This window comes from Nonomuraea sp. NPDC049421 (genome assembly GCF_040677005.1).
Taxonomy (GTDB): Bacteria; Actinomycetota; Actinomycetes; order Streptosporangiales; family Streptosporangiaceae; genus Nonomuraea; species Nonomuraea salmonea.
In genome coordinates this window covers 54,523-110,555 of record NZ_JBFAQA010000009.1, presented here as the reverse complement: position 1 = coordinate 110,555, position 56,033 = coordinate 54,523, and the positions used below count along the sequence as shown (strand labels likewise).

Annotated in this window: 51 protein-coding genes (2 of these 51 only partly in view); 27 read left to right on the top strand and 24 right to left on the bottom strand. The window is 72.0% G+C overall.

Going from position 1 to position 56,033, the window contains the following annotated elements; all coding sequences use genetic code 11:
* Positions 1-720: the 3' portion of a pseudaminic acid synthase gene (gene pseI, locus AB0K18_RS17585; RefSeq protein ID WP_364915050.1), read on the top strand. It extends 324 nt beyond the left edge of the window; only the last 720 of its 1,044 coding nucleotides appear in the window; its start codon lies beyond the left edge, outside the window; it ends in the stop codon at positions 718-720.
* Here the strand turns inward: pseI and AB0K18_RS17580 are convergent.
* Together AB0K18_RS17580 and AB0K18_RS17575 are read right to left on the bottom strand one after the other, a co-directional pair.
* Positions 713-1,720, bottom strand: coding sequence for a hypothetical protein (locus AB0K18_RS17580; RefSeq protein WP_364915048.1), 1,008 nt, complete (start codon positions 1,718-1,720; stop codon positions 713-715). The two genes, pseI and AB0K18_RS17580, sit on opposite strands and share 8 nt — an antisense overlap.
* Positions 1,717-2,436, bottom strand: coding sequence for an NTP transferase domain-containing protein (locus tag AB0K18_RS17575; RefSeq protein ID WP_364915046.1), 720 nt, complete (start codon positions 2,434-2,436; stop codon positions 1,717-1,719). Before AB0K18_RS17575 ends, AB0K18_RS17580 begins: the two co-directional genes overlap by 4 nt.
* Before the next feature lie 113 nt (positions 2,437-2,549).
* On the opposite strand from AB0K18_RS17575, the gene pseB reads away from it, so the two are divergent.
* Both pseB and AB0K18_RS17565 read left to right on the top strand, forming a co-directional pair.
* A complete protein-coding gene (gene pseB, locus AB0K18_RS17570) occupies positions 2,550-3,527 on the top strand; it encodes a UDP-N-acetylglucosamine 4,6-dehydratase (inverting) (RefSeq protein ID WP_364915044.1) in 978 nt (325 codons plus the stop codon).
* Positions 3,527-4,651 (top strand): aminotransferase class V-fold PLP-dependent enzyme, encoded by a 1,125-nt coding sequence (locus tag AB0K18_RS17565; RefSeq protein WP_364915042.1) that lies wholly within the window; start codon positions 3,527-3,529, stop codon positions 4,649-4,651. Before pseB ends, AB0K18_RS17565 begins: the two co-directional genes overlap by 1 nt.
* Positions 4,652-4,655: 4 nt before the next feature.
* Here the strand turns inward: AB0K18_RS17565 and AB0K18_RS17560 are convergent, their stop codons facing one another.
* Genes AB0K18_RS17560 through AB0K18_RS17550 form a run of 3 tightly spaced genes read right to left on the bottom strand, consistent with a single transcriptional unit; the run spans position 4,656 to position 9,077 of the window.
* Positions 4,656-6,542, bottom strand: a complete 1,887-nt coding sequence (locus tag AB0K18_RS17560) for a glycosyltransferase family 2 protein (protein WP_364915040.1) — start codon at positions 6,540-6,542, stop codon at positions 4,656-4,658.
* A gap of 19 nt (positions 6,543-6,561) precedes the next feature.
* Positions 6,562-8,178: a hypothetical protein gene (locus tag AB0K18_RS17555; protein WP_364915038.1), complete on the bottom strand. Its 1,617-nt coding sequence runs from the start codon at positions 8,176-8,178 to the stop codon at positions 6,562-6,564.
* The gene (locus tag AB0K18_RS17550; RefSeq protein ID WP_364915036.1) at positions 8,175-9,077 is read right to left on the bottom strand and encodes a hypothetical protein; all 903 of its coding nucleotides are present in this window, start codon (positions 9,075-9,077) and stop codon (positions 8,175-8,177) included. Before AB0K18_RS17550 ends, AB0K18_RS17555 begins: the two co-directional genes overlap by 4 nt.
* Before the next feature lie 161 nt (positions 9,078-9,238).
* Here AB0K18_RS17550 and AB0K18_RS17545 point away from each other — a divergent pair, with 161 nt between their 5' ends.
* The 10 genes from AB0K18_RS17545 (at position 9,239) to AB0K18_RS17500 (ending at position 19,314) form a co-directional block, all read left to right on the top strand.
* On the top strand, positions 9,239-9,487 hold the full coding sequence (locus AB0K18_RS17545) for an acyl carrier protein (RefSeq protein ID WP_345395873.1): 249 nt from the start codon (positions 9,239-9,241) through the stop codon (positions 9,485-9,487).
* Positions 9,462-10,370 (top strand): glucose 1-dehydrogenase, encoded by a 909-nt coding sequence (locus AB0K18_RS17540; protein ID WP_364915034.1) that lies wholly within the window; start codon positions 9,462-9,464, stop codon positions 10,368-10,370. Before AB0K18_RS17545 ends, AB0K18_RS17540 begins: the two co-directional genes overlap by 26 nt.
* Positions 10,370-11,707 (top strand): AMP-binding protein, encoded by a 1,338-nt coding sequence (locus tag AB0K18_RS17535; protein WP_364915032.1) that lies wholly within the window; start codon positions 10,370-10,372, stop codon positions 11,705-11,707. Before AB0K18_RS17540 ends, AB0K18_RS17535 begins: the two co-directional genes overlap by 1 nt.
* A gap of 37 nt (positions 11,708-11,744) precedes the next feature.
* Entirely contained in the window at positions 11,745-12,821 is a 1,077-nt protein-coding gene (locus AB0K18_RS17530) for an acyl-protein synthetase (protein WP_364915030.1), read from the top strand.
* On the top strand, positions 12,821-14,149 hold the full coding sequence (locus AB0K18_RS17525) for an acyl-CoA reductase (RefSeq protein WP_364915028.1): 1,329 nt from the start codon (positions 12,821-12,823) through the stop codon (positions 14,147-14,149). The genes AB0K18_RS17530 and AB0K18_RS17525 overlap by 1 nt, the downstream gene beginning before the upstream one ends.
* Positions 14,146-16,239: a hypothetical protein gene (locus AB0K18_RS17520; protein WP_364915025.1), complete on the top strand. Its 2,094-nt coding sequence runs from the start codon at positions 14,146-14,148 to the stop codon at positions 16,237-16,239. Before AB0K18_RS17525 ends, AB0K18_RS17520 begins: the two co-directional genes overlap by 4 nt.
* A gap of 107 nt (positions 16,240-16,346) precedes the next feature.
* Positions 16,347-17,552, top strand: coding sequence for a glycosyltransferase (locus AB0K18_RS17515; RefSeq protein ID WP_364915023.1), 1,206 nt, complete (start codon positions 16,347-16,349; stop codon positions 17,550-17,552).
* Between the two features lie 4 nt (positions 17,553-17,556).
* The gene (locus AB0K18_RS17510) at positions 17,557-18,264 is read left to right on the top strand and encodes a class I SAM-dependent methyltransferase (protein ID WP_364915021.1); all 708 of its coding nucleotides are present in this window, start codon (positions 17,557-17,559) and stop codon (positions 18,262-18,264) included.
* 69 nt (positions 18,265-18,333) lie between these two features.
* Complete coding sequence (locus AB0K18_RS17505) at positions 18,334-19,008, top strand: polysaccharide deacetylase family protein (RefSeq protein ID WP_364915019.1); 675 nt, start codon at positions 18,334-18,336, stop codon at positions 19,006-19,008.
* A gap of 27 nt (positions 19,009-19,035) precedes the next feature.
* Positions 19,036-19,314 (top strand): hypothetical protein, encoded by a 279-nt coding sequence (locus AB0K18_RS17500; RefSeq protein WP_364915017.1) that lies wholly within the window; start codon positions 19,036-19,038, stop codon positions 19,312-19,314.
* On the opposite strand, the gene AB0K18_RS17495 is transcribed toward AB0K18_RS17500, so the two are convergent.
* From AB0K18_RS17495 to AB0K18_RS17480, 4 genes are all read right to left on the bottom strand, one after another.
* On the bottom strand, positions 19,256-19,723 hold the full coding sequence (locus AB0K18_RS17495; RefSeq protein WP_364915015.1) for a response regulator: 468 nt from the start codon (positions 19,721-19,723) through the stop codon (positions 19,256-19,258). The two genes, AB0K18_RS17500 and AB0K18_RS17495, sit on opposite strands and share 59 nt — an antisense overlap.
* Complete coding sequence (locus tag AB0K18_RS17490) at positions 19,720-21,276, bottom strand: CHASE3 domain-containing protein (protein WP_364915013.1); 1,557 nt, start codon at positions 21,274-21,276, stop codon at positions 19,720-19,722. Before AB0K18_RS17490 ends, AB0K18_RS17495 begins: the two co-directional genes overlap by 4 nt.
* On the bottom strand, positions 21,276-22,463 hold the full coding sequence (locus AB0K18_RS17485) for a SpoIIE family protein phosphatase (RefSeq protein ID WP_364915011.1): 1,188 nt from the start codon (positions 22,461-22,463) through the stop codon (positions 21,276-21,278). The genes AB0K18_RS17490 and AB0K18_RS17485 overlap by 1 nt, the downstream gene beginning before the upstream one ends.
* A 185-nt stretch (positions 22,464-22,648) precedes the next feature.
* Positions 22,649-23,083, bottom strand: coding sequence for a helix-turn-helix domain-containing protein (locus AB0K18_RS17480; RefSeq protein ID WP_364915009.1), 435 nt, complete (start codon positions 23,081-23,083; stop codon positions 22,649-22,651).
* Positions 23,084-23,162: 79 nt separating this feature from the next.
* Here AB0K18_RS17480 and AB0K18_RS17475 point away from each other — a divergent pair, with 79 nt between their 5' ends.
* A complete protein-coding gene (locus AB0K18_RS17475) occupies positions 23,163-24,584 on the top strand; it encodes an MFS transporter (RefSeq protein ID WP_364915007.1) in 1,422 nt (473 codons plus the stop codon).
* A 154-nt stretch (positions 24,585-24,738) separates the two neighbouring features.
* On the opposite strand, the gene guaA is transcribed toward AB0K18_RS17475, so the two are convergent.
* A complete protein-coding gene (gene guaA, locus AB0K18_RS17470) occupies positions 24,739-26,286 on the bottom strand; it encodes a glutamine-hydrolyzing GMP synthase (protein WP_364915005.1) in 1,548 nt (515 codons plus the stop codon).
* Positions 26,287-26,386: 100 nt separating this feature from the next.
* Here guaA and AB0K18_RS17465 point away from each other — a divergent pair, with 100 nt between their 5' ends.
* A complete protein-coding gene (locus tag AB0K18_RS17465; protein ID WP_364915003.1) occupies positions 26,387-27,328 on the top strand; it encodes a hypothetical protein in 942 nt (313 codons plus the stop codon).
* Here the strand turns inward: AB0K18_RS17465 and AB0K18_RS17460 are convergent.
* The gene (locus tag AB0K18_RS17460) at positions 27,319-28,140 is read right to left on the bottom strand and encodes an SDR family NAD(P)-dependent oxidoreductase (RefSeq protein WP_364915001.1); all 822 of its coding nucleotides are present in this window, start codon (positions 28,138-28,140) and stop codon (positions 27,319-27,321) included. The two genes, AB0K18_RS17465 and AB0K18_RS17460, sit on opposite strands and share 10 nt — an antisense overlap.
* Positions 28,141-28,197: 57 nt before the next feature.
* Entirely contained in the window at positions 28,198-29,691 is a 1,494-nt protein-coding gene (locus AB0K18_RS17455) for a DUF885 family protein (protein WP_364914999.1), read from the bottom strand.
* A gap of 87 nt (positions 29,692-29,778) precedes the next feature.
* Between AB0K18_RS17455 and AB0K18_RS17450 the strand changes: the two genes are divergently transcribed.
* On the top strand, positions 29,779-30,522 hold the full coding sequence (locus tag AB0K18_RS17450; RefSeq protein ID WP_364914997.1) for an N-acetyltransferase: 744 nt from the start codon (positions 29,779-29,781) through the stop codon (positions 30,520-30,522).
* 56 nt (positions 30,523-30,578) lie between these two features.
* Here AB0K18_RS17450 and AB0K18_RS17445 read toward each other — a convergent pair whose 3' ends face one another.
* Positions 30,579-31,562, bottom strand: a complete 984-nt coding sequence (locus AB0K18_RS17445) for a pyridoxal-phosphate dependent enzyme (RefSeq protein WP_364914995.1) — start codon at positions 31,560-31,562, stop codon at positions 30,579-30,581.
* A gap of 118 nt (positions 31,563-31,680) precedes the next feature.
* Between AB0K18_RS17445 and AB0K18_RS17440 the strand changes: the two genes are divergently transcribed.
* The 3 genes from AB0K18_RS17440 to AB0K18_RS17430 all read left to right on the top strand — a co-directional run bounded on the left by AB0K18_RS17440 (position 31,681) and on the right by AB0K18_RS17430 (position 37,280).
* On the top strand, positions 31,681-33,864 hold the full coding sequence (locus tag AB0K18_RS17440; protein WP_364914993.1) for a serine/threonine-protein kinase: 2,184 nt from the start codon (positions 31,681-31,683) through the stop codon (positions 33,862-33,864).
* Positions 33,865-33,895: 31 nt separating this feature from the next.
* Positions 33,896-35,866 carry a beta-propeller domain-containing protein gene (locus AB0K18_RS17435; RefSeq protein ID WP_364914991.1) on the top strand — a complete coding sequence of 657 codons (1,971 nt, stop codon included), beginning with the start codon at positions 33,896-33,898 and terminating at the stop codon, positions 35,864-35,866.
* Positions 35,867-36,023: 157 nt separating this feature from the next.
* Positions 36,024-37,280, top strand: coding sequence for a S8 family serine peptidase (locus AB0K18_RS17430; RefSeq protein ID WP_364914989.1), 1,257 nt, complete (start codon positions 36,024-36,026; stop codon positions 37,278-37,280).
* 57 nt (positions 37,281-37,337) lie between these two features.
* On the opposite strand, the gene AB0K18_RS17425 is transcribed toward AB0K18_RS17430, so the two are convergent.
* Both AB0K18_RS17425 and AB0K18_RS17420 read right to left on the bottom strand, forming a co-directional pair.
* Positions 37,338-39,074 carry a glycerol-3-phosphate dehydrogenase/oxidase gene (locus AB0K18_RS17425; protein ID WP_364914987.1) on the bottom strand — a complete coding sequence of 579 codons (1,737 nt, stop codon included), beginning with the start codon at positions 39,072-39,074 and terminating at the stop codon, positions 37,338-37,340.
* 86 nt (positions 39,075-39,160) lie between these two features.
* Positions 39,161-39,931, bottom strand: a complete 771-nt coding sequence (locus tag AB0K18_RS17420; protein ID WP_364914985.1) for a DeoR/GlpR family DNA-binding transcription regulator — start codon at positions 39,929-39,931, stop codon at positions 39,161-39,163.
* 130 nt (positions 39,932-40,061) lie between these two features.
* Here AB0K18_RS17420 and AB0K18_RS17415 point away from each other — a divergent pair, with 130 nt between their 5' ends.
* The 4 genes from AB0K18_RS17415 to AB0K18_RS17400 are packed head-to-tail and all read left to right on the top strand — an operon-like array spanning position 40,062 to position 43,808.
* On the top strand, positions 40,062-40,934 hold the full coding sequence (locus AB0K18_RS17415; protein WP_364914984.1) for a sugar isomerase: 873 nt from the start codon (positions 40,062-40,064) through the stop codon (positions 40,932-40,934).
* Positions 40,931-42,067: an N-acetylglucosamine-6-phosphate deacetylase gene (gene nagA / locus AB0K18_RS17410; protein ID WP_364914982.1), complete on the top strand. Its 1,137-nt coding sequence runs from the start codon at positions 40,931-40,933 to the stop codon at positions 42,065-42,067. The genes AB0K18_RS17415 and nagA overlap by 4 nt, the downstream gene beginning before the upstream one ends.
* On the top strand, positions 42,064-42,969 hold the full coding sequence (locus tag AB0K18_RS17405; RefSeq protein ID WP_364914978.1) for a 1-phosphofructokinase family hexose kinase: 906 nt from the start codon (positions 42,064-42,066) through the stop codon (positions 42,967-42,969). Before nagA ends, AB0K18_RS17405 begins: the two co-directional genes overlap by 4 nt.
* Before the next feature lie 11 nt (positions 42,970-42,980).
* Positions 42,981-43,808, top strand: a complete 828-nt coding sequence (locus tag AB0K18_RS17400; protein ID WP_364914977.1) for a class II fructose-bisphosphate aldolase — start codon at positions 42,981-42,983, stop codon at positions 43,806-43,808.
* Positions 43,809-43,883: 75 nt separating this feature from the next.
* Here AB0K18_RS17400 and AB0K18_RS17395 read toward each other — a convergent pair whose 3' ends face one another.
* The 4 genes from AB0K18_RS17395 to guaB form a co-directional block, all read right to left on the bottom strand.
* Complete coding sequence (locus AB0K18_RS17395; RefSeq protein WP_364914976.1) at positions 43,884-44,108, bottom strand: hypothetical protein; 225 nt, start codon at positions 44,106-44,108, stop codon at positions 43,884-43,886.
* 125 nt (positions 44,109-44,233) lie between these two features.
* Positions 44,234-44,479, bottom strand: coding sequence for a hypothetical protein (locus AB0K18_RS17390; RefSeq protein ID WP_345395777.1), 246 nt, complete (start codon positions 44,477-44,479; stop codon positions 44,234-44,236).
* Between the two features lie 46 nt (positions 44,480-44,525).
* Positions 44,526-45,647: a GuaB3 family IMP dehydrogenase-related protein gene (locus AB0K18_RS17385; RefSeq protein ID WP_364554795.1), complete on the bottom strand. Its 1,122-nt coding sequence runs from the start codon at positions 45,645-45,647 to the stop codon at positions 44,526-44,528.
* A 4-nt stretch (positions 45,648-45,651) separates the two neighbouring features.
* Positions 45,652-47,133: an IMP dehydrogenase gene (guaB, locus tag AB0K18_RS17380; protein WP_364914975.1), complete on the bottom strand. Its 1,482-nt coding sequence runs from the start codon at positions 47,131-47,133 to the stop codon at positions 45,652-45,654.
* Between the two features lie 489 nt (positions 47,134-47,622).
* Between guaB and AB0K18_RS17375 the strand changes: the two genes are divergently transcribed.
* On the top strand, positions 47,623-48,639 hold the full coding sequence (locus tag AB0K18_RS17375) for a LuxR C-terminal-related transcriptional regulator (protein ID WP_364914974.1): 1,017 nt from the start codon (positions 47,623-47,625) through the stop codon (positions 48,637-48,639).
* Between the two features lie 39 nt (positions 48,640-48,678).
* Entirely contained in the window at positions 48,679-49,056 is a 378-nt protein-coding gene (locus AB0K18_RS17370) for a DUF5319 domain-containing protein (RefSeq protein ID WP_355425493.1), read from the top strand.
* Here the strand turns inward: AB0K18_RS17370 and AB0K18_RS17365 are convergent.
* The 5 genes from AB0K18_RS17365 to groES form a co-directional block, all read right to left on the bottom strand.
* Positions 49,017-49,169, bottom strand: coding sequence for a hypothetical protein (locus AB0K18_RS17365; protein ID WP_345395765.1), 153 nt, complete (start codon positions 49,167-49,169; stop codon positions 49,017-49,019). The genes AB0K18_RS17370 and AB0K18_RS17365 overlap by 40 nt on opposite strands.
* Positions 49,166-49,801 (bottom strand): sigma-70 family RNA polymerase sigma factor, encoded by a 636-nt coding sequence (locus AB0K18_RS17360; protein WP_132334441.1) that lies wholly within the window; start codon positions 49,799-49,801, stop codon positions 49,166-49,168. Before AB0K18_RS17360 ends, AB0K18_RS17365 begins: the two co-directional genes overlap by 4 nt.
* A 354-nt stretch (positions 49,802-50,155) precedes the next feature.
* Entirely contained in the window at positions 50,156-50,755 is a 600-nt protein-coding gene (locus AB0K18_RS17355; protein WP_364914973.1) for a hypothetical protein, read from the bottom strand.
* 297 nt (positions 50,756-51,052) lie between these two features.
* Positions 51,053-52,672 carry a chaperonin GroEL gene (gene groL / locus AB0K18_RS17350; RefSeq protein WP_345395756.1) on the bottom strand — a complete coding sequence of 540 codons (1,620 nt, stop codon included), beginning with the start codon at positions 52,670-52,672 and terminating at the stop codon, positions 51,053-51,055.
* 73 nt (positions 52,673-52,745) lie between these two features.
* Positions 52,746-53,060 (bottom strand): co-chaperone GroES, encoded by a 315-nt coding sequence (gene groES, locus AB0K18_RS17345; RefSeq protein WP_219545199.1) that lies wholly within the window; start codon positions 53,058-53,060, stop codon positions 52,746-52,748.
* A gap of 369 nt (positions 53,061-53,429) precedes the next feature.
* Between groES and AB0K18_RS17340 the strand changes: the two genes are divergently transcribed.
* Together AB0K18_RS17340 and AB0K18_RS17335 are read left to right on the top strand one after the other, a co-directional pair.
* Positions 53,430-54,665, top strand: a complete 1,236-nt coding sequence (locus tag AB0K18_RS17340) for a methyltransferase domain-containing protein (RefSeq protein WP_364914972.1) — start codon at positions 53,430-53,432, stop codon at positions 54,663-54,665.
* 194 nt (positions 54,666-54,859) lie between these two features.
* On the top strand, positions 54,860-56,033 hold the 5' portion of the coding sequence (locus AB0K18_RS17335) for a hypothetical protein (RefSeq protein ID WP_364914971.1). It continues 668 nt past the right edge of the window; 1,174 of the gene's 1,842 nt are visible here — the first part of the coding sequence; it begins with the start codon at positions 54,860-54,862; its stop codon lies beyond the right edge, outside the window.

Below are 56,033 nucleotides of genomic sequence, written 5' to 3'. Positions count from 1 at the left end.
TTCTCGGCGCCGTTCGACCCCACGGCGGTCGAGGTGCTGGAGAAGCTGGGGGTGCCGGCGTACAAGATCGCCTCGTCGGAGATCGTGGACCTGCCGCTCATCCGGCTCGCGGCCGGCACCGGCAAGCCGCTGATCCTCTCGACCGGCATGGCCACCGCCGCCGAGATCGACGCCGCCGTGACGGCGGCCAGGGGCGCCGGGTGCGCGCAGCTCGTCGTGCTGTCCTGCACGGCCACCTATCCCGCGCCGCCCGGCGAGAGCAACCTGCGCTCGCTGCCGCTGCTGTCGGCGCTGACCGGTGAGGTGGTGGGGCTGTCCGACCACACGCCCGGCATCGGAGCCGCGCTGGCGGCGGTCGCGCTGGGCGCCTGCGTGATCGAGAAGCACGTGACGCTGTCGCGGGCCGACGGCGGCGTGGACGCCGCCTTCTCGCTGGAGCCGGCCGAGCTGGCGGCGCTGGTGACGGAGAGCAGGCGGGCCTGGGAGTCGCTGGGCGACACCGTCATCGGGCCGCGCCCGTCGGAACGCGAGGGCCTGCGCTTCCGCCGGTCCCTTCACGTCGTACGCGACGTGCGCGCCGGCGACCCGGTCACCCCCGACAACGTCCGCTCGATCCGCCCGGCCGGCGGCCTGCACCCCGACGCCGCCGCCCAGGTCATGGGGCGTCGTTTCGTCCGCGACGCGCGACTGGGCACTCCCCTGACCTGGGACCTCATCTGAGGGCGAGACCGAGCAGCGCATCGGCCACCCGCTCCCGCCCCTTGCCGTCCACCAGCCCGCGGCCCCGTCTGCCGTGCTCCTCGCGGGCGGCGGGGTCGGCGAGCAGCTTCGCCAGCACGGCCACCGCTTCGGGGCCGGGGGCGGGGCCGAGGCCCGCCGCGGCGCGGCGGCGTACCAGCTCCTCGTAGCCGATGAGCTGGTTGGCGGCCACCCAGGTCAGCGCCATCGGCACGCCGAGGTGCAGCAGCTCCCAGACCGCCGAGCCGGCCGCCGTCACCACCAGGTCGGCGGCCGCCATCAGCTCGGGCAGCCGGTCGGTGGGCGGGATGACCGCGATCGGCCCCGCGTCGAACGGCACCGGGCTGACGATCGTGCCGAGGAAGGGCAGGCCGGTGGCGTTGAGCGCGTCCGCCCAGCGCCGCGCCACCCCCGCGCTGTCGGTCCCGCCGAAGAAGCACAGCACGCGCGGCGGGCAGTCCGCGCGTGGCGAACCGTCCGTGCGGGGTGCTCGGGTGCGGCGGCGGACGCTGTCGCGGAGGAGCACGTAGCGGGAGCCGGCGAGGCGGCGGCCGGACAGGGTGGCGGGCAGGGTGGCGGGCAGGGTGACAGGACGGTCTTCAGCGCCGAGGTTCTGGTCGAGGTAGAGGTCGGCCTCCTGGCCCAGCGGGTCGCCGTCCACGATGGCCAGCACCGGCAGCCCCGCCGCCCTGAGCACCGATCCGGTGGCCGGCGCCAGCTCGTACGAGTCCAGCACCACCGCGTCAAGGGCCAGCCCGCGTGCCAGCGCCGCCAGCTTCTCGGGCTCGTCCGGCGCCGGGACCAGCGGCAGCCCGCGCCCGTCGAGCTGGGCCTGCCCCCACGGCGAGTCACGGACCTCCCCCAGGAAGATCACCTCGACGCCGCGCGCGACCAGCTCCTCGGCCAGCGCCACGCACCGCACCAGATGCCCGACCCCGCTCCGCACCCCGGCGTCGCACCGGATCCCGGCCCTCGCGCTCACGCGTCCTGCAAAGCCTTCTGGCGGACGTGGGCGTTGAGACCGGTCACCTCGGGATGCTCACGCAACCAGGAGACGAGCGTCCTGGCCGGCAGGCACCTGTCGCCCAGGGCGGCGACCACGGCGGCGATCAGCCGCCAGTCGTCCTCGGTGTCGAGCGTCACCCGCAGGTCGTCGGCCGCCGGGCGGTAGGCCAGGCCGAGCAGCCGGGAGTCGCCGGGATGCTCGTAGAGATAGGAGGTGACGTGGGTGCGGTGGAAGCCGGTGGCCTCCTGGTCGGCCCTGGCCAGCGCGGCCCGGCCGGCGATCTCGACGTCGAGCCCGCGCGGCAGCGTACGGGACAGGCCGGTGCTGAGGTAGTCGAGCCCAGGCACGGCACGGAACACCAGCGCCGCCTCCCTGATCACGGCCGGGTCGAGCAGCGGGCAGTCGGCGGTGAACCGCATGACCGCGTCGCACCGCCGCCCGGCCAGAGCCTGGACGAACCTGGTCAGCACATCATCGACCGCCCCCCGGTGACAGGCCACGCCGAGCCGGTCGCACTCGCGGAGCACCGCGTCGTCGGCCGGCTCGGTGGTGGTGGCGACGAGCAGGTCGTCGAGCGCCCCCGCCTCGCGCGCCGCGCGTACGACCCAGCCGAGCACCGACCGCCCGCCCAGCTCCCGCAGCACCTTGCCGGGCAGCCGCGTCGATCCCGTCCTGGCCTGAATGATCCCCACGATCCGCACCGAAGCCCCAATCCCCCGTGTGACTCTGTGTCGTTGTGCGATCGCGCTATGCTACCGGCTGCCACGACGACTACAGCGCCGTCCGGCGCGACTCAGGGGGCCACGTGAGCATTCTCAGCGGATCATCGATACTGATCACCGGAGGCACGGGGTCCTTCGGCAAGGCGTTCATCCGCCACGCGCTCGACTCGCTGGGGGTGCGCCGCCTGGTGGTCTTCTCCCGCGACGAGCTCAAGCAGTACGAGAGCAAGCAGCTGTTCGGCGACGACGAGCGCCTGCGCTGGTTCATCGGCGACGTACGCGACCGCGACCGCCTCACCCGCGCCATGCACGGCGTCGAGCACGTCGTCCACGCCGCCGCGCTCAAACAGGTCGACACCGCCGAGTACAACCCGTTCGAATACGTCCGCACCAACGTCGCGGGCTCCCAGAACGTCGTGGAGGCCGCCATCGACTGCGGCGTGCGCAAGGTCGTCGCGCTCTCCACCGACAAGGCCAGCAGCCCGATCAACCTCTACGGCGCCACGAAGCTGGTGGCCGACAAGCTGTTCGTCTCGGCCAACCACTACGCCGCCGCCCACGAGACCCGCTTCTCCGTCGTCCGCTACGGCAACGTGGTGGGCAGCAGGGGCTCGGTGGTCCCGCTGTTCCAGCGCCTGGCCGAGCAGGGCGGGAGCCTGCCGATCACCGACAAGCGCATGACGCGGTTCTGGATCACGCTGGAGCAGGCCGTCAGGTTCGTGGTCGACTCGTTCGACATGATGCAGGGCGGCGAGCTCTACGTGCCGCGCATCCCGAGCATGCGCATCACCGACCTGGCCGAGGCGCTGGCCCCGCGGAGTGCGGTCTACGAGATCGGCGTGCGGCCCGGCGAGAAGCTGCACGAGGAGATGATCGGCCCCGACGACAGCCGCAGGGCGCTGCGCCTGGCCGACCGCTACGTCGTCCAGCCGACGATCGCCACCTGGGGCTACCGGCCGCCCGAGACCGGCGAGACGCTGCCCGAGGGCTTCTCCTACCGCTCCGACACCAACGACCAGTGGCTGTCGGTCGACGACCTGCGGGCGATGGTGACCGGCTGATGCTGCCCTACGGACGCCAGTCCATCGAGGAGTCCGACGTCGAGGCCGTCGCGGAGGTGCTGCGCGGCGACTGGCTGACCACCGGGCCGGCGGTCGGCGCGTTCGAGGCGGAGCTGGCCAAGTGGACGGGCGGCGTGCCCTGCGTGTCGGTCACGTCGGGCACCGCCGCGCTCCACGTCGCCTACGTCGCGGCCGGGGTGCGCCCCGGAGACGAGGTGATCACCTCGCCGCTGACGTTCGTGGCCACGGCCGCCACGGCGGCGCTGCTCGGCGCGCGGGTGGTCTTCGCCGACGTGCAGCCCGACACCGGCAACCTCGACCCGGGCGCCGCCGCCGCGCACGTCACGACGCGGACGCGGGCGATCACCGCGGTCGACTACGCGGGCCACCCCGCCGACTACGACGAGCTGCGCAAGGTGGCGAAGCGGGCGGGGGCCACGCTGATGGCCGACGCCGCGCACGCGATCGGGGCGGCGTACAAGGACCGGCCGGTGGGGGCGCTGGCCGACCTGACGACGTTCTCGTTCTTCCCCACCAAGACCGTGACCACGGCCGAGGGCGGCGCCATCGCGGCGCCCGATCCCGCGATGCTGCGGCGCGCGGCCCGCTTCAGGAACCACGGCCTGGTCAGGGACCCGGCCGAGCAGCGCACGCCCAGCGAGGGCGGCTGGCACCAGGAGGTGCACGCGTTCGGGCTCAACTACCGGCTGCCCGACGTGCTCTGCGCGCTCGGCATCAGCCAGCTGCGCAGGCTCGGGCGCTTCCGCGAGCGGCGCGCCGAGCTGGTCGCCCGCTACCACACGCTGCTGCGCGACGTGCCCGGGCTGACGCTGCCGGCGCAGCGCGCCTACGTACGCCCGAGCTGGCATCTCTACCCCGTCAGGATCGGCGACGGGCGGCGGCGCGAGGTCTACGACCGCATGCGAGCGGCCGGCATCGGCGTGCAGGTCAACTACATGCCGGCTTACTGGCATCCGGTGTTCGAGGACATCGGCTACCGGCGCGGCCTGTGCCCCCAGGCCGAGGCCTACTACTTCGAGGAGCTGTCGCTGCCGCTGTGGCCCGGCCTGACCGACGCCCAGCAGGACCACGTCGCCGAGACGCTGGCCGGGATCCTGCGCTGAGCCTTCAGCGTTCGGCCAGCAGCAGGCAGCCGTCCTCGCCGCGGTCGATGAGGAAGCGGCGCTCGGCCACGGTCGTGACCGTGCGCTGCCGCGAGCGTACGAGCGGGCGCAGCGCGCGGCCCTGATCGATCAGCACCTCCCACCACGACTCGTGGCCCACGCACGCGTCGATGCCGGCCAGCGGCACCCGTGCGTGGAAGTTCTGGCCGGCCAGCTCCACCGGGAAGTACATCTCCTCGCCGTCGCTCCTGCGCAGCAGCCGCAGCACCGGCTCACCGTCCCCGAGGTCGGAGATGCGGCCCGCCAGTACCAGGTCGCCGCCGTCCACCCGGCACTCGCCGATGATCGCCTGGGCCGTGCGCACCCTGATGCCCCAGGCGCCCTTCGCGCTGCGTACCGGCACCAGCCACACTCCCGACCTGCGGAGCGGCGCCGGGATCAGCGGCGGCAGCCAGCGCGGCCCGGCCACCCGGCACTCCAGCCGCAGCCCGCCGCCGCGCACCCGTACGTGCAGGTCCCACTGGCCGTGCCGGGCGAGCTGCGCCCGCGACAGCGTCTCGGGGTCGAAGGCGAACCTGAACGGGAACGCGTGCTCGGGCAGCCGGCCGCCGTCCTCCTGCTCGACCTCCTCCCAGATGGGGTAGCTCCCGTTCTCCGACAGCACCACGGTCTCGCCGGTGCCCCGCTCGCGCAGCCACGTACGCACCCGCACCCGCCGCACGTCGCCCACGTCGAACCTGCCGACCGCGACCCGGCCCGCGCCGTGCAGCACGTCGTCGTGCCAGTCGAGGCTGACCAGCCTGGCCCGCAGGCCCAGCTCGCCGGAGACCTCGGACAGGTGGCCGGGCATCGAGGGGTGGCGGCCGTACCAGCGCTTGCGCAGCCACCCGGACGAGCCGACCTTCGGCTGCAGCCGGCCCTCCCTGGCCTCGGCGAAGACCCACGCCAGCTCGCCGAGCCTGCGGCGGTGCAGCAGGTGCACCATCAGGCGGTGCTCGAACGGGACGCTCAGCCACGCCTCCTGCGACACGCCGTCGAGGTAGCGGACGGCGAGGTCCACCAGGTCGGGGTCGGCTGCCTCGCCCATCGCCGCCATCGCCTCGACGGCGACCGTCATGTCGATGTCCAGCGTGTCGCGGTCGAAGTCGGCCTTCAGCCCAGGGGCGCCGCGGGCCAGCAGCCCGGCCGTCTGCGTCACCGACAGCAGGCGGTCGCGCAGGTTCGCCGGCTCCAGGCAGCGCTGGGTGATCGAGGCGCCCTGCTCGTCGCGCTGCCGCCAGTGGTAGACGACCCTGGCCAGCACGTCCACCGACCGCGCACCGACGTGGGCGGCCATGGCGACGGGCTGGTCCTCGTACATGCGCTCGGGGAAACGCAGCCCGAGGCGGTCCCAGAACGAGCGGCGGTAGACCTTGTTCCACAACATGCGGTCGCGGACCAGCAGCGGGTGGCGGGTGATGTGGGTACGCCTGGCCGGCCTCGCGAACGCCTGCCGGTGCGCCCACGAAGGGATGAGCAGGTTGCGGTAGAGCCGCATGACGTTGCCGCAGGCCAGGTCGGAGCCGGTCGTCTCCAGCGAGGACACCATGCGCTTGAACGCGTCGCGCGGCACGGTGTCGTCGCCGTCCACGAAGGCGAGGTAGGCGCCGGTGGCGTGGCGCAGGCCCACGTTGCGGGCGTGGCCCACCCCGTGGTTGTCCTGGCTGAGCAGGGTGATGCGCGGGTCGTCCGCCATCCTCGCCGCGACGGCCGCGGCGCCCTCGTCGCCGCTGCCGTCGTCGACGCAGATCACCTCCAGGTCGTCCAGCGTCTGCGCGGTTATGGAGTCAAGGCAGGGTCCGATGTACTTCTCGACGTTGTGGAACGGGACGATCACCGAAAGAACCGGCACAGGAGCTCCTCATGGTGGGTCAGCCGGACAGCAGGCGTATGACGCGGCGGGCGACCTTGCGGGGGCGGGCCAGTCGGCGGGAGAGGCGGTAGCCGAGCGTTCTGCGGTAGGCGGTGGCCTTGCGCTGCGTCCTGCGCAGCTTGGCCTTGGCCCGTACGAGCTCGCGTTCGCGGTAGGAGAGCTTGGTCTCCAGGCGGGCGATCCTGGCCAGGGCCGCGGTGAGCTGATCGGCCAGCCGGTCGCGGGCGCCCAGCAGCTCCCGGTACGTCGGCGCGTGCTCGCCCAGCTCGGCCGGCTGGCCCAGCTCGGCGTCCAGCTTGCGGGCCAGGTCGAGGTCGCCCTGGTCGCAGGGCCGCTCGGCCATGCCGCACAGGGTCAGCGCGAGCTGGTCGGCCTCCAGCGGCCACGGCCACGGGTGATGGTGACCGGCCGCCAGCAACCTGACCGCGAACCGCCACAGGATCCGGCACAGCACCACGCGCGGCTCGGGCGGCGTGGCGAGGCCCGCGGGCGGGTTGACCGCGGCGAACCGCTCGCCGTCGTAGACCAGGCTGTCGGTCGCGGCCGACGCGTCGCCGCCCGCCTCCAGCCAGCAGGCCAGCTCCGACAGCAGTTCGCGGACGGTCTTGACGTCCTCGCGGGCGCACGCCTCGACGAGGATCTCCTCCACGACACGGCCCGCGGGCACCGGCTGCTCCTCGCCGCCCGGCAGGCGACGGGTGCCGCCGGCGGTCAGCTCGTACAGGGCCTGGCCCTCCTCGATGAGGCCGAGCGGCAGCTCCACCGGATGCACCGGGTCGGACGCCCGGGGCGGGCGCGTCGCGACGGCCAGCCACAGCGGCGCCAGCTCCTCGCCCAGCCCGTGCCTGAACGCCAGCCTGGTCAGGTTGAGCGGGTCGGCCACCAGCATGCGGTCGCTCTCGCGGGCGCTCAGCGGGAACGTCAGCGCCTCGGGCAGCTCGAACGCCAGCGACTCACGCGACAGCAGCGAGCGCGGTGCCTGGCGGTCGGGGTAGGCGGCGTAGCAGCGCTGCAGGCTCAGCCCGGCCGACTCCAGGCCGAGGTCGAGCGCCGCGGGGCCGCCCGGGTAGCTGGGGTCGAAGCCGTGCGGGGCCCACTGGTCGTCGCCGCACTCGCGGTCGGCCGGCCGCGCCTCGATGAACCGGTCGATGCCGAGGTCGTTGCGTACGCCGAGGACCAGCCGGCCGCCCGGCCTGGTCAGCTCGGCGAGCGCGGCGAGCGACTCGCCCCAGGCCGAGGCCGGGGCCTCAGCCGAGTGGGTGCGCAGCAGGCCGTCGAGGGCCAGCACCAGGTCGTACGGCTCCTCGGCGTCCAGCACCTCGAGCCGGCCGCAGAACACCTCCAGCCCCGGGTGCCGCTCCCCCAGGTCACAGGCGTCGGGGAACGAGCGCAGCAGCGCCGCCACCTCGCCCGCCCTGGCCACCACGTCGTCCACCAGGGGCTGCGGATGCGGGCCCACCAGCAGCACCCTGCCGTCCGCCGGGACCAGCCGCCTGATCAGCTCCAGCGCCGCGCCGCGCCACTCGGTGACGCCCCCGATGCCGGACATGTCGGACCAGAGCAGCATCTCGCCGCCGATCAGCCGCACGTTCGCCGGCGCCTCGTTCACGCTCATCCCCGCACTCCCGCACTCACCTTGGCGCGGCCGGCGGCGGACGGGGCGAGACGCCTGCGTGGGGCCGCCGCCGGTGGGCGCTTCCATCCGAACATCCGCCGTAGCTCCTCCGGTGTCGCCTGATACTCGAAGCCCAGCTCGCGCCGCGCCACCTCGGCCGCCAGCTCGCGATCGACGTGCGTGCCGTGCAGCTCGGGCCACAGGCGCATGCGGCGGGCGGTGCCGCCGTACTCGGGCCGTTCGTCCTCGAACTGCATCGGGTCGCCATAGACGGCCACCTCGCACCCCACCGACGCGCCGTAGAACAGCGCGCTGCCGAGCCGGTTGGAGGCCACCCTGCGGTGGCGCCGCAACTCGACGAGCTGCTTGCGCAGGAAGTCGCGGCCCTTCGCCTCCCAGCGGGAGCCGCGCTCGCCGTGACAGATGACCCGGAACCCCCTCGATTCGTACGCCCGCCGAATGTCCGGATTTGCGAATTCCAACCAATAAAGGCAGACCGTTACCGGGCCAATCTCGACATCTCGGATTTCATCGGCGAGCCGGGCGTGATCCCCGCTGACGGAATGTTTTTCCCAGCCATGAAAGGGATACCAGATCGTACCCTCGCGATCCTCCCGCACACCGAGGCCGGGCTCCTGGTAAAGAAGGTAGATCCACGGCGCGCCGATGAGATAGTGCCCCCTCCTGCCCATCGACCAGCCCCGGCGGCGCAGGACGTCCGACCAGATGAAACGGGGGTAACCGGGGCTGCACCAGTGGTCGTTCGGGGGGAATCCGTGCAGATAGTTCCATCCGTGCTGGAGGAAACCTTGAATGCGCTTTGGCGCCTCGTCCGGCAGGCCGCAGTATCTGCCGAGAATGCGGGAGTGCCCGTACCAGTGATTGGATTCGTCCATCATTCCCCCCGTACGGCTGGCGTGTCCTTCCCGACATTCCCAGCACCCATCACGGGTCACGCATCGTTATACGCTTCCATTACTCAGGTCGGGGGCTTGGTTTTTCATCGGCTTCGCGATACGGCTACACTTCGTCATGGCTTGAGGACAGAGAGTGAGTGATCATGAGTCATCTCGACCGCCTGCGGGCCGTGTTCCGCATGGCGCTCAACCTTCCGCCCGACGCCGGCGTCGACGACCTCGAATACCGCGCCATCCCGCAGTGGGACTCCCTCGCGCACATGGCGCTGATCGCGGCGATGGAGGACGAGTTCTCCATCATGATCGACACCGACGAGATGATCGACATGAGCTCGTTCGCCAAGGCGGCCGAGCTGCTGGAGAAGCATGGCATCGGCGCCGCCGCCGTCTGACCCGGAGGCCGGCACCCACCCCGACTTCCGCGACGCTTCCGGCCCCCACCGGGGTTCCGGGGCGCACGCCGCGCTCGGGCCGCGCAAGGAGGCTCTGGTGAGGTCCGGGCCCGAGGGCGAGGCGGAGTTCGAGGGCGGGAGGTTCGTGGAGCGGCGGGTGGTGCTGGTCACCGGGTCGACGCGAGGGATCGGGCGGGCGGTGGCGATGCGCCTGGCCGCGTCCGGTCACGCCGTGGTCATGCACGGCCGTGACGAGGAGCGGGCCGCGAAGGCGGCGGCCGAGGTGGCCGCCGAGACCGGTGGCGCCACCGACTCCGTGCACGGCGACGTCGCCGACCCGGCGCGGGTCAACACGATGATGCGGCGCATCTACCAACGGCACGGCCGGCTCGACGCGCTCGTGGTCAACGCCGGTGTGCACGCGGCCGGGCTGCTCGGGCTGACGAGCCGCGACACGATCGGCCGCCTCTTCGAGGTCAACGCCGTCGGCGCCACCCACACGCTCCAGGCCGCGCTCAGGCTGCTGCGCAGGGGCAGCGAGCCGGCCGTGGTGCTGGTCTCGTCGATCATGGGCAGGGCGGGGGGCGCCGGGCAGACGGTCTACTCCGCCACGAAGGCGGCGGTGCTCGGCCTCACCCTGGCCGCGGCCAAAGAGCTGGGCCCCCACGGCATCAGGGTCAACGCGGTGGCGCCGGGCTACATCCGTACCGACATGCTCGCCACCCTCGGCGACGACGAGCGCCTCGCCACGATCGCGGCGACCCCGCTCGGCCGCCTCGGCGAGCCCGACGACGTCGCCCGGGCCGTGGCCTTCCTCCTCTCCCCTGAGGCCGCGTTCGTCACCGGCCAGGTCCTCGGCGTGGACGGCGGTCTGGTCCGGTGATGTCAGGAGACCCGCAGCCGCACGCCGCCGGAGTGTTCCCGCATCCGCAGGCTCGGCTCATCGCCGCCGGCGATCGGGACGGTGTCGCCGGGGAGGACCTGGCGCGGTCCGTCCGGCGGGCGGCCGGACGGTTCGAGGAGTTGCCGCCCGGGCCGGTGTTCTGCGGGATGCGGAACACGTTGGCGTCCGTCTTCTGCTACCTGGGGGCGTTGGAGGCTCGGCGGCCCATCGCGTTGCTTGATCCGGAGTTGCCGGCCGCCGCGCTGGGCGAGCTGGTCGAGCGGTTCGAGCCGAGTGCGCTCATCGGGTTCGCGCAGGCGGGCGGTGAGCTGGGGCGGCGGCGCACCGCGCCTGATCCGCATCCCGACCTCGGGTTGTTGCTGGCCACGTCCGGCTCCACGGGCAATCCCAAGCTGGTCCGGATCTCGCGGGCGGCGGTGCTGGCCAATGCCAGGGCGATCGCCGCCGCCCTGAGTCTCGGGCCGAACGACGTCGCGCCGACCAGTCTGCCGTTGCACTACAGCTACGGGCTGTCGGTGCTCAACAGCCACCTCGTCGCCGGGGGCACGGTGGTGCTCACCGAGGCGGGGTTGCTGGAGCGGTCGTTCTGGGCCGATCTGAAGGTCCATTCCTGTACGTCGCTCGCCGCGGTCCCCTACCAGTACACGATGCTGCGCAGGCTGCGCTTCGACCACGCCGACTACCCCGCGCTCACCACGCTCACCCAGGCGGGCGGGCGGCTGGCGCCCGAGCTGGTCAAGGAGTTCGCCGCGCAGGCGGAGCGTTTCTACGTCATGTACGGCCAGACCGAGGCCACCGCCCGCATCGCCGTGCTGCCGCCCGACCGGCTCGACGACAAGCCGGGCTCGGTGGGCGTGGCGGTGCCCGGCGGGCGGCTGGAGATCGACGGCGGCGAGGTCGTCTACCACGGGCCCAACGTGATGATGGGCTACGCCGAGACGGCCGCCGACCTGGCGAGGGGCGACGGCTTGGGCGGCGTGCTGCGCACCGGCGACCTGGGCCGGCTCGACGACGAGGGCTTCCTGTACGTCACGGGCCGCACCAAACGCATCGCCAAGGTCTTCGGCACCCGCGTCAACCTCGACGACGTCGAACGCCTGCTGCGCGGCTCCGGCCCGGTGGCCGCCACCAGCGGCGACGACCGCGTGACGATCTGGACGGAAACCCTCGACAAACCCGCGATGGCGCTGCTGGCCAGGCAGCTCGCCGCGCAACTGCGGCTGCACTGGAGCGGCTTCGAGATCCGCCACATCGACCGCCTGCCCCTGCTACCGACCGGCAAGATCGACTACCGAGCGCTGGAGTCCATGACATGACGGGGATGGCAGGACAGGCACTGACGGCGGGCGAGGCATGATGCGTCCGCAGGTCGGGGTGGCGGGGCCGGCCCTGGCGGCGCCGGGGCAGTCGGTGTTCACGCTGGGGGCGGCGCGGCGGGAGGCCGTGTTGCTGCCTGAGCTGGCCGCGTTGACCGAGCGGCACCGCCTGGCGTGCCCGCCCTACCGCCGCATCCTCGACGCCATCGGCGCGACGCCGCCCTATGCCCGGCTGGCCGACCTGCCGTGGCTGCCGGTACGCCTGTTCAAGACCCACGAGCTGCGCAGCGTGCCTGCCCATGAGGTGTTCAGGGTGCTGACCTCCAGCGGCACCACCGGGCAGGCACCGAGCCGCATCCACCTCGACAGGGCGGCCGCGGCGGCGCAGACCCGCATGCTGGCCGCCACGATGCGGCAGGTGCTGGGCGAGCGGCGGCTGCCGATGCTGGTGGTCGACATGCGGTCGGTGGTCCGCGACCCGATGCTGAGCGCTCGCGGCGCGGGCGTGCTCGGGATGATGAACTTCGGGCGCGACCACACCTTCGTGCTCGACGATCGGGGCGAGGTGGACGCGCGGGCGGTCCACGACTTCCTGGCCCGGCACGGCGGCGAGCCGTTCCTGATCTTCGGGTTCACGTTCATGGTCTGGCTGCACCTGCTGGGCCTGGGCGCGGACCTGTCGCAGGGGGTGCTGATCCACTCCGGCGGCTGGAAGCGGCTCACCGAGCAGGCGGTCGGCAACGCCGAGTTCCGGCGGCGGCTGGCGGCCGAGTGCGGGCTGAGCAGGGTGCACAACTTCTACGGCATGGTCGAGCAGATCGGGACGGTCTTCTTGGAAGGACCCGAAGGCGACGGGCTCTACTGTCCCGACTTCGCCGACGTCGTGATCCGCGACCCCGAGACCTGGCAGGAGGCGCCGACCGGCGTCCCGGGGCTGGTCGAGGTGGTCAGCACGCTTCCCACGTCCTATCCAGGTCACGTGCTGCTGACCGAGGACCTCGGCGTGGTGCGCGGCGTCGATGACGGGGCCTGGCCCGGCAAGCGGTTCGAGGTCCTCGGCAGGCTGCCGCGAGCCGAGGCGCGCGGCTGCAGCGACACCATGGGGCGAGGCTGATGTCCGACGCCCACACCCCCCGAAGCGCCGCCGACCCACACGACGCCCACACATCCAAAGACGCCCACTCCCCGCAGGACGCCCGCGCTCAGCAGGGCCGCGCCGTCGAAGGCGGTCCCCTGGTCGAGGTGATGTTCCCTGCGGGGGCGGCGGTGCCGGTCGAGGAGTTGTTGAAGCAGGTGGGCGAGAGCCGGCTGCAGGTGGGTGATGAGCGGGTCAAGGAGTTTCTGGCGGCGTTCGGCAAGCGGCTGCTGCGGCCGGCGCTCGCGCGGCGTCACCCCGAGCTGGGCTCGCTGGGCTTCTTCCTGCGCCCGGCCGAGCTGGCCCGTACGGTGGCGGAGCTGGCCGGCGAGCACGTACGCGTCCCGCGCGGCCTGATCTTCCACCTCCCGCCCGCGAACGTCGACACCGTCTTCGTCTACTCCTGGGCCCTGTCGGCCCTGATGGGCAACCGCAACGTCGTCCGCCTGTCGCCCCGCTCGGGCGCGGTGGCCCAGGTGATCCTGGAGACGCTGCACGAGACCCTGGCCACGGCCGACCCGGGGATCGCGGCGACGCAACGGATCGTCTCCTACCACCGCTCCGACGAGGTCACGGCCGCGCTGTCGGCCGCCTGCGACCTGCGGGTGGTGTGGGGCGGCGACCACTCCGTACGCGAGATCCGCCGCCACCCCCTGGCTCCGCACGCCCGCGACCTGACCTTCCCCGACCGCTCGTCGTTCGCGGTGATGCGGGCGGCGGCCTGGTTGTGCGCGCCGAGGGCGGCACGGGTGTCCATCGCGGAGGGCTTCGTCAACGACACCTACTGGTTCGACCAGGCCGCCTGCTCGTCGCCGCGCACGGTGTTCTGGGTGGGCGCGGAGGACGACTGCGAGGCCGCGCGGGCCGACTTCACCGGGCACGTGTCGCGGGTGGTGACCGTGCGCGGGTGGGGGGTCGATGCGGCGATGGCGGTGGAGAAGCGGGTGTCCACCTATGGGCTGGCGGCCGACGGGGTGGCGGAGAGCGTGGAGTTCCACGGCAACGCGCTGGCCTGCCTACGCCTGGCGGCCGCGGCGGCGGCTCCGCGGCGCTGGCTGGGCGCGGGGACGTTCGCGCACGCCAGGCTGGAGTCGCTGGCGGAGCTGGTGGCCCTGGTCGAGCGGCGCGACCAGACGATGACCCACTTCGGGTTCGGCAGGGGCGAGCTGGAGGAGCTGGCCAGGGACCTGGCCGGGCGCGGCGTCGATCGCATGGTGCCGGTGGGCGGCGCGCTGAGCTTCCACCGGGTGTGGGACGGCGTCGACCTGCCGGCCGAGTTCACGCGACTGGTGACCGTCGTCGCATGACGCTGGCGCCGCCCGCGAGCACGCTGGTGCGCCTGACGATGTCGAGGGGGCGCAGGCTCGGCTCGGGGTGGGCGCCGGCGGCGCTGGCAGGCGTGCTCGCCGTCGCCGTGTTCCTGTGGTGCGGGGTGTCCTGGCGTGATCTGGTGGTGTTCGCCGGGTACGTCGGTGTGGGCCTGGTGCTGCCTGGCACGTTGTTGTGGCGGGCGCTGACGGGTGGCGGCCGGTCGATGGCGGAGGATCTGGCGGCGGGGCTGGCGTTCGGGTACGCGGTCGAGGTGCCGGCCTACCTGCCCGCCAGAGCCCTGGGGCAGCCGCTGCTGGTGCTGGTCGTGCCGGTCGCGGTGGTGGCGGCGTTCGTTTGCGTGCCCAGGCTGCGGCGGCACTGGCGCGGGCCTGGGCTGCGCGAGCGGGTGCCGCCGTGGTGCGCGTGGGTGCTGGCCGGGATCGTGGCGTTCCTCATCGTGTGGAGTGCGGTGCAGCTCTACGGGGTGCCGGTCGGGGCCGCGTACGGGGATCTGCCCTATCACCTGGCGCTGGTCGGCGAGCTGCGGCACCACGTGCCGCCCGCGCTGCCGGTGGTGCTGGGCGAGCCGCTGTCCTACCACTGGTTCGTCTACGCCGAGCTGGCCGCCACGAGCTGGGTCACCGGCATCGAGCCGCTGACGCTGGTCTACCGGCTGGGCACGCTGCCCATGGCGGCGGCCACGGTGGTGCTGGTGGCGGTGCTGGGGCGGCGGCTGGGCGGGAGCTGGGGGGCCGGGGCGGCGGCGGCCGGGGTGACGTACTTCCTGTTCAGCCCCGAGCTGGTCGAGGGGGTGGTGTTCAGCTCACGGTCGATGTTCACCGTGTGGGCCAGTCCGACGCAGACGTTCGGGGCGCTGCTGTTCGCGGCCGTGATGACGTTGCTCGTGCGGCGGCGGGTGCGGTGGGCGGCGCTCGCGGTGCTGCTGGCGGTGCTGAGCGGGGCCAAGGCGACGTACCTGCCGCTGTTGCTGGCCGGGCTGATCACGGTCGTGGCCGTGCGGCGGCAGGCGGAGCGGCGGTGGCTGGTCCCGGCGGGGCTGACGCTGGGGTTCCTGGTGGTGGCCCACGTCGTCCTGTACGGCGGCGGGCAGGGCACGCGGGTCGATCCGTTCGCCACCATGCGCGCGCTCTGGGGGCAGGGCACCATTCCGGCGCTGGCGCTGCTGACCGGGGTGCATCTGTTCTGCCTGGCCTGCGTGTGGGGCGGGGCGGCCGGGCTGGGGCGGCGGGCGCTGGAGCCGCCCCTGCTGCTGATGCTGGGCATCGGGGCGGCCGGGATCGGGGCGGCGGTGCTGCTCGGGCATCCGGCGCAGTCGCAGCTCTACTTCCTGGAGGCGGCGCGGCCCTACCTGTCGATCGCGGCGGTCTGCGGGGTGCCGGCGGCGCCGCCGGTGTCCTGGGCGCGGGCGGCCTGCCTGGCGGGGCTGGGCGCGGGGGGCGCGCTGCTGGTGGCGACGCCTGAGGTCGGCGGCGGGCCGCTGGCGCGGGTGGTGGCGCCGTACGCCGTGCTCGCCGTCGCGGCGCTCGCGGTGTGGCGGCGCGGGCACGTGCTGGCCGTGGTGGCGCTGCTCACCGGGTACGCGCTGCCCACCTCCGTACGCGTGATCGCCGCCCACGTCACCCCGGAGGAACGCCGGCACCGGCTGATCCCCAAGGGCGCTCTCGCGGCCGGGCGGTGGCTGCGCGACCACTCCTCGTCCGGCGACGTGGTGGCCACCGACCTGCACTGCCACCACCCCAGGTGGAAGGTGTGCGACAGCAGGCACTTCTACGTCTCGGCATTCACCGAGCGGCGGGTGCTGGTCGAGGGCTGGGCGTACACGGAGAGCACCCTGGCCAGGGCCGGCACCCGGTCCTACCTGGAGGTCCCGTACGCCGACCAGGCCAGGCTGGCGGCCAACGACGCCGCGTTCACGACCCCGACGGCGCAGAACGTGCGCCGGCTCGCCACGGACTACGGCGTGCGCTGGCTCTACACGGGCATCAGGCCCGAGCTGGACGCGTACGCCCGCCTGCGCTTTCGCAACGCGACCACCTCCGTCTACGAGCTGAGCTCAGGAAGGTAAAGGCTTCCACCGCGCCGCGGAATGCCGCGGAGAAACCCCTCCGGCCCGCCCGGCCTCCCCACCACCATCGTGGTGACCATGGCCACGAGCACGATCGGGGGAGTGAAGTGGACACCCGTACCGCCCTGGAGCCGAGCCCTCTCCTGCTCGACCCGGCGCCGAGCCTGGCGAGCGTGGACATCGTCATCCCCGTGCTCAACGAGGAGCGCGCCCTGCCCGGCTGCGTACGCACGCTGCTCCACCGCCTCGACGGCTTCCCGCTGCCGTGGCGCGTCACGATCGTGGACAACGGCAGCACCGACGCGACGTGGCGGGTGGCGGGGGCGCTGGCCGGGGAGTTCGGCGAGGTGCACGCCCGGCGGATCCAGGTCAGGGGACGCGGCGCGGCCCTGCGGGCGGCCTGGCAGGCCAGTCCCGCCGACATCGTGGCGTACATGGACGTGGACCTGTCCACCGATCTCGACGCGCTGTTCCCGCTGCTCGCCGCGGTGGCGAGCGGCCACTCCGAGATCGCGATCGGCACCCGGCTGGCGCACGGCTCGCGCACGCGGCGCTCGCTGCGCAGGGAGATCGTCTCGCGAGGCTACAACGCCCTGCTCAGGTACGGCTTCGGGGCCCGCTTCAGCGACGCCCAGTGCGGGTTCAAGGCGGTCAGGGCCGACGTGGCCAGGCCGCTGCTGGCCAGGGTCGAGGACGACTCGTGGTTCTTCGACACCGAGCTGCTGCTGCTCGCCGAGCACAACGGGCTGCGCGTGCACGAGGTGCCGGTGGACTGGATCGAGGACGCCGACTCCCGCGTCCAGGTGGTCAGGACCGCCGTCGACGACCTCAAAGGGCTGGCCAGGGTGGCGCGCACGATGGCGCGCGGCGGCGCCGACGTCGAGGTCGCGAGGCGCGAGCCGGCGCCCGCCCACCCCGATCCGGTGCTCTCACCGCGCATGGTGACGAGCGCGGCCATCACCTCGTTCGCCGCCATCGGCACCGTCTCCGCCGTCCTGTACGCGCTGCTCTACCTGCCGCTGCGTGGGCTCTGGCCGCCGGTGCCCGCCAACCTGGGCGCGCTCGTCCTGACCTGCCTGTGCACGCTGGTGGCCAACCGGCGCTGGGCCCCCGGGCTGCGGGCCGCCATGCGGCTGCGGGCGCCGGCGCTCGTGCTGGCGACGTACGTGCTGACCACGCTGGCCGTGCTGACCGTGCCGCCGTGGGCGGGGCTCGCCGCCGAGGTGAGCGCGATCGTCACGACGTACTGCCTGCTCACGCTGCTCAGGTTCGCCGCCCTGGACCGGCTGGTCCTGGCCCGTACGAGGAACTGACTTCATGGAGAGCGACGAGGTCCGCCGGCTGGTCGCGGTGGAGGACACGCACTGGTGGTACCGCGAGCGGCGGGCCATCCTGCGCGCGCAGCTCCGCCGGCTGGCCCGCCTGGGACGGCCGGGACGGGCGCTCGACGTCGGCGCGGCGGGCGGCGGGAACACCCGGGTGCTGGCCGACGCCGGCTGGGCCGCGACGGCGACCGACATGTGCCCCGAGGCGGTCGAGTCGGCCAGGGAGCGCGGGCTCGACGCGGTACGCGCCGACGCGCGGGCGCTGCCGTTCCTGCCCGGCAGCATGGACCTGGTGACGGCGTTCGACGTGCTGGAGCACGTCCGCGAGGACGACCTGGTCGCCGCCGAGATCGCCCGGGTGCTGGCGCCGGGCGGGCACGCGCTGATCGCGGTGCCGTGCGACATGGCGCTGTGGTCGGCGCATGACGAGGCCGTCGGCCACGTACGCCGCTACGACCGCGACACGCTCACCGTCGTCGTCGAGAAGGCCGGGCTGACCGTCGAGCGGGTGTGGAGCTGGAACGTGCTGCTGCGCCCCCTGGTGGCCCTGCACCGGCGCCGCTCGGCGGGCAGCGACCTGCGCAGGATGCCCGTGCTGGTGAACGCCGGGCTGTCGGCGGTCGTCAGGGCCGAGCGGTGGCTGCCGGTCACCTCGCTGCGGGGCGTCACTCTCTTCCTGCGCGCCCGCCTGCGCCGCTGAGATCGGTTCCCAGAACGAGACCTTGCCGCCACATCCGCGTTCGACGTTGGCTCTAGGCTTGCGCTTGTGGTGATTCATGCCCTTATCGCAGCCTCTCTGGCCTTAACCTCCGCGCCCGCTCAGGCGCCCGCCACCGACTGCTCCCGGGTCAAGTGCCTGGCGCTGACGTTCGACGACGGGCCGGGCGCCCACACCCCCGCCCTGCTCAAGACGCTGTCGAAGGCGCGCGCGAAGGCCACGTTCTTCCTGGTGGGCAAGCGGGTCGAGGCGCACCCCGAGATCGCGAAGCAGATCGTCGCCAAGGGGCACGCGATCGGCAACCACACCTACTCCCACGCCGCGCTCCCCGCGCACTCCGACAACGAGATCGACGAGGAGCTGAAGCTCGCCCAGGAGGCCATCGAGAAGGCCACCGGGCAGCGGCCCACCATGTTCCGCCCGCCGTACGGGCAGAGCGACGAGCGGGTGCTCGGGGTCGCCTACCAGAACGAGCTGTCGCAGATCCTCTGGACGGGCACCACGCTCGACTGGAGCCTGCGCGACGCCAAGAAGATCAAGGCGGCCGTGCTCAGGCTGGCCAAGCGCGACGGCGTCATCCTCATGCACGACGTGGTGCCGCAGACCGTGCAGGTCATGCCGCAGATACTCAAGGAGCTCAAGAAGCGCGGCTACCACCTCGTCACCGTGCCCACGCTGCTGCGCGGCAAGGGCGGCCCGGCGGCCGGGGAGAGCTACTTCAGGTAATCACTCCCGCAGCTCGGGACGGGAACCATGGGGAGTGACACCCGGCCCGGCCGGCCCTGGGTCGCGCTCGCGACCTTCCAGGCCGTCCAGGCGGTGCTCGGCGTGGCCGCCGTGGTCGCCGGGCAGCAGCGCGCGGTCCTCGCCAACATCTCGGCGCAGGGCTTCCGCGACATGGCCGCGCCCATCCTCATCGGGGCGCTGCTGGTGCCGCTGCTGCTCGGCAGCCTGGTGCCGCGACGGCGGCCGGTCAGTGACGGTCCTCCCCACCGAACGCGGCCGCGCGACCGGGCAGCCGGACGACCGTGACGAAGAACTCGTCGATCTGCCGGATGATCGCCATGAACCGGTCGAGATCGACGGGCTTGCTCACGTACGCGTTGGCGAAGAGCTGGTAGCTGCGCATGATGTCCTCCTCGGCTGAGGACGTGGTCAGCACGACGACCGGGATCGAGCGCAGCTCGGGGTCGCCCTTGATCTGTTCGAGCACCTGGCGGCCGTCGTACTTGGGCAGGTTGAGGTCGAGCAGGATGAGGTCGGGGCGGGGCGCGCCGACGTACTCGCCGCGCCGGTAGACGAAGTCGAGCGCCTCCAGGCCGTCCCTGACGACGTGGAGGTTGTTGCGGATCTTGTTGTCCTCGAACGCCTCGCGGGTGATGAGCTCGTCACCGGGGTCGTCCTCGACGAGGAGTACTTCGATGGGCTGCCCGGTGGTCATGAGTCGATTCCTTCGTGTTCGTGTTCGGGGTCTTCGTTGGCCGGCAGAGTGAAGCGGATGCGGGCGCCCCCGGTGTAGTCGGTGTCGAGCCAGATGCGGCCGCCGTGCGTCTCCACGATCTTCTTGCACATCGCCAGGCCGATGCCGGTGCCGGTGTAGGTCTCGCGGCTGTGCAGACGCTGGAAGATGATGAAGATCTTATCCGCGAACTCCGGCTCGACGCCGATGCCGTTGTCGGCGACCGCGAACTCCCACTCCCCCTCCTCGCCGCGCTCGCAGTCGATGCGGACCAGCGGCGGGCAGGTGGGGTCGCGGAACTTGATGGCGTTGCTGATGAGGTTCTGCCAGAGCAGGCGCAGCATCGTGGCGTCGCCGACGACCGTGGGCAGCGGGTCGGGGCGCTCGAACGTCGCGCCCGACTCCTCAATGGGGGCCGACAGGTCGTCGATCACCTTGTCCAGCGCCTTCTCCAGGTCCACGGGCTCGCGCTCGTCGTAGACCCGGCCGACGCGGGAGAAGCGCAGCAGGTCGTTGATGAGGACCTGCATGCGGGTGGCGCCGTCGACGGCGAAGTGCACGTACTGTCTGCCGCGCTCGTCCAGGACGTCGCCGAAGCGCTTCTCCAGCAGCTGGCAGAACGTGGCGACCTTGCGCAGCGGCTCCTGCAGGTCGTGCGAGGCGACGTAGGCGAACTGCTCCAGCTCGGCGTTCGAGCGCCGCAGTTCCTCGGCCTGCTCACGCAGCAGCGCGTGCTGCTGGTCTGACTCGTTCAGCGCGTTCACGATGCGTACCCGCATCTGCTCGACGTCGTTGGCCACCTCGCGGATGTCGGCGGGCCCCCTGGCCGGGATGCCCAGCCCGAAGTCGCCGGCCGCGACGCGCCGCGAGGCCGCCCGCAGCTCGTCGAGCGGTCGGCCGACCGCGCGCCGCAGCAGCACGGCCACCGCGGCGGCCGCCAGCGTGAACACCACGAGCATGCCGAGGAAGGCGAAGTTGCGCACCCGCTCGGCTCCCGCCAGCTGCGCCTTGGCCTGGTCGCGGGCCTGCGTCAGATGGGCGCTCTGGCTGTCGAGCAGCGCCCTGATGCCGTCGAACGCCTGCTTGCCCGCCTCCACGGTGGCGTCGGGCACCGCCTCGTCGCGCTGCCGGTGCGCCGTCATGGGCTCGGCGTGGTCGCGGCGCCAGGCGGCGGCCCTGTCGCTGATGGCGGTGAGGCCGGCCCGCAGGTCCGCGCGGTCGGCCAGCAGCGCCGCCACCCGATCGCGGCTGACCTGCTCGGCGCGCACGCCCTCGCTGTACGGGCTGAGGAACTCCGCGCGGCCGGTCAGCAGGTAGCCCCTGACGCCGGTCTCCTGGTCGATCAGCGCCTTCTGCATGTTGGCCGCCTCGACCAGGGCGGGCGAGATGCGGGTGGTGAGCTGCTGCGAGAGCCTGCTCGTACGGTCGAGCGTGACGACACCGACCACCGCGCAGACCAGGAGCAGGGTCGCGATGACCGAGATGACCACCACGAACCAGCCGTGCACCGTCAGCCGGTGCCAGCGTCCCGCCATCACCGCTCCGTCCAGCGCAGGTGGACCACGGCGAGGTCGTCGGCGGGCGCGTCGGGCGCGGTGGCGGCCTCGACGTCGGCGATCAGCGCGTCGAGGAAGCCTTCGCCGTCGAGGTGGGCATGGCGGGCGGCCAGGTCGAGCAGCCCCTCCTCGCCCAGCCAGCGGGGCTGCTCGCCGGGCAGGCGCCGCTCGAACAGGCCGTCGGTGTAGAGCGTGAGCCCGCCGCCCTCGGGCAGCTCCAGCACGTCCTGGTGCCAGTCGGTCTCCACCGGGAAGCCGAGCGCCAGGCCGCGGCCTGGCTCGGCGAGCGTCACGGTCTCGCCGTCGTGCACGAGCAGGCCGGGGTGCCCGGCCCGCCAGATCCTGACCGTACGGCGGTCGTGGTCGAGCTCCAGCGTGGACAGCGTGACGAAGATCTCGGAGCTGGGCCGCTCGGCCTCCAGGACGCGTTCGAGCCGGCGCAGCAGCGTCGGGCCTGTGACGCCGCTGAGCACCAGCGCCCGCCAGGCGATGCGCAGGCAGACGCCCAGCGCCGCCTCGTCGGGGCCGTGACCGCACACGTCGCCGATCAGCGCGTGCACGACCTTCTCGTCGTCCTCGACGACGTCGTAGAAGTCGCCGCCCAGCGTGGCCGACCCCCTGCTCGGCCGGTAGCGCGCGGCCACCTCGATCGGCATGCTCTGCAGCAGCGGCGTCGGCAGCAGGCCGCGCTCGAGCCGCTCGTTCTCCTTGGCGCGCATGCGCTCGGCGTTGAGCGCGACGGCGGCCTGCTCGGACTGCTTGCGCTGCATCGCGTAGCGCAGCGTGCGGCCCAGCCACTCGGCCTCGACCCGGCCCTTGACCAGGTAGTCCTGGGCTCCCGCGGTCAGCGCCGCGAGGCCCGCCTGCTCTTCCGCGAGGCCCGTGAGCACCACCACGGCCGCGTCGCCCGCCTCCTCGATCACCGCCGACAGCGCGGAGAACTCATGGGCGTCCGGCAGGCCGAGGTCGAGCAGCACGCACTGCGGGCGCAGCCCGGCCAGGGCGCGGCGGGCCTCGTCGACCGAGCGGGCCCATTCCAGGCGGACCGAGAGGCCGCTGTCCTCAAGCAACTCCTCGACGATCAGCGCGTCCTGCGGATCGTCCTCCACGAGCAGCACCAGCGGCTGCCCGGCGGCGTCGCAGCCGTCTTCGCTCCCGTGGGCCATGAAGGCCTTGCCACCCTTTCTGAACCGCTCCGAAACCGCCACCGGCCTGTCTCCGGCCGCGCTCGGATCGCTTGTCGACACCGGGCACACACCGACCCTCGCCGGCGCCCGTCAGCGATCGCGGGGAACCGGCCCAGGGGAAGCCTCTCTTCCCCTCATTGTCCCCTCTATGCACACGAGAGCCGTCAGATGTGATCGGCTTGCGCGGCCTGGCGCTCGTCGTAGCGCTGCCGCGACGTCGCCACGCAGGCGCTGTGCTTGCGCGACCAGTTGGTGATCGTCAGCATCGCCTCGTACAGCTCCAGTGCCATGTCCGTGGCCTGGTATTCCACCTTGGGCGGCACCGTCGGGTAGATCGTGCGCTTCAACAGGCCGTCGCGCTCCAGGTTGCGCAGGGTCAGGGTGAGCATGCGGCGGCTGATGCCCTCGATCTCGCGCTCCAGCTCCGTGAAGCGCCTCGGCCGCCGCGCGGTCGCCACCACGATGAGGATCGCCCACTTGCCCGCGATGCGGTCGAGGATCTCGCGCGGCGGGACCGGGCACTCACCGCTCTCCAGAAGGAGATCGGCGTCCTCCAACGTCTTGAGCTGCTCTGGTACAGCGATGTTCCTCTGAGACATGAAAGTGCCTTCTTCCGGGTGACCTCGATGGTCACACATCATGGCCGCTGTTACAAAAAGTTCCCTAAGGGAGTTGGTCATGAAAGGCAAGTGGGCCGCGTTCTCGTTGCTGGCCGCCACCCAGTTCGTGCTCATCCTCGACACCACGATCGTGGGCATCGCGCTGCCGCCCATGGGGCGCGAGCTGGGCATGACGGCCACGGACCTGTCGTGGACCACCACGGCGTACTCGCTGGTGTTCGGCGGATTGCTGCTGCTCGGCGGGCGGCTGGCGGACTACGCCGGTCGACGGCGGATGTTCATCGCCGGGATGGTCATGTTCGGGCTGGTGTCGCTGATCGGCGGTGTGGCGTCGTCGGGCGCCGTGCTGGTCGCCGTACGCGCCCTGCAGGGGCTGGCGGGGGCGCTGGTCGCGCCGGCGGGCATGTCGCTGGTGATGGTGATCTTCAAGGACGATCCGGCGCTGAACAAGGCCATGGGCCTTTGGGGAGCGGTCGGCGGCATGGGCGCCTCCGCGGGGGCGGTGCTCGGCGGGCTGCTCACCGACTGGTTCGGCTGGCGGTCGGTGTTCCTCGTCAACACGCCCATCGGGCTGGTCGTCGGAGCGCTGGCGCTGGTCATGCTGCCCGCCGTACGCGCCGCCGGCCGTGAGCGCGGCTTCGACCTGGCCGGCGCGTTCACCTCGACGGCCGGACTCGGCCTGCTCATCTACACCCTGACGGACGCGCCGCAGTCCGGCTGGCTGTCCGCCCGGACCCTGGGACTCGGCGCGCTGTCCGTCGCGCTGCTCGCCGCGTTCCTCGTCGTCGAGCGGCGCTCGGCCAACCCGCTGGTGCCCCTGGACGTCTTCCGCCGCCGTACGCTGCGGGCGGGCAACCTCATCATGTTCCTGGTGGCGGCCGCCATGCAGCCGATCTTCTTCCTGCTCACCCTCTACACCCAGGACGTGCTCGGCCACAGCGCCACCCGCTCGGCCATGTCGCTGGTCGCCATCTCGATCACGATCGCGCTGACCGCGTCGTTCCTCGGCGGGCGCGTGCTCACCCGGTACGGCGTGCGCGCCACCGCCGTCGCCGGCCTCGTCTTCATCACCGTGGGCGCGCTGCTCTACCAGCGCATCGGCGTGCGGGACGACTTCGTGGGCACGCTGCTCGCGCCCGAGTTGCTCGGCGGGTTCGGGTTCGGCCTGCTCATCGGCGCGGTCACCGTGGCGGCCACGTCGCAGGCCGCGGCCGACGAGGCGGGCATGGTGTCGGGGCTGTTCAACACGACGACGCAGGTGGGCATCTCGGTCGGCATCGCCGCCCTGGCCACCGTCGCGACGGCCGTCACCGGCGACGCGGACACCCCGCAGGCCCTGGTGTCGGGCTATCACGCGGCGTTCATCGGCTCGGCCGGCCTGGCCCTGCTCAGCCTGATCGCCGCCCTGACCCTGCTCCCCAGGCACACCCGCCAGGTCACCACCCGGCCGGCGGCCCCCGCCGAAGCCCCGGTGGCCTGAACGCCGAACAGCCCTGAGCCCGCACGGCCCTGGGCCCGCACGGCCCTGGGCCCGCCCGGTGGCCCTGCGGTCCCGGCGGCCTCAGGCCCCTGCAAAGCGCGCAGCCCCGGCCCGTCATGGGCCGGGGCTGTGGCGGCGTTCAGTCAGGTGAGGGCTACTCCCACTCGATGGTGCCCGGAGGCTTGCTCGTCACGTCGAGCACCACGCGGTTGACCTCGCGCACCTCGTTGGTGATGCGGGTGGAGATGCGCGACAGCACGTCGTAGGGGACCCGCGCCCAGTCGGCGGTCATCGCGTCCTCGGAGGTGACCGGCCGCAGGACCACGGGGTGGCCGTAGGTGCGGCCGTCGCCCTGCACGCCCACCGACCGTACGTCGGCGAGCAGCACCACCGGGCACTGCCAGATCTGCCGGTCGAGCCCGGCCCGCGACAGCTCCTCGCGGGCGATGGCGTCGGCCTCGCGCAGGAGGTCGAGCCGCTCGCCGGTCACCTCGCCGACGATGCGGATGGCGAGCCCTGGCCCGGGGAACGGCTGCCGCCACACCATGGCGGCCGGCAGGCCCAGCTCTTCGCCGGCCCTGCGCACCTCGTCCTTGAACAGCGCCCGCAGCGGCTCGACCAGCGTGAACTGCAGGTCTTCAGGCAGGCCGCCGACGTTGTGGTGTGACTTGATGTTGGCGGTGCCGGTGCCGCCGCCGGACTCGACGACGTCGGGGTAGAGGGTGCCCTGGACGAGGAAGTCGACCGGCCCGTCGGCCATGATGGCGCGCTGCTCGTCCTCGAAGACGCGGATGAACTCGCGCCCGATGATCTTGCGCTTCTCCTCCGGGTCGCTGACGCCTTCGAGCGCCTTGAGGAACCGGTCGGCGGCGTCGACCACCCGCAGCTTGACCCCGGTGGCGGCGACGAAGTCGCGCTCGACCTGCTCGGCCTCGCCCTTGCGCAGCAGCCCGTGGTCGACGAAGACGCAGGTCAGCCGGTCACCGATGGCGCGCTGGACGATCGCGGCGGCCACCGCGGAGTCGACGCCGCCGGACAGCGCGCAGATGGCCCGGCCGTCGCCGACCTGGCGGCGTACGGCCTCGATGGAGTCTTCGACGATGTTGAGCATCGTCCACGAGGGCCGGCACCCGGCGGCCTCGAGGAAGTGCTTGAGCACCGCCTGGCCGTGCTCGGAGTGGAGCACCTCGGGGTGGAACTGCACGCCGTAGAGGCCGCGCTCGACGCTCTCGAACGCGGCGACCGGCGTCTCGCTGGTGGAGGCGGTCACCGCGAAGCCGTCGGGGGCCGCGGCCACGCTGTCGCCGTGGGACATCCACACGGTCTGCGACGTGGGCAGCCCGGCGAAGATGACGCCCTCGTCGAGCACCTCGAGCGGGGTGCCGCCGTATTCGGCGACGCCCGTGCGGGCCACCTCGCCGCCCAGCGCCTGCGCCATGGCCTGGAAGCCGTAGCAGATGCCGAACGTGGGCACGCCCGTGTCGAACAGCCCATGGGGCACCGGCGGCGCGCCCTCGGCGTAGACCGACGAAGGACCGCCGGACAGGATGATCGCCTTGGGTTTCTTCGCCATCATCTCCTCGACCGGCATGGTCGACGGGACGATCTCGGAGTAGACATGGCACTCACGCACCCGCCTGGCGATCAGCTGCGCGTATTGAGCGCCGAAGTCGACCACCAGGACCGTGTCGAATTCAGACACCGTGAGAACCCCCTGAAAAGGCGAAGTGCGGTGAGACCAGTCTATCGGCCTTGGCCAGGACACCTGGCCTGGCCGGGTGGGACGTGCTAAACACAGAACGATGGATCTTGTCTGGCCGGCGACCGCGTGGGCCCTGTGGGCCGCCACGCTGGCCGCCGCCTTCAGGATGTCCGGCCGTGACAGGGACACGGAGGCGCCCGAGCACCCGGTGCCCGCCCCCGTCGCCGAGCTCTTACGCGGCATGCGCGCCCAGGACGTGTTCTACACCGTGCTGTTCGAGCTGGCCGGACGCGGCTGGGCGACGATCGAGGGCGACCGCCTGACACTCGATCCCCCCGTACGCGAGCCGCTGCGCCCGTACGAGACCTGGGTGCTCGAACGCGTGCGCGCCCGCATGGCGGACCGACCGGCGGCGCCCGTGATCGCCCTCATGCCCGAGAGCTCCGACCTGGAGGGCGGGTTCGTCAAGCTCGTCCGCCGGCACGCCGTCGACCTCGGCCTGGCCCGCAGACGCTGGCGCACGGTGCTCGTCCCCGTGCTGCTGACCGCCGCCCTGGCCCTCCCCTGGTACGCGACCGTGTCGGTGGCCCTGTTCTCCTGGCCCGCGATCATCGCGACGATGGTCTCGCTGGTGGCGGGGGTCTCGCTGCTGTCGGGCGGCAGGGGCTTCCTGCTGACCCCGCGCGGCAGGGAGGTGGCCGGGCCAGGCCCGCTGCCCGCGAACCCCGACCAGGAGTGGATCTTCACCGGCAGCGGCTGGCAGGGCGTCGAGATCGCGCCCGCCGAGCTGCCGCGCGGCTCGGGCCGCCAGGAGGTGACGGGCCACGTCGTCAAGCGCTGGGTGAAGGTGATCCCGCAGGAGGAGGGCGTGCGGCGCGACTACTACATCGCGCTGCACGACGGCCGCTCGAAGCGGGCCGCCGCGTTCCGGGTCAAGCAGGGCCTCTATCGCGACGTGCTGCCGGGCGACACCGTACGCCTGCTGGTCAAGCCGCCGGGCGGCACCGTCGTCCGGGTCCTCGCCCACGACCGTCAGTGGTAAGCGGGCAGGGTTCCGGTCAGCAGCGTCTCGGTCTGCAGGCGCAGCGCGGCCGCGTACGACGGGTCGGTCAGCAGCAGGAACCGCTCCTCGTGGATGCCCTTGACCACGAGGTCGGCCACCTCCGACGGCTCGATGCCGCGCTCGGCCGCCTTGCCGACCCGCTCCTTGACGGCCACCTCGTCCGCGCCCGGCGTGACGGCGAGGCTGGGCGGGCGCAGCCGGTCGGAGTCGGCGATGCGGGTCCTGACCGCGCCGGGGCACAGCGCGCTGACGCGCAGCCTGGACCCCGTCGCGGCCAGGTCCTGGGCGAGCGCCAGGGACGCGGCCAGCGCGGCGTGCTTCGACACCGCGTACCCGCCGGTCCCCGGCGTCGCCAGCAGTCCCGCCACGGAGACGGTGTTGACGACGTGGCCCTCGGTGTCCTGCTCGATCATGCGCGGCACGAACGCGCGGATGCCGTGCAGCACGCCCCACAGGTTGACGCCGAGCAGCCAGGACAGGTCCTCCTCGTCCCTGGTCCACATGTGGCCGCCCTGGAAGACGCCCGCGTTGTTGCAGAGCACGTGCACGGCACGCAGCTCACCGAAGCAGCGGTCGGCCAGGTGGCGTACGGACGAGGCGTCGGAGACGTCGGTGATCTGCGTGAGCACCGTCGCGTCCCCGCACAGGGCGGCCGTCTCCGCCAGCCCGCCGTGCTCGACGTCGGCGAGCATCAGTGTCATTCCCTCGGCCGCGAACCGGAGGGCCAGCGCCCTGCCGATCCCGCTCGCCGCACCCGTCACCACCGCGACCTTGCCGGAGAGCTCGCGCACGAACAGACCTCCCTAGGGGACACGCCATAGGTCGTTCCCCGATCAGTCCGTGCGACGCTACAGCACCGCGTCCATCAGGCCCAGGGGCGGCGAGCCCAGGTCGAACAGGGCCTTGTGGAAGCGCTGCAGGGTGAAGCCGGCGCCCCACTCCTCGCGCGCCCGTTGGCGCAGGTCGAGGATGAGCAGCTTGCCCCAGGTGTAGCGGCCGTAGGTCGGGTCGAAGGAGGCCCTGCGCGCCTCCGACAGCGCGGCGGGACCGGCGAGGTGGGTGTCGGACTCGAAGCGGCGGGCGCCGTCCTCGACCGTCATCTGCCCGGTGTGCACGCCGATCGCGCAGGCCAGGCGGGTGACGCGGATGAGCGCCTCCACCCAGACGCCGATCTCGAAGCGCGGGTCGCCGTCGCCGAACCCCTCCTCGACGCAGAGCTCCTCGGCGTAGTGGGCCCAGCCCTCGATGAACGCCATCGACTGCAGCAGCCTGCGCACCTCCGACGGAGCCCTGCGCAGCGCCCTGGCGTGCGAGAAGTGACCGGGGGCCACCTCGTGCACGTTGATGGCGGGCAGCGTGGTGGCGCTGAAGACCTCCAGCCACTCCTCCTGCTCCTGGCGCGGCCAGTCGGGCTCGGGCGGGGTGATGTAGTACCAGGACGGGCCCTCGGGCTCGCCGGGCGAGTTCCACGCCATCATGGCCATCGCCCAGCGGCGCGACTCGGGTGCCAGCCCGACCAGGCACTCGCCGTCGTGGTAGGGGACGAGGTCCTTCTCGCGGGTGAACGCGATGGCCTTCTCGGTGCCGATCCTGGCGGCCTCGATGACGCCGTCGGCGTCGGGGTGGTCCTTGACCAGCTCGCGTACGACGTCGAGCGGCGGCCGGCCGGCCTCCCCCAGTTTGGCGCACGACTCGGTGAGGCGGTCGAGCAGCCGGTCGCGTTCGGCGTCGGCGCGCTCGGCCAGCCTGCCGAGGTCCACCGGCAGGCCCTCGGCGGTGCCCATCAGGCGGGCGAGCGCGTCGCCGCCGAGCGCCGCGTCGGGGTCGCCCTCGCGCGCGGCCCGCTCGACGTGCCCGACGAGCCTGGCGTGCGCGGCCAGCGCGGCCTCGTCGGTGACCCCGGCGGCCAGGCCCTTGACCGCGCCGAGCAGGGAGGTCGCGACGGGGGCGGGGACCTGGTCGAGCGAGGCGAGCGCCTGGTCGACGGCCTCGGGCCAGAGCGCGAGGTGGGCCGACTTGGCCGCCGCGCGCTCCTCCTCCGGCGCGTAGTCGCGGTCGTAGCAGGCGAGATCGAGGTTGGACAGGTGGATCAGGGGGTTCTTGCGGTGCAGTTCCAGCTCGCCGAGCTGGGTGCGCAGAGACTCCTCGAACACCTGTAGGTGCCTGGCGTCGTGCGCGTCCGCGGGCGCGGGTCCCTCGCCGAGCCGCGCCAGTCCGGACCGTACGCCTTCGGGCGACAGGTCCTGGATCCGGCCGTCGTACTCGTGCCTGCCGCCGCCCTCGCGAGCCTCGGCCACGATCAGGTCGGTGATGGCTCGTAGCCTGGCGTCAAGTTCTGTCATGCCGCCGACGCTAGCGCACCCCAGGTAGCGGGCTTAAGTGTCGATATTTGGGGCGATTTTCGGATGTGCGCAGGGCAGGATGATCACATGGCTCTCCGCATCACCACGCTCGCAGAACGTCCGGAATTCGCCGCGACCTTGTGGGAGATGGAGCACACCTGGCAGGAGTTCGTCCTGCGCGACCCGATCGCCGACCTCTACTACCCCTTCGTCACCACCCGTCACAAGAACCACGTGCTCGTGGCCGACGACGACGCCGAGCCGGGGCGGGCGGTGGCGCGGGCGTGCATGGTCCCGTACGTGGCCGGCGGCGGCGAGCTGCCCGACGACGGCTGGGACGGCGTGATCAGGGCCGGCTGGCTGGCCCGCGAGCGCGGCCAGGAGCCCGACGCCGTCTCCGCGCTCGAGATCACCGTGCGCCGCGACCTCCAGGGCAACGGGCTGTCGGGGCTGATGGTGGCCGCCATGCGCGAGCACGCCGCCCGGCTCGGCTTCCGCACGCTCGTCGCCCCCGTACGCCCGAACCGCAAGCACCTCGAACCCCACACCCCCATGGCCGAGTACGCCTTCAGGAAGCGCCCCGACGGCCTGCCCCACGACCCGTGGCTGCGGGTGCACGTGCGGGCCGGCGCCGAGATCGTCAAGGTGGCGCCCCGGTCGATGGTGGTGCCCGGCACGCTGGCGGAGTGGCGGGCCTGGACCGGCCTGCCGTTCGACCGTCCCGGCCCGGTGGAGGTGCCGGGGGCGCTCACGCCGGTGCACTGCGACGTGGACCACGACCACGCCGTCTACGTGGAGCCGAACGTCTGGGTCACCCACCCCCTGACCTGACCCCCGGCCATCGGGCAGGGGCGGCCCGGCCACCGGAGCGGGCCGGCCCGGTCCCCTCAGCCGCCGCCGGGGCTGACCAGGCGGAGCCGCTCGGCGTGGCGGGCGACGTCGAGGCCGCGCTCCGTGGCCCAGGCGTCGTCGTGGCAGGTCGCCAGGTGGCGCTCGGAGGCGTCGCCGATCAGCGAGACGATCGTGCCGCGCTCACCCCGGACGACCATGCGCTCGATCAGCTCAAGCGCGGCCCAGAGCGCGGTGCCGGACGAGGGCCCCACGGGCAGCCCGGTGACCTCCCTGATGTGCCGGGCCGCCGCCACGCTCGCCGCGTCGGGCACGGGCACCACCAGATCGACCACCTCGGGACGGAACCCCGGCTCCATCCGCGGCCGCCCGACGCCCTCGATGCGCGACGGCATGCCGGTCGCGTAGTCGTGCACGTCGAGCGTCCAGCCGGGGAAGTACGCGGAGTTCTCCGGATCGGCCACCGCGACCCGGCAGCTCAGGCCGTGCTCCTTGATCCAGCCGCCGAGCGTCGCCGAGGTGGCCCCGGTGCTCGCGCCGGTCACCACCCACTCGGGGCTGACCTGGGAGAACAGCTCACCGGCCAGGTCGTGCTCGGCCGCCCGGCCGAACTGGTCGAGGAAGTGCCCCTCGATCTCCCGAGCCGCGTCGTAGATGGCGAGCGGCGGCGTCACGAACCGGCACTCGCCGCCCAGCTCCTCCACCGGCCGCGCCCGCTCGGGCCCCGCCTTGCCCGGCATGACCACGATGTACGGCAGCCCGAGCCGCCGCGCGAACCACGCCTGCGCCACCGCCGCGTTGCCGCCGGTCGCCTCGACCACGGTGGTGCCCTCGGTGACCAGCCCGTCGAGCACGGCCCGCCGGAACAGCGCCCTGGCGTGCCGGTGCCGCAGGCTGCCGGTGGGCTGGCGCGACTCGTCCTTGAGTAACAGCGTGATCCCCGGCACGCGCACCGGGAACTCGATCAGCGGGGTGGGCTCCCCGGCCGCCAGCACATCGAGGGCTCGTGCGTTCCAGCTCACGCGTCCAGCCTTTCAGGCATGCGCGCACGGGGTCCGGAGTTTCGCCAGGAACGTACCGACTCGATCACTGGAACTGCGAAGTTTCCCCGTACGGGCGGCATGGGGCCAGAATCCTGACATGGCATCCTTCGCTCCGCTCCGCCCGGCAGATCCGCGCTCGCTGGGGGGCCTGCGCCTGCTCGGCCGGCTCGGCGAGGGCGGTCAGGGCGTCGTCTACCTGGGCGAGAACGCCGACGGCGGCAAGGCGGCGGTCAAATGGCTGCGGCCCGACCTGTCGGGCGACGAGGTGAGCGTGGGGCGGTTCCTGCGCGAGGTCGAGGTGGCCAGGCACGTGGCGCCGTTCTGCACGGCCGCGGTGCTGGGCACGGGCATCGAGCAGGACCGTCCCTACATCGTCAGCGAGTTCATCGAGGGCCCCTCCCTGCAGCGGGTGGTGCAGGAGCAGGGCCCGCGTACGGGGACGGTGCTGCACCGGCTGGCCATCGGCACCGCGACCGCGCTGGCCGCGATCCACCAGGCCGGCATCGTGCACCGCGACTTCAAGCCGGCCAACGTCATCATCGGTGCGGACGGGCCGCGGGTGATCGACTTCGGCATCGCGCGGGCGCTGAACGCCACCTCGACGATCAGCGACTCGGTGGTGGGGACGCCGTCGTACATGCCGCCCGAGCAGATCATGGGGCACACGGTGGGACCGGCCGCCGACATGTTCTCGTGGGCCGGGACGATGATCTTCGCGGCGTCGGGACGGGCGCCGTTCGGCAGCGACACGATGCCCGCGGTGATCAACCGGGTGCTCAGCCGGCAGCCCGACCTCGGCGTGCTGGACGGCACGCTGCGCGAGGTCGTGGCCGCCTGCCTGGCCAAGGACCCGGCGCAGCGGCCCACGGCCGAGCAGGTGATGATGCGGCTGCTGCAGCAGTCGGCGCCCGGCTCCGGCATGCTCGCGCAGGGCGCGGCTGAGGCGTCGGCGCCACCGCCCCCGGCCGCCTTCCCCGGCCCGCCCGCACACGTAGGCCCGCCCGCACACGTAGGCCAGACCTCGCACGCCGGCCCTCCCCCCGCAGGCCCGCCCTCGCACGCGGCGCCGCACACCGCGGGCCCGCACTCTCAGGGGCCCGGCCCCGCGCACGCCTACGCGCCGCCCACCCACCCGGCGGCCCAGCCGCCGAGGAGCGGCAGGCGGGCGCCGCTGGTCGCGGGCGTCGCCGTGGCGATCGCGCTGCTGGTCCTCGCCGGCGTCTTCGTGGCGATCCAGGCGGACAAGGCGTCGGTGGCGAGCCCGGCCACCACCCCGCGGGAGGAGGGGAGGAAGACGACGACCGCGCAGGCGGAGCGCAGCCGCCCCCGGCAGGAGACGACCTCGGCGGGCCGGACGGACGTCCCGGCCAGGGGCACGAAGCGGACGCTGCCCGGCGGCGCGATCTCCCTGTACGAGAACCCGTCCGACGCCATCGTGCTGACCTCGTACGAGATCTACGACGAGAAGAAGGAGACGTGGACCGACTACGCCAGGGACTCGCTGCGCGGCCCGTTCACGAAGTACGCGGGCAACATGGAGTCGCTGGTCTCCCCCGACGGCCGCTACCTGGCCTCCAGGGGCAAGCGTTACACCCCGGACGACCATGACTTCATCGTCATCGCCGACCGCGAGACCGGCGAGCGCACCACGATCAAGACCGTCAAGAAGCCGCAGACTGGCATCATCAGGAACTGGTCGAAGGACGGCGGGACGATCCTGCTCAGCATCGGGCACAAGCGCGGCGACACCTGGACGTACCCGGGCTTCATGCTGGTGGACGTGGCCACGAAGCGCGTCAAGCGGGTGGACGTCAGCGACCCCGACGTCAGGGGCAGCTCGTGGGGCTTCGACGGCGACGAGACGGGCACGGTCAACGTCTACGGCGACGAGGACGACCTGAGCCTGCGCTTCTTCGACGCCCAGGGCAGGGCCGTGCGCTCGCAGGCGGACATCGGCACGCTCGCCGCCGACAGCACCCAGGACCTCTTCTCGCCCTCGGGCGAGGCGTTCGTCACCAACTGCCCGGACGGCACGTACAACGACCACTGCGTCTGGGACGCCGGGACGGGCGAGCGGCTGCGCACGTTCTACTCCGACTGCGACGAGGTGCTCGGCTTCTACGACGAGGAGCACCTGTTCTGCTGGGAGAACGACAACGGCGCCGACGACGAGGTGCAGGTGGTGGACTTCAAGGGCAAGCTCGTGCGCAAGCTCATGGAGGTGCCGGACAGCCTCGACCTCGATCCGGTCTTCACCAGGAACCCGGCGTACGGTTCGTGAACCATCCGGCCCGCCCGGCCGTGATGGGGGCATGAACACGCTGATCCGTACGGCCGTGACCGCCGCCGCGCTGGCCGCGGTCACGGCCGCCTGCACCGCTTCGACGGGCGGAGGCGAGGACCCGGCGCCCAGGAGGACGAGTCTCGGCGCGGTGCGCCTGGTGGCGTACGACGGGTGCGACGACCTGCTGACCGGCCTGCGCGAGCACGCCGCCGAGAACGTCGGCCCGTACGGCTTCGGCCACGCGATGCCGATGGCCATGGAGGACAGCGTACGCAGCGAGGCGAAGGCGCGGACGACGCAGACGCCCGAGCATTCGACCACGAACGTGCACGAGGCCGGCGTGGACGAGCCCGACCTGGTCAAGACCGACGGCAACCGGCTCATCACGGTCGCGAACGGCACCCTGCGCGTCATCGACACGGCCACGCGGAAGGTCACCGCCTCGCTCAGGCTGACCGAGGGCGAGGGCGGCCCCGGCGTCCCCGCGGACCTGCTGGTGTCGGGTGACCGGGCGCTGGCGCTGATGCGCGGCGGCGACATCATGTACAAGCGGATCGCCAGCCCGGTGGGCGACACCCGGTACGTGCTGGTGGACCTCGCGGGCGAGCCCAAGGTGCTGAGCACGATCAAGCCGCAAGGCTCGTACGTGGACGCCCGGCTGGTGGGCGACACGGTCCGGCTGGTCACCCGCAGCGAGCCCCAGATCACGTTCCCGGAGCCGCGCCCTGACGCCCAGGAGGCGGAGCTGATCGCGGCGAACCGGGCCGCGGTCGAGCGGGCGCCGGCGGAGAGCTGGCTGCCGGCCATCGAGATCACCGATGCGGCGGGGAAGGTCACGAAGAGCCGGGTGGCGTGCGAGCGGGTCAGCCACCCCGCCGACTACACCGGCACCTCGATGCTGACCGTGCACACGATCGACCTGGCCGGCGGCGTCACGGCGGCGGGCACCGACCCGATCAGCCTGGCCGCCGACGGCGACATCGTCTACGGCACCGGCCAGAGCCTGTACGTAGCCAGCAACCCCCGCTGGTGGTTCCCCGTGGTGCGCCCGTTCCCCGTCGAGCCCCCGCCCACCCCGGCGCCCCGCCCGTCGGGCGCGGCCCCCGCCGACGAGCCGACGCCGAGCGAGCCGGCCGTCGACGTGCCGTATCCGACGCGCACGCCGCCGCCCGAGGAGACGGAGGTGCACCGCTTCGACATCACCAGGCCGGGCGCTCCCGCGTACGTGGCCTCGGGCAAGGTGCCGGGCCGCCTGCTCAACCAGTACTCGCTGTCGGAGCACGACGGCCACCTGCGCCTGGCCACCACGCTCACCGCGGCCGACGGCGCCGACAGCTCCAGCACCGTCCACGTGCTCAAGGCCACCACCTTGGAGAAGGTGGGCGAGGCCGGCGGCCTCGGCAAGGGCGAGCGCATCTACTCGGTGCGCTTCATCGGCCCGATCGGCTACTGCGTGACGTTCCGCCAGGTGGACCCGCTCTACACGCTCGACCTGCGCGACCCGGCGCAGCCCAAGGTGACGGGCGAGCTGAAGATCACCGGCTACTCGGCGTACCTGCATCCTGGTGCGGACGGCCGGCTGATCGGCATCGGCCAGGAGGCCAGCGAGAAGGGCAGGACGCTGGGCACGCAGGTGTCGCTGTTCGACGTGAGCGACCCGGCCGCGCCGCGCCGGCTGTCGCAGTTCTTCCAGCGCGACTCGGGCTCGGGCGCGGAGTGGGACCCGCACGCGTTCCTGTACTGGCCGAAGACGGGACTCGCGGTGGTGCCGCTGGCCCAGGCGGAGAAGTCGGGCGCGCTGGTGCTGAAGATCGACGACAAGGAGGTGCGGCGGCTCGGCATGATCGAGCATCCCGTCAAGGAAGGCGAGTACCCATACCAGCCGGGCATCGAGCGTTCGGTGGTCATCGGGAACTCGCTCTGGACGGTGTCGCACGAGGGCGTCCAGGTCAACGACATGGACTCGCTCGCCTCACAAGCGTGGATCCCGCTTCGTTAAGCAACCAGAAGGTGCCGGTTCGTAACGAACCGGCACCTTTTTTATGGACTTATCCCGACAAATGATGAAAACTTTGATGACACCGTCCTGTCGGATCAGGCGGTAGACCGTCACAAGCCGCCGCCGGTCCGCGTCACGAGAAAGGGCCCACGCTGCCATGCGACCACGCACCCCCCTGCTCGCATTGCTCGTCAGCGCGCTCGCGTTATCCGCGGCGCCGCTGCCCGTGTCCGCAACCGTCCAGGAAGCAGCCCCAGAGGGCACGTACATCGTCCAGCTCAACCCGTCACTGCGCGGCACGCACAACGCGGCCGAGACCCAGGTCGCGCAGCTCGGCGGCGAGCTCGTCGGCGTCTACCAGCACGCCTTCAAGGGCTACACCGCCCGCCTGAGCGCCGCCGCCGCCGAGAAGCTCAAGGGCGACCCCAGCGTGCTCAGCGTGGAGCCCGACGCCGTGGTCACCCACTTCGCGCAGACCACGCCCACCGGCGTCAACCGGATCTTCGGCCCCAGCAACCCCAACCTCGACATCGACGGCACCGACGACGAGCGGGTGGACGTGGACGTCGCCGTGGTGGACACCGGCGTCGACCAGAACCACCCCGACCTGAACGTGGTCGCCAGGACCAACTGCGTGATCGGCTTCTGCACCAACAACTCCGGCACCGACGACAACGGCCACGGCTCGCACGTCGCCGGCACCGTCGGCGCGATCGACAACGCCATCGGCCCGGTGGGCGTCGCGCCCGGCGCGCGCATCCACGGCGTCAAGGTGCTCAACGCGGCCGGCTCCGGCTCGCTCGCGGGCATCGCGGCCGGCATCGACTGGGTGGTGGCACGGCGCGCCACCATCGAGGTCATCAACCTGAGCCTGGGCTGCAGCGGCTGCTCCAGCAGCGCGATCAGCTCGGCCATCACCAACGCGGTCAACGCCGGCATCGTCGTCGTGGTGGCCGCGGGCAACAGCCACGCCAACACCTCGTCGTTCTTCCCCGCCAACCACCCCGACGTGGTCACCGTCTCCGCGCTGACCGACATCGACGGCGCGGCCGGCGGGCTCGGCGGCAACAGGCTGTCCTGCCGCAGCGAGACCGACCAGGACGACACGTCCGCGTTCTACTCCAACTACGGCGCCACGGTGGAGATCACCGCGCCCGGCACCTGCATCTACTCGACCTACCGCAGCGGCGGCTACAGCACGATCAGCGGCACCTCGATGGCCAGCCCGCACGTCGCGGGCGCGGCGGCCCTGCTCACCTCAGGTGCGGCCAAGCCGACGACGCGGGCCGGCTCGCTGGCCGTGCGCAGCACACTGATCTCGACCGGCAACTCCAACTGGACCGACGACTCCGGCGACGGCGTCAAGGAGCCCCTGCTCGACGTCCATGACGCGAGCGTCTACAACCCCGCCTGACCTCTGACACGGGCGGTCCGCGGAGATCCGCAGCGCCGCGGGCCGCCCTTCCCATGGCTAGGCGCCTTCCGGCACCACCACGGGGACGATCTCCGGCGCCCCCAGCCTGATCGCGTCGGCCTCCTGGTCGGAGTCCTGCTCCTGGGAGCGCCGCTCGGCCTCCACCCGCTTGGTGTAGTACTCGACCTCCCGCTTGACCTGCTCGCCGTCCCAGTCGAGCGGCCCGGCCATCAGCTCGGCGCTCTCCCGCGCCACCCCCACCCCGCGGTGGAAGGTCTCGATGGAGATGCGGGTACGCCGGGTCAGCACGTCGTTCAGATGCCTGGCGCCCTCCGCGGTGGCGGCGTAGACGATCTCGGCCCGCAGGTAGTCGTCGGCCCCGTCCAGCGGCCTGGCCAGCGACGGGTCCTCCTTGATCAGCTCAAGCAGCTCGTCGATGAGCGAGCCGTAGCGGTGCAGCAGGTGCTCGATCCGCGCCACGTGCAGCCCCGACTCCTGGGCGAGGCGGTGGCGGGCGTTCCACAGCGCCTGGTAGCCCTCGGCGCCGACCAGCGGGATGCGGTCGGTGCACGAGCGCGGCACCCGCTGGTCGAGCCCGTGCGCCACCGCGTCCACGGCGTCGCGCGCCATCACCCGGTACGTCGTGTACTTGCCGCCCGCCACCATCACCAGCCCGGGCACGGGATGGGCCACCACGTGCTCCCTGGACAGCTTCGAGGTCTCGTCGGACTCGCCCGACAGCAGCGGCCGCAGCCCCGCGTAGACGCCCTCGACGTCGTCGCGGGTCAGCGGCACCGACAGGATCGCGTTGACGTGGTCGAGCAGGTAGTCGATGTCGGCGCGGGAGGCGGCCGGGTGGCTCTTGTCGAGCGTCCAGTCGGTGTCGGTGGTGCCGATGATCCAGTGGCGGCCCCACGGGATGACGAACAGCACCGACTTCTCCGTACGCAGGATGATGCCGGTCAGCGAGTGGATGCGGTCGCGCGGCACCACCAGGTGGATGCCCTTGGAGGCGCGCACGTGGATCTGGCCGCGGCCGCCCACCAGTTCCTGGATGTCGTCGGTCCACACGCCGGTCGCGTTGACCACCTGCCTGGCGCGTACGTCGAACTCGTCGCCGCTCTCCAGGTCGCGCACCCGCACGCCGGTGACCCGCTCGCCCTCCCGCAGGAACCCCACGACCTGGGCCCGCTGCGCGACGTGCGCGCCGTACGTGGCCGCGGTGCGCAGCGTCATCATGACGAAGCGGGCGTCGTCCACCTGGGCGTCCCAGTATTGGACGGCGCCGGTGAAGGCGCTCTTCTTCAGCGCGGGGGCCAGGCGCAGCGCCCGCGACCTGGACAGGTGGCGGTGTCCGGGCACGCCGCGGGTCAGGCCGGTCGCGAAGCCGAGCGTGTCGTAGAGCGTGACGCCGGCGCCCACGTACGGGCGTTCCCAGCCGTAGTGGGTCAGCGGGAACAGGAACGGCACGGGCCTGACCAGGTGGGGCGCGATGCGCTGGAGCAGCAGGGCGCGTTCCTGGAGCGCCTCGCGTACCAGGTCGAAGTTGAGCTGCTCCAGGTAGCGCAGGCCGCCGTGGATGAGCTTGGACGAGCGTGACGAGGTGCCGGAGGCGAAGTCGCGCGCCTCCACGAGGGCCACGTCGAGGCCCCTCGTCACCGCGTCGAGCGCGATGCCGGCACCCACGACGCCGCCGCCGACCACGACCACGTCGAGTTCCTGAGCCGTCATGCGCTCCAGCGCCTCGGCCCGCTCCGCGGGCCCGAGCCGGGCCGCGCACTTTCCCGACGCCATATTTCCCCCTGAAACGGCTTTGTCGCTGTTACTCATACCTACCCGCGCAGCGTCCGACCTGTAACGCCTTCTGCGGGGGCGCGCTCTCAGGCGCGGACGACCTTGACCCCGGCCTCGGTGAGCCGGCCGGCCAGCTCGTCGCTGAGCCTGGCGTCGGTGACGAGCGTGTCGATCTGGTCGACCGGGCAGATGCGGGAGAACGCCCGCCTGCCGACCTTGGAGGAGTCGGCCACCACCACGACCTGGGCGGCCCTGCTGATCAGCAGGTGGTTGACGCTGGCCTCGCCCTCGTGGTGGGCGGAGGCGCCCAGCTCGACGTCGAGGGCGTCCACGCCGAGGAAGGCGACGTCGAGCGTGACCTGTTCGAGCACGCCCGAGGCCAGCGGGCCGATCAGCTCGTACGACTGCGGCCTGGCCACCCCGCCGGTCACCACGATCTTGACGTGCCTGCGCACGGTGAGCTCGGAGGCGATGTTGAGCGCGTTGGTGACGATGGTGAAGCCGCTCTCCAGCGTGCCCATGGTGGCCAGCGTGCGGGCCAGCTCGGAGGTGGTGGTGCCGCCGTTGAGCCCGACCACGGCGCCCGGCGAGACCAGCTCGGCCGCCGCCGCGGCGATGCGGTGCTTCTCGTCGGCGTGCCGCGCGGTCTTGTAGCGCAGCGGCAGGTCGTAGCTGACGCTCTGGGAGACCGCGCCGCCGCGCGTGCGCATGAGCATCTGCTGCTGGGCGAGCTGGTCGAAGTCCCGTCTGATGGTGGCGGTGGAGACGTCGAGAGCCTGTGCTGCCTCTTCCACCGACAGCCTGCCTTCCTGCGCGAGCAGCTCCAGGATGGCGTTCCAGCGGTCGTAGCGGGACACGGCGGCCTCCCTAGGGGATGAGGTCAGGAGCAAGCGTGGCACAACCTGGGACCCCAGAGCTACCGATGTTCATTTATGCTCTGTTCTGGTATAAAAACAGCAGAAACAATCAATCATGGGGAGGTAAGTGGTGACCACCCACACCGAAGCCGAGATCGCGTCCCAGCCGTCGTGCTGGCAGCGCGCCGTCGCGAACGTCCCCGCCGGCGCGCTCCCCGCGCGAGGTGAGCGGGTCGCCGTCGTCGGCTGCGGTACGTCGTGGTTCATCGCGATGGCGTACGCGGTGCTGCGCGAGCGTGCCGGGCACGGCGAGACCGACGCGTTCGCCGCCTCCGAGTTCCCCGAGGGCCGCGGCTACGACCGCGTGCTCGCGCTGACCCGCTCCGGCACCACGACCGAGGTGCTCGACCTGCTCGGCAGGACCGGGACCAGGACCACCGCCATCACGGCCGACCCCGAGACGCCGATCAGGGACGCCGCCCAGGACCTGATCGTGCTCGACTACGCCGACGAGCGGTCCGTCGTGCAGACCAGGTTCGCCACGACCCAGCTCGCCATGCTCCGCGCGAGCCTCGGCGAGGACCTCACCCAGGCGATCGCCGACGCCGAGCGGGCGGTCGCCGAGCCGCTGCCCGACGCGCTGGTCGCCGCCGAGCAGTTCAGCTTCCTCGGCGCCGGCTGGTCGGTCGGGCTCGCCCAGGAGGCGGCGCTGAAGATGCGCGAGGCGTCCAGGTCGTGGACGGAGGCGTACCCGGCGATGGAATACCGCCACGGCCCGATCAGCATCGCGGGGCCGGGCCGCGTGACGTGGATGCTCGGCACCGCGCCCGAGGGCCTGCGCGCCCAGGTCGAGGCGACCGGCGGCACGTTCGTGGAGAGCGGGCTCGACCCGATGGCCGAGCTGATCCGCGCCCAGCGGGTCGCGGTGGCGCGGGCCTTCGCCCGCGGGCTCAACCCCGACGAGCCCATGCACCTCACGCGATCTGTGATCCTTTCTTCATGAGCCTTACTCTTGCCGACGCCAGGATCGTGACGCCCGAGGGCGTTCACGAGGGGTGGCTGACCATCGAAGACGGCCGCGTCACGCACGTCGGCCACGGCGCCGCCCCCGGGCCCGGCCTGCGGCTGGGCGGACGTCACGTGGTCCCCGGGTTCGTGGACGTGCACAACCACGGGGGCGCGGGCGGCTCCTTCCCCACCGGCGAGCAGGACAAGGCACGTGACGCCGTGGCGCTGCACCGGCGCCACGGCACCACCACGATGGTGGGCAGCCTGGTCACCGACACGCTCGACGGCGTGAGCAGGGCGGCCGCCGCGCTGGCGGAGCTGTGCGAGGAGGGCCTGCTGGCCGGCGTGCACTTCGAGGGCCCCTACATCGCCAAGGCCCGCTGCGGCGCGCACGACCCGACCTTGCTGCGCGAGCCGTCGCCGCAGGAGTTCGCCGGGCTGGTCAAGGCCGCGCGCGGGCACGCCCGCATGGTGACGATCGCGGCCGAGCTGCCCGGCGCGCTCGACACGATCAGGATGGCCGCCGCCGAGGGCGTCATCGCCGCCATCGGCCACAGCGACGCCGACTACGAGCAGACCATCGCCGGCATCGAGGCGGGCGCCACCGTGGCCACCCACCTCTACAACGCGATGCCGCCGCTCGGCCACCGCGCGCCCGGGCCGATCGCGGCGCTGCTCGACGACGAGCGGGTGACGGTCGAGCTGATCAACGACGGGGTGCACGTCCACGCGGCCATGCTGCGGCTGGCGTACGAGGTGGCCGGGCCAGGACGCACGATGCTCATCACCGACGCGATGTCCGCCACCGGCCTCGGCGACGGCGACTACGTGCTCGGCCCGATGCAGGTCCACGTGCGCGACGGCGTAGCCAGGCTGGCCGAGGGCGGCTCGATCGCCGGCTCGACGCTCACCATGGACGTCGCCTTCCGCCGCGCGGTCCAGGAGCTGGGCCTGTCGCTGCCGGACGCCGTCCAGGTGACCTCGCTGACCCCCGCCCGCGTGCTCGGCCTGGCCGACCGCATCGGCTCGATCGCCGTCGGCAAGGCCGCCGACCTGGTCGTGCTCTCCGACTCCCTGCAAGTGGACGGCGTGCTGAAGGACGGCGTCTGGGTCACGGAGCCTTCATGATCGTCACGGTGACCCTCAACCTCGCCCTCGACACCACCTACCGGGTGCCGGGCGCCGACTGGGACGGCGTCAACCGCGTCGCCGCCGTGCACCGGCGGGCCGGGGGCAAGGGCGTGAACGTCGCCAGGGTGCTGCGCGCACTCGGCCGCGACGTGCTGGTCACCGGCCTGGCCGGGGGCGCCACCGGCCAGGCGATCGCCGACGATCTGCGGGCCGCGGGTCTCCCCCACGACCTCCACCCCGTGGCCGCCGACTCCCGCACCACCCTCGCCGTCACCGACCCGGACGCGGGCCGTACGGCGCTGTTCAACGAGCCAGGCCCCGAGGTGAGCGCCGCCGAGCTGGCCGGCTTCACCCGCCGCTACGAGTCGCTGCTGGCCGGCGCCGACGCGGTGGTGCTGTCCGGCAGCCTGCCGCGCGGCGTCCCCGCCGACGCCTACGCCACGCTCGCCGCCATCGCCGCCTCGCTGGGCGTGCCCGCCATCGTGGACGCCGACGGCGAGCCGCTGCGCCACGCCCCCAAGGGCCGGCCTTCCATCGTCAAGCCCAACGCCGAAGAGCTGGCCAGAGCCGTGCCGGGCGATCCGGCCGAGGGCGCTCAGGCCCTGCGCGGGCAGGGCGCGGAAGCGGTCGTCGTGTCCATGGGCGCCGACGGGCTGCTCGCCGTCACCGGCGAGGGAACGTTCCGCGCGCGTATGCCGTACGCCGTGCGCGGCAATCCCACGGGGGCCGGTGACTCGCTCGTCGCCGGGCTGACGCTGGGCCTGGTCGAGCGCGAGCCGTGGCCGGAGCGCCTGCGCCGCGCCGCCGCCCTGGGCGCCGCCGCCGTCGCCACGCCCGTCGCCGGCGAGATCGACCCCGGCGTGTACGCCGACATCCACCCCCAGATCACCATCAGCTGAAGGAGCCCGCCATGCCCCTCACCCCCATCGGCGACATCGTCCGTCGGTCACCCGCAGGGGTGGGCGCGTTCAACGTGATCCAGCTGGAGCACGCCACCGCCATCGTCGCCGGCGCCGAGGCGCTCGGCCTGCCCGTCGTGCTGCAGATCAGCGAGAACTGTGTGCGCTACCACGGTGCGCTTGAGCCCATCGCGCTGGCCGCGCTCGCCGTCGCCCGGCGCGCCGAGGTGCCGGTCGCCGTGCACCTCGACCACGCCACCGACCGCGCGCTCGTCGAGGAGGCCGTCGGGCTGGGCCTGGGCTCGGTCATGTACGACGCCTCCGCGCTGCCCGACGAGGAGAACGTCGCGAGCACGGCCGAGGTCGCCGCCTGGTGCCACGAGCGCGGCGTGTGGGTGGAGGCCGAGCTGGGCGAGGTCGGGGGCAAGGACGGCGTGCACGCGCCGGGGGCCCGTACCAAGCCGCACGAGGCCGTCGACTACGTGACGCGGACCGGCGTGGACGCGCTGGCCGTGGCCGTCGGCACCTCCCACGCCATGACGACCAAGGACGCGGTACTCGACCTGGAGCTGATCGCCGAGCTGCATGCCGCCGTACCGGTGCCGCTGGTGCTGCACGGCTCTTCCGGGGTGCCGGACGACGTGCTGCGCGAGGCCGTACAGCGGGGCATGAAGAAGATCAACATCGCGACCCACCTGAACAAGGCGTTCACCGGGGCCGTGCGCGACTACCTGGCCCACGACGAGCGCGTGGTGGACTCCCGCAAATACCTCAAGGCGGGCCGCGACGCGGTGGCCCGCGAGGTCTCCCACCTGCTCGGCGTGCTCACAGGCGGCTGAGGACCCGCTCCACCTGACGCCCGAACGTGCCCGGCGGGTTGCGGCGACTCTCGTGCGAGAGCAGGAAAAGCCACATCAGCGCGTGCAGCCTCCCGCACTCCCGTCACCGGCCCCGAAGACGGGTGTGACGCCCTCCTGGCCCGGATCCCAGCCCTCCAGCCACCGCAGGCCCTTCTTGACCGCCAGGTCCGCCCTGGCGCCCCTGGACCGCCATCCCGCGCACCTGCGCCCGGCCCACTCCACGACGTCCTCCCGCTGATAGGGACGTACGGGGACGCCCTCCAGGACGTGGGCGGGCACGGCGGCGTGCAGCCTGGCCAGTGCCCCGATCGCCCGCGCCCGGCTCGGTCGCGAGGTGCCGCTTGACGACCCGATCGCCCTCGTACGACAGGGCGTGGGTGTGCGTCAGATCGGCCATCCGGGGGTCAGGGCTCGACCGACAGGCGGCGCTGCATGTTCTCCACGGCCTTCTTGGCGTGCACCAGCGAGGCCCCGGTCTCCTTGCGGTAGATCGCGATGGCCTTGACCAGCTTGCCGTTGCGCAACGCCTCGTGGAACTCCGGCGGCAGCCGCAGCCCGCCGGAGTCGTCGAGCTGGATGCCCAGGTAACGCTGGAGCGAGGCCACCTGCTGTTCGAGCCGTTTGACCCGGTCTTCGAGCGATTCGTCCATGGACAGGGACTTTAGCGGTGGCCCCGCGCGTGCGTCTTGAGGAGGATCAGCGCTGGATCGGCGCCACGACGACCTCGACCCGCTGGAACTCCTTGATGTCGGAGTAGCCGGTGGAGGCCATGGTGCGCTTGAGCGCGCCCATGAGGTTCATCGACCCGTCGGCCACGCTGGACGGCCCGTGCAGGATCTGCTCCAGCGTGCCCACCGTCCCGAACTCGACCCGGCGCCCGCGCGGCAGGTCGGGGTGGTGCGCCTCGGAGCCCCAGTGGAAGCCGTGCCCCGGCGCCTCGGCGGCGCGGGCCAGCGGCGAGCCGACCATGACCGCGTCGGCCCCGCAGGCGATGGCCTTCGCGATGTCGCCCGAGGTGCCCATGCCGCCGTCGGCGATGACGTGCACGTAGCGGCCGCCGGACTCGTCCATGTAGTCGCGCCGGGCCGCCGCCACGTCAGAGATCGCGGTCGCCATCGGCACCGCGACGCCGAGCACGTTGCGGGTGGTGTGGGAGGCGCCGCCGCCGAATCCGACCAGCACGCCGGCCGCGCCGGTGCGCATGAGGTGCAGCGCGGCGGTGTGGGTGGCGCAGCCGCCCACGATGACCGGCACGTCGAGCTCGTAGATGAACTGCTTGAGGTTGAGCGGCTCGGCCCGCCCGGAGACGTGCTCGGCGGAGACGGTGGTGCCGCGGATCACGAAGATGTCGACGCCCGCGTCGATCACGGCCTTGTGGTACTGCACCGTGCGCTGCGGCGACAGGCGGACGGCCGTGGTCACCCCGGACGCGCGGATCTCCTCGATCCTGCGGCCGATCAGCTCCTCCTGGATCGGCGCGGCGTAGATCTCCTGCAGCCGCCTGGTGGCCGCCTCCTGGTCGAGGGCGGCGCACTCCTCCAGCAGCGGCAGCGGGTCCTCGTAGCGGGTCCACAGCCCTTCGAGGTCGAGTGGGGCGAGGCCGCCGAGCCGGCCGATCTCGATGGCGGTGGCCGGCGAGACCACGCTGTCCATGGGAGCGACGACCACGGGCAGCTCGAACCGGTAGGCGTCGATCTGCCAGGCGATCGACACCTCCTCCGGGTCGCGGGTGCGCCGCGAGGGCACCAGGCCGATCTCGTCGAGCGAGTACGCCCTCCGCCCGGTCTTGCCCCGGCCGATCTCCACCTGCTGAGTCATGAACTTACCTTCTGTGATAGTTCGGAGCTTCCACGGTCATCTGGATGTCGTGGGGGTGGCTCTCCTTGAGCCCCGCCGCCGTGATCGGCATGAGCTCGCAGTCGGTGTGCATCTGCTCGATCGTGCGGCAGCCGGCGTACCACATGCCCTGGCGCAGCCCGCCGACGAGCTGGTGGGCGACCGCCGCGACCGGGCCGCGGTAGGGGACCTGGCCCTCGATGCCCTCGGGGATGTACTTGTCCTCGCCGCCGGATTCGGCCTGCGCGTAGCGGTCCTTGCTGTAGGAGGTGCCGCCGCGCTCGCGGTTGCGTACGGCACCGAGCGAGCCCATGCCCCGGTAGGACTTGAACTGCTTGCCGTTGATGAAGATCAGCTCACCGGGCGACTCCTCGCAGCCGGCGAGCAGCGAGCCCAGCATGACCGTGTCGGCGCCCGCCGCGATGGCCTTGACGATGTCGCCGGAGTATTGGAGGCCGCCGTCGCCGATGACCGGCACCCCGGCGGGCGCGCACGCCTTCGACGCCTCGTAAATGGCGGTGACCTGCGGCGCGCCGACCCCGGCCACGACGCGGGTGGTGCAGATGGAGCCGGGGCCCACGCCGACCTTGACGGCGTCGGCACCCGCCTCGACCAGCATCTGGGCGCCCGCCCTGGTGGCGATGTTGCCGCCGATGACCTCGACGCCGCTGTTGGCCTTGACCTTGGCGATCATGTCGGCGAGGCCCTTGGAGTGGCCGTGCGCGACGTCGACGACGAGCACGTCGACGCCGGCGTCGATGAGCGCCTTGGCCCGCTCCTCCGCGTCGCCGCCGACGCCCACCGCGGCGCCGACCAGCAGGCGGCCGTCGTCGTCTTTGGTGGACAGCGGGTATTGCTCGCTCTTGGTGAAGTCTTTGACGGTGATCAGGCCGCGCAGCCGGCCGTCGGCGTCGACGAGCGGCAGCTTCTCGATCTTGTTGTGCCGCAGCAGCGTGAACGCCTCGTCACGGGAGACCCCGACCGGCGCGGTGACCAGCGGCATCTTCGTCATGACCTCGCGCACGGGGCGCGTCTGGTCGGTCTCGAAGCGCATGTCGCGGTTGGTCACGATGCCGACGAGCTTGCCCGCCACGTCGGTCACCGGCACGCCGGAGATGCGGTAGGTGGCGCACAGCCGCTCGACGTCGGCGAGCGTGTCGTCGGGGCTGCAGGTCACCGGGTTGGTGACCATGCCGGCCTCGGACCGCTTGACGAGATCGACCTGCTGGGCCTGCTCCTCGACCGCCAGGTTGCGGTGCAGGATGCCGATGCCGCCCTGGCGCGCCATGGCGACCGCCATGCGGGCCTCGGTCACGGTGTCCATGGCCGCGGAGATCAGCGGGATCGACAGCGTGATGCCCCGTGACAGGCGTGATCGGGTGTCGGCCTCGCCTGGTTGGAGATCTGAATAGCCGGGCACCAGCAGCACGTCATCGAAGGTCAAACCCATCTCGGTGAACTTGGACATGCCGCGGCCCCCTCCTGCCTCGCACGCTGAATGGACTCAAGTCTAGGGCCTGCCTCCAAACGCATCGATGCAGGGAGGCGACCCGCGCGATTCGGCAAGGAATCGGGGACTCGGTGAATCCGGCGGGGAACGCACTGATGCCGAGAGGACGAAGGCCCCCACAGCCGTTCGTACTCCCGGCATCGGAAGTGCCCGGGGACGGGACGGTCGGTGATCCGTCCCGTCCCCGGGCCATCGGCATCCGGGCGAGGTGGCGCTCCGCACCACCGAACCCCCCTCCGCGTCCTGATGGCCGGCGCCGCCGCGCCCATCTCTGAATGCCGACGCTAGGTAAAGCGTGCGTTACGGAGCGGCGTATCGCAATGGGCAAACGTGCAACTGCACGAAGCTGCACATCCACCGGAACAACTCGCCGAAAGGGTGGGACAGGCGCCGATCGCGGAGTTATCCTCGCGGCACGCCCGTGTCCCCCCGCCGGAGCCGCCCAGAATGCGCGACGAGCCCCACACCGTGTCCGATCCCTTCGAGACGCTGGGTCTCGACTCGGCCCAAACCGCGCTCTACACCGCGGTGCTGCGCCTGCACAAGGCGACCCGTTCCGATCTGGCGCAGGCGATGGACGGCCCGATCGACAAAGTAGGCCGCCAGCTCGACGACCTGGTCAAGCTGGGCGTCATCGACGAGCAGTCGGGCCAATATCTGGCCAGGCACCCCGCCGCCGCGCTCGGCCGGGTGATCGCGCAGCGCCTCGACCGGCTCGCCGAGGAGAGCCGCAGAATCGACTCGGCGCTCGGCTCCATCCGCGGCCTGATCCGCGACTACGACGCCGGGCGCGACTATCGCAGCGGCCCATTCACGGTGGAGATGGCGAGCGGCGCCGACATCCTCTACGAAAGCGTCGTCGGCATCGCGGTGCAGTCACCGTCGCCGCCGATGCCTTTACTGACCGCGATTCCCGACGAACGTACGATGACCGATTTTGCGCGTAAATTCGCGGATCCCTGGATTGATGCGCAAAAACGAAACCTGCTGACCGTACGCGCCATCGTCCCGGTTTCCACGCTGACCGACCCCGGCGTACGCGACCAGCTGACCAACGTCATCGCGGCCGGCGGCGAGGTCCGCACGCTCGACCGGGTGCCGAGCTGGTTCATGACCGCCGGGTCCGAGACGGCCGGCCTGCCCGCCTACTGGGGCGGCAACCTGCCCGACCACGCCTACAACTTCTACCTCGTGCGCACTCCCGTCATCGTCGGCGTGCTGAGCACCCTGTTCACGGAGCTGTGGGCCCGCGCGCAGCCCCTGCCGTGGGCGCCCAGGGCCGACGGCGTGCGCCAGGTGCTGCGCCTGGCCGCGCAGGGCCTGTGCGACGACTCCATCGCCCGCCAGCTCGGCGTGTCCGTACGGACCGTGCGCGCCCGATGGGCCGACGCCATGACCGAGTTGGGCGCCCAATCCCGCTTCCACGCAGGTGTGGAGGCCGCCAGGCGTGGATGGCTGAGGTAATACTCACCGCGCGGGCCGCATCGGTCATATGGTGGGAAGGTGCTGGAAGACGTCCCCCGCGATCCGTTCGCGGACGACCCTAACGACCCTTCCTCAGCGATGGGCGCGCTCGACGATGCCGAGCCGCTCACGGCCGCCGAGCGCGACGAGGCCATCACGGACCTCGCCGACGTCGAGGTCTTCCGTTCCCTGCTCGAACCGCAGGGGGTGCTGGGGCTCGTACTCGACTGCCCGGAGTGTGGCGAGCAGCACTTCTTCGACTGGGATCTGCTGCGCGGCAACCTCAAGCAGATGATCGAGAAAGGCCAGCCGCAGGTGCACGAGCCGGCCTTCCACCCTGACCCCGCCGACTACGTCAGCTGGGACTACGCCAGAGGCTACGTCGACGGCGTCATCGACACGGAGGAGCGCCGCTGAGTCACGTCATCCCGCAGCACGGCCAGCAGCCGCACCGCGGGATCGCCCGGATCGGGCATCTCTCCACGGCCGAGCGCGTCGAGCAGCGCGTCGGTCTCGTCCTCTGGCGTCAAGCGGACTCCAGCTCGGCCATCTGCCGCAGCCTGGCCAGCGCCCTATGCTGGGCGACGCGCACTGCACCCGGTGACATACCGAGTACATTACCGGTCTCCTCCGCCGAGAGCCCCGACACCACCCGCAGCAGCAACAACTCCCGCTGGTTCTCGGGCAGCCTGGCCAGCAGCCGCCTGGCGTGCTCGACCTCGATGTAGCGGACCACGGTCTCCTCGGGCCCCGGGCCGTCGTCGGGGCCGTCGGGCAGGTCCTGTGTCGGCACCGCCGACCGTACCGAGCTGCGTAGCGCATCGGCCACCTTGTGCGAGGCGATGCCGAACACGAACGACGCGAACGGCCGCCCCATGTCGCGGTATCGCGGCAGCGCGGACAACACCGCGATGCACACCTCCTGGGCGACGTCATCGGCAATGTGATATTGCCCTGAAACCCTGCCCAGCCGGGCGCGGCAATACCGCACCACCATCGGACGCAACTCGCCGAGCAGGGATTCGATCGCACTGCGATCCCCCTGTACGGCGAGGCTCGTCAGTTCCCTAAGGTCGGAGTCATCCGTCCGTGCCGGAAGTCTCGACGCGAGCCTTACCCCAATTTTGGCGTCGGCGACGCTTCCCTCGCTCACGATAGGCATGATGCCCGCACTGATCCGGCCTGTCGTCATGGCGAACGGCTACGGATTGGTCACATTGAAGCGACGATAACGAGCAGTAATCAGGCGACCACACTAAGCCTTAATACTGACATAATATTTCACCTGATAACCCGGAATGCACGACATTTGTCAGACCCCTGACGCTTATCGCCCACTCCCGGTTTACGACCAACAATCCACCTTTCCCCCCAATTTCCCCCATCGCCCGATAACCCGCCCACCCAGAACCGGCCTCAGCGCGGCGCCCTCCGCCGAGGTCACACCGCGCCGCGCACACTCGCCGGGTCGCCGCGCCGCACGCACCCGCTCAGCCGCCGCGCCGCACGCACCCGGTCAATCGCCGCGCGCGTCCAGCAGCTCCAGGTAGCCCCGCACGGCCTCCCACAGGTGATGCTCCGGGTACCGGCCCAGGCTCCGGTGCTCGCGCCGCCACCGCCGGTCCCAGTACGCCCCGTGCACCGCCCTGAGGTGCTCCAGCGCCGTCCGCAGCTCCGCCTCGACGTCGGCCACCCCGTTGCCGGCGTCCCCGCCCGCGGACGCCGCCCGCGCCTCGCGGAAGCGCCGCTCCGCCAGCGCCGCCAGCACGTCCTCCTCCATGCCGTCCAGCGACCAGAACCGCACCGGCTCCCTGATGTGATGGTTGGCCACCGGGTCCCGCTGCGAGCGCCAGACGTAGGCCACCCCGCCCTTGTCCAGCTCGAGGAAGTCGACCAGCCAGGCCGTCCCCGGCGGCTGTGTGCCCCACGCCACCTCCTCCGGCGGCAGGTTCAGCACGAACGCCACCTCCAGGCACTCGACCTCGTCGGCCCCGCCGAGCAGGTCGCCGAACACGTACGCCGCCCGCAGGAACGGCTCGTCCGCCCGCACCCGCCGCGTCTGCTCACATGCCCGCGCGAGCATCCGCAACCGCTCCACCGCCCGCCGGTACCGCACGCCCCCGGCCACCTCCTCACACCGACCGCCGCCCAGCGTACGTGCCCACCCCCGCCCCACGCCGACCCCAGGCACCACGAGGCGTACGTGCCGACCCCCGCGGCCTCACCACGACCTGGGCACCGCCTGGCGTGAGTGCCCCTTCCCTCACCCCACGATCTGAGCACCGCCAGCGTGAGTGCCCCTTCCCCCGCCCTTCCACAACGCGGGTACCGCGAAGCCGTACAGACCAGGAAAGCCGTACGGCCCGCACCCTGAGCGGGTGCGGGCCGTACGGTCGGCGGAAGGAAGGGACGGTCAGTGGCCGTGGCCGTGACCGTGACCCGCGCCGGCGGCCGGCGCCTCCTCCTCGGGCTTGTCCACCACGAGCGCCTCGGTCGTGAGCAGCATGCCCGCGATCGAAGCGGCGTTCTGAACGGCCGAGCGGGTGACCTTGACCGGGTCGATGACGCCCTGGCCGATGAGGTCGCCGTATTCGCCGGTCGCGGCGTTGAGGCCGTGACCGGCCTCCAGCTCGGCGACCTTGTGCGTCACGACGTAGCCCTCGAGGCCGGCGTTCTCGGCGATCCACCGGGCCGGCTCGACCAGCGCGCGGCGCACGATGCCGACACCGGTCGCCTCGTCGCCCGACAGACCGAGGTCGTCGAGGTCCTTGGAGACGTGGATCAGCGCGGAGCCACCGCCGGAGACGATGCCCTCCTCGATCGCGGCGCGCGTCGCGGAGATCGCGTCCTCAAGGCGGTGCTTCTTCTCCTTCAGCTCGACCTCGGTGGCGGCGCCGACGCGCAGCACGCACACACCGCCGGCCAGCTTGGCCAGCCGCTCCTGCAGCTTCTCGCGGTCCCAGTCGGAGTCGGACTGCTCGATGGCAATCTTGATCTCCTTGACGCGGTCCTCGATGGCCTGCGCGTCACCGGCGCCGTCGACGATGGTCGTGGCGTCCTTGGTGACGACGACGCGGCGGGCCGTGCCGAGCACCTCGAGACCGACGTGCTCCAGCTTGAGGCCGACCTCCTCGCTGACGACCTGGCCGCCGGTGAGGATGGCCATGTCCTGCAGCATCGCCTTGCGGCGGTCGCCGAAGCCGGGGGCCTTGACGGCCACCGAGGTGAAGGTGCCGCGGATCTTGTTGGTGACCAGGACGGCCAGGGCCTCGCCCTCGACGTCCTCGGCGACCACGAGCAGCGGCTTCTTCGTCTGAGCGATCTTCTCCAGCAGCGGCAGGAAGTCCGCGATGGAGGAGATCTTGCCCTGGGTGAGCAGGATGTAGGCGTCCTCGAGGACGGACTCCATGCGCTCGGGGTCGGTGACCATGTAGGCCGACAGGTAGCCCTTGTCGAACTGCATGCCCTCGGTGAACTCGAGCTCCATGCCCATGGCGTTGGACTCTTCGACGGTGAGCACACCGTCCTTGCCCACCTTGTCGAACGCCTCGGCGATCAGGTCACCGATCTGCGCGTCCTGCGCGGAGATCGTGGCGACGTTGGCGATCTCCTTCTTGTCGGCCACCTCGCGGGCGGTCGACAGCAGGCGGTCGCTGACCGCCTTGGCGGCCTTGTCGATGCCGCGCTTGAGCGACAGCGGCGAGGCGCCGGCGGCGACGTTGCGCAGGCCCTCGCGGACCATGGCCTGGGCCAGGACGGTCGCGGTGGTGGTGCCGTCGCCCGCGATGTCGTTGGTCTTGGTCGCCACTTCCTTGGCGAGCTGGGCGCCGAGGTTCTCGTAGCGCTCCTCCAGCTCGATCTCACGAGCGATGGTCACACCGTCGTTCGTGATCGTCGGCGCACCGAACTTCTTGTCGATGACGACGTTACGGCCACGCGGGCCGAGGGTTACCTTGACGGCGTCCGCGAGGGCGTTCACGCCGCGCTCGAGCGCGCGGCGGGCGTCCTCGTCGAACTCCAGGATCTTCGCCATTGTCTGAAAGTCCTCTCCTAGCGTCGAAAGCCCCGGCCGCCCTCAAGAGCGCCCGGGGCTCGACACATCCGGCCTACTTCTCGATGATCGCGAGAACGTCGCGGGCGGAGAGCACGAGGTACTCCTCGCCGCCGTACTTGACCTCGGTGCCGCCGTACTTGCTGTAGAGGACGATGTCGCCCTCGGAGACGTCGAGCGGAATCCGCTTCTCGCCGTCCTCGTCCCAGTTGCCGGGGCCCACCGCGAGGACCTTGCCCTCCTGCGGCTTCTCCTTGGCGGTGTCCGGGATGACCAGGCCGGAAGCGGTGGTCTGCTCGGCCTCAAGCGGCTGAACCACAATGCGGTCGCCGAGCGGCTTAACGGGAACCTTGGTGGCGGTCGTCACGATCGGACCTCCCCTTCAGATTTGAATGATCTAGAAGAGGCGACCAGCTGGGCCTGCCGTCGCGGGTGTCAGACCTGCCTCGTCGCACGTTGGCACTCTCAAGGGGAGAGTGCCAAAAGGAAACATATGCAAGAGGGGCTTGACAGTCAACACGAACGCGTCTGCTGAGAGCGATCAGAGCTTGGGAACAGGCCGTTGACCTGGTCCAGTCTCCCACGTGCACGAATGTTCGCCCCACCGGCCACGCCGCTCCCGCCCGCTCGGACCACGACGCCGCCGACCCGCCCCGGCCCTACCCACCTGCACACCTCCTACCCGCACCACCTCATGCAGGTCTCCCGCCCAGGTCTCCCCGTCCTGAGGACGGCGGGCATGGCGCTAACGTCAGGTGACGTGGACCTCGACGCCTTCACCGAGCTGCTGACCCCGCGCGGCCTGCGGGCGCTCGCCGAGGCGGGCGAACTGGCGGGCGCCGATCCCGTGGCCGCCGCCACGACCCTGCGCAAGACGTACGACGCGGCGCTCACCTCCGCCGCGCTCACCCAGGCGGGGCTGCGGCAGCGGGCCAGGGCCAAGTTCGGCGCGGACGCCGACCGGATGTTCTTCACGCCGCACGGGCTCGAACAGGCCACCCGCGCCGAGGTCGCCGCCCACCGCGCCGCCCTGCTGCCCACCCTGCCGCACACCCAGGCGCCCGCCCAGGCGCCCATCCTGCCGCCCTCCGGCGCCCGCGTCGTGGACGCCTGCTGCGGCATCGGGGGCGACCTGCTCGCGCTGGCCCGCGCAGGGTGCGCGGTGACGGCGTTCGACACCGACCCGCTGACGGTGGCCGTGGCGCGGGCGAACGCGGAGGCGTTCGGGCTGGGCGAGCGGGTGACCGTCCACGTGGGCGACGCGGCGGAGGTGCGGCCCGAGGAGTACGACGCGCTGTTCGCCGACCCGGCGCGGCGCACGGGCAGGGGCCGGACGTTCGACCCGATGGCGTACTCGCCGCCCTGGCCCGTGGTGCTCGACCTGATCTCACGCGCCCGGCTCGCCTGCCTCAAGGTGGCGCCGGCGATCCCGTACGAGTTCATCCCCGAGGGCGCGCTGGCCGAGTGGGTGTCGTACAAGGGGGAGGTCAAGGAGGCCACGCTGTGGACGGGCGCCGGCGTGACCACGGGCAGGCGCGCGGCCCTGCTGCCCGGCGGGCACACGCTGACCGCCACCGGCGTCACGGCCGAGGTGGGCCCGCCGGGGCGCTACCTCTACGAGCCCGACGGCGCCGCCATCCGCGCGCACCTCGTCGGCGAGGTGGCCGAGCTGGTCGGCGGGCGGCTGATGGACCCGATGATCGCGTACGTGACGTCCGACGCTCCGGCGGACACCCCATGGGCCGCCAGATACGAAATAGAAGACATCATCCCCTTTTCTCTGAAGAAACTCCGCGCCGCCCTCCGCGCCCGACAAATCGGCAATGTCACCATCAAGAAGCGCGGGTCCGCCGTCGACATCGAGCGCCTCCGTGCCGATTTGCGGCTCAGCGGAGAGAACACCATGGTCATCGCCCTGACCAGGATTCTCGACAAACCTTCGGTAATCCTCTGTAAGCCCTCCTCACCTGCCTGAATCGCCAAATTCGGCCATCGAATCGCTTTCCTCGATCTTTCACTTCAGCCCTGACGGACCTTGATCGAAAGGCTAAGGTGGGCGGGCGGGAGTTCTCCCCCTATTGCGGTTAACCGCGTTCTCGCTCTTCAGATATTGAACCGGACCTACCCGACCACTGCGCGGCAGTCCGTCGGCGAGCGAAGGAGCTTTCGGTGGACCATTCCAACCACACCACCCTTCTCCAATCGGGCGCGTACAACGCCGACGTCGTCCCCAAAAGGATGCGGGACCTGCTCGCCCGGGCCGCCCAGGACCACGTCTACGAGCAGCGGACCCAGGGCGCGGTGCTCGACGAGATCCGCCAGCGCCTGGAGGGCATGGAATGGCTGCTGCGGGAGGTCCGCGAGCGCGAGCTGGGCGGGCTGAGCGGCTCCATCGAGGCGGTGAGCGGGCGGCTCGACGAGATCTCCGCCAAGCCGCCGATGTGGGCGGAGGGCCTCGCGCAGCACGTCGAGGCCGTACGCGACCACGTGGACGCCGTGGGCGACAGGGTGAGCGGGGTGGACGCCAGGGTCTCCCCGATCACCGACCTGCCGAGCGTGTGGGCCGACCTCGGCACCGTGGGCGAGAGCGTCGACGAGGCGCTCAGCCGGCTGCAGTCGGTGCTCGACACCACCGACGGCATCACCAAGGGCATGGCCGACTTCGCCGCCACCCTGGCGGGGCTCAACGCCAGCATGGAGGCCGCGGCCGGGCGCTTCACCCGGCTCGACCGGTCGATGGCGGAGCTGACGTCCCGCACCGACCGGGTCGAGGTCGCGGTCTCCGACCTGTCCGAGAGCCTCACCACCCGCCTCGACGACACCGGCCAGCGCCTGACGACCCGCCTGGACGAGACCGACCAGCGCCTCACCACTCGGCTGGACGAGACCGACCAGCGGCTCACGGCCCGTCTGGGCGAGACCGACCAGCGCCTCAGCACCCGGCTCGACGAGACCGACCAGCGGCTCGCCACGGCCCTGCTGGAGGCCGACGAGCGGCTCGTGGCCCGGCTCAAGGAGGCCGACGAGCAGGCCGGCGAGCGCCTGGCCGGCGTCGAGCAGCGCCTGACCGTCCGCCTCGACGAGACCGACCAGCACCTCGCCGTGCAGCTGGGCGAGAGCGAGCAGCGCCTCACGTCCCGGCTCAGCGCCGTGGACGCCCGCCTCGAACGCGCCGAAGGCCGGCTCACCGGCCTCGACTCCCGGCTCACCGGGTTCGACAGCCGGCTGGAGTCGGCCGACGAGTGCCTGGCCGACATCGACACCAGGCTCGACGGCCTCGACGGGCGCATCGGCGGCGTCGACAAGCGGCTGTCGTCCATGGACGGCCAGCTCGGCGCCGTCG

What these genes read in the sequence shown, in the direction of transcription:
- AB0K18_RS17565 (WP_364915042.1), top strand. Translation starts at nt 3,527, where the DNA reads ATGCTGCCCTACGGACGCCAGTCCATCGAGGAGTCCGACGTCGAGGCC.
- AB0K18_RS17555 (WP_364915038.1), bottom strand. Translation starts at nt 8,178, where the DNA reads ATGAGCGTGAACGAGGCGCCGGCGAACGTGCGGCTGATCGGCGGCGAG.
- AB0K18_RS17550 (WP_364915036.1), bottom strand. Translation starts at nt 9,077, where the DNA reads ATGATGGACGAATCCAATCACTGGTACGGGCACTCCCGCATTCTCGGC.
- AB0K18_RS17545 (WP_345395873.1), top strand. Translation starts at nt 9,239, where the DNA reads ATGAGTCATCTCGACCGCCTGCGGGCCGTGTTCCGCATGGCGCTCAAC.
- AB0K18_RS17540 (WP_364915034.1), top strand. Translation starts at nt 9,462, where the DNA reads ATGGCATCGGCGCCGCCGCCGTCTGACCCGGAGGCCGGCACCCACCCC.
- AB0K18_RS17535 (WP_364915032.1), top strand. Translation starts at nt 10,370, where the DNA reads ATGTCAGGAGACCCGCAGCCGCACGCCGCCGGAGTGTTCCCGCATCCG.
- AB0K18_RS17530 (WP_364915030.1), top strand. Translation starts at nt 11,745, where the DNA reads ATGATGCGTCCGCAGGTCGGGGTGGCGGGGCCGGCCCTGGCGGCGCCG.
- AB0K18_RS17525 (WP_364915028.1), top strand. Translation starts at nt 12,821, where the DNA reads ATGTCCGACGCCCACACCCCCCGAAGCGCCGCCGACCCACACGACGCC.
- AB0K18_RS17520 (WP_364915025.1), top strand. Translation starts at nt 14,146, where the DNA reads ATGACGCTGGCGCCGCCCGCGAGCACGCTGGTGCGCCTGACGATGTCG.
- AB0K18_RS17510 (WP_364915021.1), top strand. Translation starts at nt 17,557, where the DNA reads ATGGAGAGCGACGAGGTCCGCCGGCTGGTCGCGGTGGAGGACACGCAC.
- AB0K18_RS17500 (WP_364915017.1), top strand. Translation starts at nt 19,036, where the DNA reads ATGGGGAGTGACACCCGGCCCGGCCGGCCCTGGGTCGCGCTCGCGACC.
- AB0K18_RS17495 (WP_364915015.1), bottom strand. Translation starts at nt 19,723, where the DNA reads ATGACCACCGGGCAGCCCATCGAAGTACTCCTCGTCGAGGACGACCCC.
- AB0K18_RS17490 (WP_364915013.1), bottom strand. Translation starts at nt 21,276, where the DNA reads ATGGCGGGACGCTGGCACCGGCTGACGGTGCACGGCTGGTTCGTGGTG.
- AB0K18_RS17485 (WP_364915011.1), bottom strand. Translation starts at nt 22,463, where the DNA reads ATGGCCCACGGGAGCGAAGACGGCTGCGACGCCGCCGGGCAGCCGCTG.
- AB0K18_RS17480 (WP_364915009.1), bottom strand. Translation starts at nt 23,083, where the DNA reads ATGTCTCAGAGGAACATCGCTGTACCAGAGCAGCTCAAGACGTTGGAG.
- AB0K18_RS17475 (WP_364915007.1), top strand. Translation starts at nt 23,163, where the DNA reads ATGAAAGGCAAGTGGGCCGCGTTCTCGTTGCTGGCCGCCACCCAGTTC.
- AB0K18_RS17465 (WP_364915003.1), top strand. Translation starts at nt 26,387, where the DNA reads ATGGATCTTGTCTGGCCGGCGACCGCGTGGGCCCTGTGGGCCGCCACG.
- AB0K18_RS17455 (WP_364914999.1), bottom strand. Translation starts at nt 29,691, where the DNA reads ATGACAGAACTTGACGCCAGGCTACGAGCCATCACCGACCTGATCGTG.
- AB0K18_RS17450 (WP_364914997.1), top strand. Translation starts at nt 29,779, where the DNA reads ATGGCTCTCCGCATCACCACGCTCGCAGAACGTCCGGAATTCGCCGCG.
- AB0K18_RS17440 (WP_364914993.1), top strand. Translation starts at nt 31,681, where the DNA reads ATGGCATCCTTCGCTCCGCTCCGCCCGGCAGATCCGCGCTCGCTGGGG.
- AB0K18_RS17435 (WP_364914991.1), top strand. Translation starts at nt 33,896, where the DNA reads ATGAACACGCTGATCCGTACGGCCGTGACCGCCGCCGCGCTGGCCGCG.
- AB0K18_RS17430 (WP_364914989.1), top strand. Translation starts at nt 36,024, where the DNA reads ATGCGACCACGCACCCCCCTGCTCGCATTGCTCGTCAGCGCGCTCGCG.
- AB0K18_RS17425 (WP_364914987.1), bottom strand. Translation starts at nt 39,074, where the DNA reads ATGGCGTCGGGAAAGTGCGCGGCCCGGCTCGGGCCCGCGGAGCGGGCC.
- nagA (WP_364914982.1), top strand. Translation starts at nt 40,931, where the DNA reads ATGAGCCTTACTCTTGCCGACGCCAGGATCGTGACGCCCGAGGGCGTT.
- AB0K18_RS17405 (WP_364914978.1), top strand. Translation starts at nt 42,064, where the DNA reads ATGATCGTCACGGTGACCCTCAACCTCGCCCTCGACACCACCTACCGG.
- AB0K18_RS17400 (WP_364914977.1), top strand. Translation starts at nt 42,981, where the DNA reads ATGCCCCTCACCCCCATCGGCGACATCGTCCGTCGGTCACCCGCAGGG.
- AB0K18_RS17390 (WP_345395777.1), bottom strand. Translation starts at nt 44,479, where the DNA reads ATGGACGAATCGCTCGAAGACCGGGTCAAACGGCTCGAACAGCAGGTG.
- AB0K18_RS17385 (WP_364554795.1), bottom strand. Translation starts at nt 45,647, where the DNA reads ATGACTCAGCAGGTGGAGATCGGCCGGGGCAAGACCGGGCGGAGGGCG.
- guaB (WP_364914975.1), bottom strand. Translation starts at nt 47,133, where the DNA reads ATGTCCAAGTTCACCGAGATGGGTTTGACCTTCGATGACGTGCTGCTG.
- AB0K18_RS17375 (WP_364914974.1), top strand. Translation starts at nt 47,623, where the DNA reads ATGCGCGACGAGCCCCACACCGTGTCCGATCCCTTCGAGACGCTGGGT.
- AB0K18_RS17360 (WP_132334441.1), bottom strand. Translation starts at nt 49,801, where the DNA reads ATGCCTATCGTGAGCGAGGGAAGCGTCGCCGACGCCAAAATTGGGGTA.
- groL (WP_345395756.1), bottom strand. Translation starts at nt 52,672, where the DNA reads ATGGCGAAGATCCTGGAGTTCGACGAGGACGCCCGCCGCGCGCTCGAG.
- AB0K18_RS17340 (WP_364914972.1), top strand. Translation starts at nt 53,430, where the DNA reads ATGGCGCTAACGTCAGGTGACGTGGACCTCGACGCCTTCACCGAGCTG.